This window comes from Labrys sp. (in: a-proteobacteria), assembly GCF_047605565.1.
Classification (GTDB): Bacteria; Pseudomonadota; Alphaproteobacteria; order Rhizobiales; family Labraceae; genus Labrys; species Labrys neptuniae.
Genome location: NZ_JASGFM010000012.1, coordinates 1 through 56,114, shown reverse-complemented (window position 1 = coordinate 56,114; position 56,114 = coordinate 1). Strand labels below are relative to the sequence as shown.

General features: G+C 64.5%; 51 protein-coding genes and 1 pseudogene (1 of these 52 running past the window's edge). 18 read left to right on the top strand and 34 right to left on the bottom strand.

Annotated features, from left to right (window positions below):
- The 3 genes from QM672_RS13170 to QM672_RS13160 form a co-directional block, all read left to right on the top strand.
- A protein-coding gene (locus tag QM672_RS13170; protein WP_415083069.1) for a DNA-binding response regulator crosses the window boundary here: on the top strand, positions 1 to 695 show its 3' portion. The gene continues 364 nt to the left of window position 1, outside the view; 695 of the gene's 1,059 nt are visible here — the last part of the coding sequence; its start codon lies beyond the left edge, outside the window; its stop codon occupies positions 693 to 695.
- Between the two features lie 113 nt (positions 696 to 808).
- Positions 809 to 1,072 carry a hypothetical protein gene (locus tag QM672_RS13165; RefSeq protein WP_311944838.1) on the top strand — a complete coding sequence of 88 codons (264 nt, stop codon included), beginning with the start codon at positions 809 to 811 and terminating at the stop codon, positions 1,070 to 1,072.
- 617 nt (positions 1,073 to 1,689) lie between these two features.
- Entirely contained in the window at positions 1,690 to 3,048 is a 1,359-nt protein-coding gene (locus QM672_RS13160) for a porin (protein WP_311944840.1), read from the top strand.
- Between the two features lie 174 nt (positions 3,049 to 3,222).
- Here QM672_RS13160 and QM672_RS13155 read toward each other — a convergent pair whose 3' ends face one another.
- Positions 3,223 to 3,846 carry a CGNR zinc finger domain-containing protein gene (locus QM672_RS13155; protein WP_415083067.1) on the bottom strand — a complete coding sequence of 208 codons (624 nt, stop codon included), beginning with the start codon at positions 3,844 to 3,846 and terminating at the stop codon, positions 3,223 to 3,225.
- An 82-nt stretch (positions 3,847 to 3,928) separates the two neighbouring features.
- Here QM672_RS13155 and QM672_RS13150 point away from each other — a divergent pair, with 82 nt between their 5' ends.
- From QM672_RS13150 to QM672_RS13130, 5 genes are all read left to right on the top strand, one after another.
- Positions 3,929 to 4,738: an alpha/beta fold hydrolase gene (locus tag QM672_RS13150; RefSeq protein WP_415083065.1), complete on the top strand. Its 810-nt coding sequence runs from the start codon at positions 3,929 to 3,931 to the stop codon at positions 4,736 to 4,738.
- A 980-nt stretch (positions 4,739 to 5,718) separates the two neighbouring features.
- Positions 5,719 to 6,930 carry a plasmid partitioning protein RepA gene (repA, locus tag QM672_RS13145; protein WP_311944844.1) on the top strand — a complete coding sequence of 404 codons (1,212 nt, stop codon included), beginning with the start codon at positions 5,719 to 5,721 and terminating at the stop codon, positions 6,928 to 6,930.
- Positions 6,931 to 7,009: 79 nt separating this feature from the next.
- Positions 7,010 to 8,002, top strand: a complete 993-nt coding sequence (gene repB, locus QM672_RS13140; protein ID WP_311944845.1) for a plasmid partitioning protein RepB — start codon at positions 7,010 to 7,012, stop codon at positions 8,000 to 8,002.
- 154 nt (positions 8,003 to 8,156) lie between these two features.
- Positions 8,157 to 9,383: a plasmid replication protein RepC gene (gene repC / locus QM672_RS13135; protein ID WP_415083062.1), complete on the top strand. Its 1,227-nt coding sequence runs from the start codon at positions 8,157 to 8,159 to the stop codon at positions 9,381 to 9,383.
- A gap of 353 nt (positions 9,384 to 9,736) precedes the next feature.
- On the top strand, positions 9,737 to 10,846 hold the full coding sequence (locus QM672_RS13130) for an RHE_PE00001 family protein (RefSeq protein WP_415083060.1): 1,110 nt from the start codon (positions 9,737 to 9,739) through the stop codon (positions 10,844 to 10,846).
- A 43-nt stretch (positions 10,847 to 10,889) separates the two neighbouring features.
- On the opposite strand, the gene QM672_RS13125 is transcribed toward QM672_RS13130, so the two are convergent.
- The 8 genes from QM672_RS13125 to QM672_RS13090 form a co-directional block, all read right to left on the bottom strand.
- Positions 10,890 to 11,327: a thioesterase family protein gene (locus QM672_RS13125; protein ID WP_311944849.1), complete on the bottom strand. Its 438-nt coding sequence runs from the start codon at positions 11,325 to 11,327 to the stop codon at positions 10,890 to 10,892.
- Positions 11,320 to 12,045: a glutathione S-transferase family protein gene (locus QM672_RS13120; protein WP_415083058.1), complete on the bottom strand. Its 726-nt coding sequence runs from the start codon at positions 12,043 to 12,045 to the stop codon at positions 11,320 to 11,322. Before QM672_RS13120 ends, QM672_RS13125 begins: the two co-directional genes overlap by 8 nt.
- A gap of 80 nt (positions 12,046 to 12,125) precedes the next feature.
- Positions 12,126 to 13,085 carry a LysR family transcriptional regulator gene (locus QM672_RS13115; protein WP_415083056.1) on the bottom strand — a complete coding sequence of 320 codons (960 nt, stop codon included), beginning with the start codon at positions 13,083 to 13,085 and terminating at the stop codon, positions 12,126 to 12,128.
- A 135-nt stretch (positions 13,086 to 13,220) separates the two neighbouring features.
- On the bottom strand, positions 13,221 to 14,390 hold the full coding sequence (gene argE, locus QM672_RS13110) for an acetylornithine deacetylase (RefSeq protein WP_415083054.1): 1,170 nt from the start codon (positions 14,388 to 14,390) through the stop codon (positions 13,221 to 13,223).
- Between the two features lie 163 nt (positions 14,391 to 14,553).
- Positions 14,554 to 15,231: a DUF1028 domain-containing protein gene (locus QM672_RS13105; RefSeq protein WP_311944854.1), complete on the bottom strand. Its 678-nt coding sequence runs from the start codon at positions 15,229 to 15,231 to the stop codon at positions 14,554 to 14,556.
- Positions 15,232 to 15,242: 11 nt separating this feature from the next.
- Complete coding sequence (locus QM672_RS13100) at positions 15,243 to 15,662, bottom strand: RidA family protein (RefSeq protein WP_311944855.1); 420 nt, start codon at positions 15,660 to 15,662, stop codon at positions 15,243 to 15,245.
- 369 nt (positions 15,663 to 16,031) lie between these two features.
- The gene (locus QM672_RS13095; protein WP_415083051.1) at positions 16,032 to 17,486 is read right to left on the bottom strand and encodes a 4-hydroxyphenylacetate 3-hydroxylase family protein; all 1,455 of its coding nucleotides are present in this window, start codon (positions 17,484 to 17,486) and stop codon (positions 16,032 to 16,034) included.
- 330 nt (positions 17,487 to 17,816) lie between these two features.
- Positions 17,817 to 18,950, bottom strand: a complete 1,134-nt coding sequence (locus QM672_RS13090) for a branched-chain amino acid ABC transporter substrate-binding protein (protein ID WP_068289175.1) — start codon at positions 18,948 to 18,950, stop codon at positions 17,817 to 17,819.
- A gap of 253 nt (positions 18,951 to 19,203) precedes the next feature.
- On the opposite strand from QM672_RS13090, the gene QM672_RS13085 reads away from it, so the two are divergent.
- From QM672_RS13085 to QM672_RS13065, 5 genes are all read left to right on the top strand, one after another.
- Positions 19,204 to 20,121: a branched-chain amino acid ABC transporter permease gene (locus QM672_RS13085; protein ID WP_149250520.1), complete on the top strand. Its 918-nt coding sequence runs from the start codon at positions 19,204 to 19,206 to the stop codon at positions 20,119 to 20,121.
- 3 nt (positions 20,122 to 20,124) lie between these two features.
- On the top strand, positions 20,125 to 21,312 hold the full coding sequence (locus QM672_RS13080; protein WP_415083048.1) for a branched-chain amino acid ABC transporter permease: 1,188 nt from the start codon (positions 20,125 to 20,127) through the stop codon (positions 21,310 to 21,312).
- Between the two features lie 11 nt (positions 21,313 to 21,323).
- A complete protein-coding gene (locus QM672_RS13075) occupies positions 21,324 to 22,112 on the top strand; it encodes an ABC transporter ATP-binding protein (RefSeq protein ID WP_415083047.1) in 789 nt (262 codons plus the stop codon).
- Positions 22,105 to 22,803, top strand: a complete 699-nt coding sequence (locus tag QM672_RS13070; protein WP_311944864.1) for an ABC transporter ATP-binding protein — start codon at positions 22,105 to 22,107, stop codon at positions 22,801 to 22,803. The genes QM672_RS13075 and QM672_RS13070 overlap by 8 nt, the downstream gene beginning before the upstream one ends.
- Before the next feature lie 146 nt (positions 22,804 to 22,949).
- Entirely contained in the window at positions 22,950 to 24,110 is a 1,161-nt protein-coding gene (locus QM672_RS13065; protein WP_311944866.1) for a LysR substrate-binding domain-containing protein, read from the top strand.
- A 263-nt stretch (positions 24,111 to 24,373) separates the two neighbouring features.
- Here the strand turns inward: QM672_RS13065 and QM672_RS13060 are convergent, their stop codons facing one another.
- Positions 24,374 to 25,354, bottom strand: a complete 981-nt coding sequence (locus tag QM672_RS13060) for a quinone oxidoreductase family protein (protein WP_415083046.1) — start codon at positions 25,352 to 25,354, stop codon at positions 24,374 to 24,376.
- A gap of 114 nt (positions 25,355 to 25,468) precedes the next feature.
- Here QM672_RS13060 and QM672_RS13055 point away from each other — a divergent pair, with 114 nt between their 5' ends.
- Positions 25,469 to 26,350 carry a LysR family transcriptional regulator gene (locus QM672_RS13055; protein WP_415083045.1) on the top strand — a complete coding sequence of 294 codons (882 nt, stop codon included), beginning with the start codon at positions 25,469 to 25,471 and terminating at the stop codon, positions 26,348 to 26,350.
- On the opposite strand, the gene aztD is transcribed toward QM672_RS13055, so the two are convergent.
- The 11 genes from aztD to QM672_RS13000 all read right to left on the bottom strand — a co-directional run bounded on the left by aztD (position 26,351) and on the right by QM672_RS13000 (position 38,547).
- A complete protein-coding gene (aztD, locus tag QM672_RS13050; RefSeq protein ID WP_311944873.1) occupies positions 26,351 to 27,592 on the bottom strand; it encodes a zinc metallochaperone AztD in 1,242 nt (413 codons plus the stop codon). It abuts the gene before it with no gap.
- Positions 27,593 to 27,665: 73 nt separating this feature from the next.
- Entirely contained in the window at positions 27,666 to 28,598 is a 933-nt protein-coding gene (gene aztC / locus QM672_RS13045; protein ID WP_415083044.1) for a zinc ABC transporter substrate-binding protein AztC, read from the bottom strand.
- A gap of 18 nt (positions 28,599 to 28,616) precedes the next feature.
- The gene (gene aztB, locus QM672_RS13040; RefSeq protein WP_415083043.1) at positions 28,617 to 29,492 is read right to left on the bottom strand and encodes a zinc ABC transporter permease AztB; all 876 of its coding nucleotides are present in this window, start codon (positions 29,490 to 29,492) and stop codon (positions 28,617 to 28,619) included.
- Positions 29,492 to 30,187: a zinc ABC transporter ATP-binding protein AztA gene (gene aztA / locus QM672_RS13035; protein ID WP_415083042.1), complete on the bottom strand. Its 696-nt coding sequence runs from the start codon at positions 30,185 to 30,187 to the stop codon at positions 29,492 to 29,494. Before aztA ends, aztB begins: the two co-directional genes overlap by 1 nt.
- Before the next feature lie 293 nt (positions 30,188 to 30,480).
- Positions 30,481 to 31,470, bottom strand: a complete 990-nt coding sequence (locus QM672_RS13030; RefSeq protein WP_415083041.1) for an ABC transporter ATP-binding protein — start codon at positions 31,468 to 31,470, stop codon at positions 30,481 to 30,483.
- An 8-nt stretch (positions 31,471 to 31,478) separates the two neighbouring features.
- Positions 31,479 to 32,438, bottom strand: coding sequence for an ABC transporter ATP-binding protein (locus QM672_RS13025; RefSeq protein ID WP_367624986.1), 960 nt, complete (start codon positions 32,436 to 32,438; stop codon positions 31,479 to 31,481).
- Positions 32,435 to 33,406, bottom strand: coding sequence for an ABC transporter permease (locus tag QM672_RS13020; RefSeq protein WP_311942048.1), 972 nt, complete (start codon positions 33,404 to 33,406; stop codon positions 32,435 to 32,437). Before QM672_RS13020 ends, QM672_RS13025 begins: the two co-directional genes overlap by 4 nt.
- Positions 33,406 to 34,422 (bottom strand): ABC transporter permease, encoded by a 1,017-nt coding sequence (locus QM672_RS13015; RefSeq protein ID WP_311942052.1) that lies wholly within the window; start codon positions 34,420 to 34,422, stop codon positions 33,406 to 33,408. The genes QM672_RS13020 and QM672_RS13015 overlap by 1 nt, the downstream gene beginning before the upstream one ends.
- 20 nt (positions 34,423 to 34,442) lie before the next feature.
- Positions 34,443 to 36,104, bottom strand: coding sequence for an ABC transporter substrate-binding protein (locus QM672_RS13010; protein WP_311942055.1), 1,662 nt, complete (start codon positions 36,102 to 36,104; stop codon positions 34,443 to 34,445).
- 24 nt (positions 36,105 to 36,128) lie between these two features.
- Entirely contained in the window at positions 36,129 to 37,034 is a 906-nt protein-coding gene (locus QM672_RS13005) for a proline iminopeptidase-family hydrolase (RefSeq protein ID WP_311942058.1), read from the bottom strand.
- Positions 37,024 to 38,547 carry a leucyl aminopeptidase gene (locus QM672_RS13000; protein ID WP_415083040.1) on the bottom strand — a complete coding sequence of 508 codons (1,524 nt, stop codon included), beginning with the start codon at positions 38,545 to 38,547 and terminating at the stop codon, positions 37,024 to 37,026. The genes QM672_RS13005 and QM672_RS13000 overlap by 11 nt, the downstream gene beginning before the upstream one ends.
- Positions 38,548 to 38,822: 275 nt before the next feature.
- On the opposite strand from QM672_RS13000, the gene QM672_RS12995 reads away from it, so the two are divergent.
- Complete coding sequence (locus QM672_RS12995) at positions 38,823 to 39,725, top strand: LysR substrate-binding domain-containing protein (RefSeq protein WP_367624983.1); 903 nt, start codon at positions 38,823 to 38,825, stop codon at positions 39,723 to 39,725.
- Positions 39,726 to 39,778: 53 nt separating this feature from the next.
- On the opposite strand, the gene QM672_RS12990 is transcribed toward QM672_RS12995, so the two are convergent.
- Both QM672_RS12990 and QM672_RS12985 read right to left on the bottom strand, forming a co-directional pair.
- Positions 39,779 to 40,384: a HutD family protein gene (locus QM672_RS12990; RefSeq protein WP_415083039.1), complete on the bottom strand. Its 606-nt coding sequence runs from the start codon at positions 40,382 to 40,384 to the stop codon at positions 39,779 to 39,781.
- 46 nt (positions 40,385 to 40,430) lie between these two features.
- On the bottom strand, positions 40,431 to 41,243 hold the full coding sequence (locus tag QM672_RS12985) for a hypothetical protein (RefSeq protein WP_415083037.1): 813 nt from the start codon (positions 41,241 to 41,243) through the stop codon (positions 40,431 to 40,433).
- Positions 41,244 to 41,458: 215 nt separating this feature from the next.
- Here QM672_RS12985 and QM672_RS12980 point away from each other — a divergent pair, with 215 nt between their 5' ends.
- The gene (locus QM672_RS12980) at positions 41,459 to 42,145 is read left to right on the top strand and encodes a hypothetical protein (RefSeq protein ID WP_311942074.1); all 687 of its coding nucleotides are present in this window, start codon (positions 41,459 to 41,461) and stop codon (positions 42,143 to 42,145) included.
- Positions 42,138 to 42,824, top strand: a complete 687-nt coding sequence (locus tag QM672_RS12975; RefSeq protein WP_311942077.1) for an RES family NAD+ phosphorylase — start codon at positions 42,138 to 42,140, stop codon at positions 42,822 to 42,824. Before QM672_RS12980 ends, QM672_RS12975 begins: the two co-directional genes overlap by 8 nt.
- Positions 42,825 to 43,012: 188 nt before the next feature.
- Here QM672_RS12975 and QM672_RS12970 read toward each other — a convergent pair whose 3' ends face one another.
- From QM672_RS12970 to QM672_RS12955, 4 genes are all read right to left on the bottom strand, one after another.
- Positions 43,013 to 43,786, bottom strand: coding sequence for an SDR family NAD(P)-dependent oxidoreductase (locus tag QM672_RS12970; protein WP_311942080.1), 774 nt, complete (start codon positions 43,784 to 43,786; stop codon positions 43,013 to 43,015).
- Between the two features lie 34 nt (positions 43,787 to 43,820).
- The gene (locus QM672_RS12965; protein ID WP_311942083.1) at positions 43,821 to 44,642 is read right to left on the bottom strand and encodes a carbohydrate ABC transporter permease; all 822 of its coding nucleotides are present in this window, start codon (positions 44,640 to 44,642) and stop codon (positions 43,821 to 43,823) included.
- 3 nt (positions 44,643 to 44,645) lie between these two features.
- Entirely contained in the window at positions 44,646 to 45,536 is an 891-nt protein-coding gene (locus QM672_RS12960; RefSeq protein WP_311942086.1) for a carbohydrate ABC transporter permease, read from the bottom strand.
- 495 nt (positions 45,537 to 46,031) lie between these two features.
- Positions 46,032 to 47,351: an ABC transporter substrate-binding protein gene (locus QM672_RS12955; RefSeq protein WP_068289116.1), complete on the bottom strand. Its 1,320-nt coding sequence runs from the start codon at positions 47,349 to 47,351 to the stop codon at positions 46,032 to 46,034.
- Between the two features lie 459 nt (positions 47,352 to 47,810).
- Between QM672_RS12955 and QM672_RS12950 the strand changes: the two genes are divergently transcribed.
- On the top strand, positions 47,811 to 49,148 hold the full coding sequence (locus QM672_RS12950) for a hemolysin family protein (RefSeq protein WP_311940625.1): 1,338 nt from the start codon (positions 47,811 to 47,813) through the stop codon (positions 49,146 to 49,148).
- A gap of 292 nt (positions 49,149 to 49,440) precedes the next feature.
- Here the strand turns inward: QM672_RS12950 and QM672_RS12945 are convergent, their stop codons facing one another.
- The 7 genes and pseudogenes from QM672_RS12945 to QM672_RS12915 form a co-directional block, all read right to left on the bottom strand.
- Positions 49,441 to 50,595: an alpha-hydroxy acid oxidase gene (locus tag QM672_RS12945; protein WP_415083033.1), complete on the bottom strand. Its 1,155-nt coding sequence runs from the start codon at positions 50,593 to 50,595 to the stop codon at positions 49,441 to 49,443.
- 110 nt (positions 50,596 to 50,705) lie between these two features.
- A complete protein-coding gene (hutC, locus tag QM672_RS12940; protein WP_311940425.1) occupies positions 50,706 to 51,437 on the bottom strand; it encodes a histidine utilization repressor in 732 nt (243 codons plus the stop codon).
- Between the two features lie 72 nt (positions 51,438 to 51,509).
- Positions 51,510 to 52,526, bottom strand: coding sequence for a zinc-dependent alcohol dehydrogenase (locus QM672_RS12935; RefSeq protein ID WP_415083158.1), 1,017 nt, complete (start codon positions 52,524 to 52,526; stop codon positions 51,510 to 51,512).
- Between the two features lie 3 nt (positions 52,527 to 52,529).
- The gene (gene hisD, locus QM672_RS12930) at positions 52,530 to 53,858 is read right to left on the bottom strand and encodes a histidinol dehydrogenase (RefSeq protein WP_415083031.1); all 1,329 of its coding nucleotides are present in this window, start codon (positions 53,856 to 53,858) and stop codon (positions 52,530 to 52,532) included.
- A 40-nt stretch (positions 53,859 to 53,898) separates the two neighbouring features.
- Complete coding sequence (locus QM672_RS12925) at positions 53,899 to 54,699, bottom strand: ABC transporter permease (RefSeq protein ID WP_415083029.1); 801 nt, start codon at positions 54,697 to 54,699, stop codon at positions 53,899 to 53,901.
- A gap of 13 nt (positions 54,700 to 54,712) precedes the next feature.
- Positions 54,713 to 55,657 (bottom strand): ABC transporter permease, encoded by a 945-nt coding sequence (locus QM672_RS12920; protein WP_311940430.1) that lies wholly within the window; start codon positions 55,655 to 55,657, stop codon positions 54,713 to 54,715.
- 183 nt (positions 55,658 to 55,840) lie between these two features.
- Positions 55,841 to 56,114: pseudogene (locus tag QM672_RS12915) on the bottom strand (ABC transporter substrate-binding protein); the annotation flags it as partial.

Genomic DNA, 56,114 nt, shown 5'->3' with positions numbered 1-56,114 from the left:
CTCCGATATCCATCGATCTGATCGGCGGCTGCGGCCTCCACCGCACGGCCTTGATGCGCTGCCTCACGGCGTCGGAGACCGCTCTTGCAGTGGAGGGCTTCAAGGATGTCGAGGTTTGGGCGAGTGCTTCCCTTCGTGCCAACGACGTTCTTCTCATCGCTTCGGAGCATTCTCCCAGCATCGCGGCGATCGGCAGGGACATTGGGGCGATCCTCGAGACCGCACCTGCAGCCCGCATTCTCGTGCTCGCCGACGTTACCACCCAGGCCATGCTGATCGCTCTTCTCAAGCAGGGCGCAAGAGGTGTCGTCCCCTCGGAATCGACGATCGACAATGTCATCTTTGCCGCCCGCCTCGTGCGTCGGGGCGGATTGTTCACGCCGCTCCTGGAAGCGGACCGAAGGAAATCCGCTACGCCCGATCCGAAGGAACAGGAGCAGCCCCTGCAGGCACTGCTGACACCCAGGCAGCTGGAAATCGTCCTCGAATTGCGCAAGGGTTCGGCCAACAAGGACATTGCCCGCGAACTCGGGATGAGCGAGTTCACCGTGAGAGTGCACGTCCGCAACATCCTACGCAGGCTGAAGGCTCGCAGCCGCACCGAGGTCGTAGCGAGAACGAATGCCCTGCAGCTCCAGCCCGCCCGGTCCTGCGGGATGCAGGAAGCCCCCATCGGCGTCCATCAAGCTCGCTAGCCCGTTTATTTGCCTCCTTCGCCGGCGCCGTCCATTCGTCCTCGCCTCGAATGGATCGCCGGACGCAGCGAGCCCTCACGATCAGCCGCCTGCCGCGCGGACCGGAAGCGCCCATGCCTCACAAGCTCTATGCATTGCTGCGAACACTGGAACGGCATCGCCTCTGGTTCATGATGGATCGTTTGGGTTCCGACTCCGTCACCCTGACGATCACGGTCGAGGAAAACCGGCTCGAGATCGACGTCTTCGAGGACGAGCGGGTCGAATATACCTGCTACAAGTCCAATCAGAAAATCGCCGCCGGGGGCAAGAACCTGGACGCCCTGATCTCGGGACTGGCCGCCATCGGGCGACAATGGCCACCCATGCCACGGTAGCGCGAGGGAGAGGACAGCTCCTCCCCCCAAGACATATTGGCGGATGACATGCCGAAGATCCGGCTGGCAGCTTCCGTTCCCATTACTCCCCCATGGGGGCAGTGAGACCTGCCTCGTATCTGCCAAGGCCCGCGCAGAGCATCGCCCGTTTCAAGCGGTCCCCGAAGTCCCGGTGCGCAGGCCTCCAGCCGCGCCGCCTTCCGCACGATTCCCCGCGGCTCTCCACCCAAAGCGAAACCCGACCAGGGAGGTCAATTCCTGGCCGGGCTCCAATAGCTCAGGGTCTCGCGAACCCAAGAAGAAGATAGGGAATCGCCTGCCTTTGCACCACAAGCGCGAGGTTGCATTGTGCCTCAATCAGATAGTTATTGCGTGTAATCATTCCAGATTACGATACAACTAAGGGGCGATTTTAGTAATGTAAATTCGAATAATCGGTTGTATTTTTAAAGAAATATCTTCATACTCACCCATGAACACTGATTAGATTGTGGCCTTTTTGTTACACAGATGCCTAAAAAGGCCACACCAACTGACACATTGATCGGATTCTTTTTGCGATGACTCAGGAAGTGTCGCAATCTCACCCCCGGTAACAACCTCAAAGGGGGAGTCGCATGGCGACCAAATCTCTGCTTCTAGGAACCATAGCCGGCATCGCCGTCGTCGGTATCGCCCAGGCCGCCGATCTGCCCATGACCAAGGGCGAAGCCGTTGAATATGTGAAGGTCTGCACGGCGTTCGGCCCGGGCTTCTTCTATATTCCCGGCACCGACACCTGCCTGAAGATCGGCGGCGAAATCCGTGCCGATTACCGCGGCTTCGGCGGCAGCGGCAGCGGCCGCGTCGAGACGACCGTCAACGGCGGAACACCGACGGTCACGCGCTCGAACTTCAAGTGGAGCCGCAACAACGATCGCACGGCGTTCAACACCCAGGCCCGCATCTGGTTCGATGCCCGCACCCAGACCGACTGGGGCCTGCTGCGCTCCTATTTTCAGATCAATGCCGACTCGCATCCGATCAGCCACCAGGGCCGCGGCGGCGTCTATAACGGCAACACCTTCACCATCGACAAGGCCTTCATCCAGTTCGGCGGCCTGACCGCTGGCTACGCCCATTCGTTCTTCGGCTTCTACGACAACGAATATGGCGATACGATCTGGGCGCCCTATTATGCCGAGAGCAACACCGTCAACCTGCTGGCCTACACCGCCCAGTTCGGCGGTGGCTTCAGTGCCACGCTGTCGGTCGAAGACGGCCGCGATCACCGCTCCAACGTCGCGGTGAAACAGGGCGGCCAGCAGGTTCCGGACGTGGTCGGCCAGTTGCGCTGGGATCAAAGCTGGGGCTCGGTCGCCATCCAGGCTGCAGGCCACCAGTTCCGTTCGGCCGAGGCCGTCGATGCCAATGGCGTTCCGCTTCTGGCCACCGACCCCGACTATATCCCCCACAAGCAGAAATATGGCTGGGCCGTGGGCGGCACGGGCCTGTTGAAACTGCCCTTCATCGATGGCGGGCACTTCATCGTTGAAGGCCAGTATGCCGATGGCGCCCTCGACTATCTCGGCGCCGGCAACAGCATCTTCAACAACTACAGCGACTATTATTTCGGCTCGAACAGCACCTTCCGCGCCGGCAAGGGCTGGTCGGTCGTCGGCGAACTGGGCGGCAATATCACGCCCGTCCTGAACGCCAACCTCGTGGCGAGCTATATCGACGTTCGCTACGACGACCTGCTCGGCTTCGCCGGCAAGAAGTCCTTCGACAAGGAATTCACGGTCGCCGCCAACCTCACCTACACGATCGTCAAGGGCCTTACCATCGGCGCCGAAGTCGCCTACACCCGGGCCGACTTCAATCTGGGTTCGAGCAGCACCACTACGACCGACGGCGAAACCACCACCACGGTCACCAATACCAAGGCTACGCCCAATATCTGGCAGGCCGGCATCCGCATACGGCGCGTGTTCTAAGTCTCTGTCTTCAGCGACAAACCATGAGGGTTCGGCTTGCGCCGAGCCCTTTTCATTGGATCATCCGCTGCAATGATCACCGGATTACAACGCCGCTAAATCCGGCCAGCGAGCACCGAGCTGCGTTCTCCTTAGCCTATGAAATCGATGCAGATAGCCGGCTACCAATAGCGCTCACCGGCAGCGAAAAGCCTCGGCCTTGGCGCGATTGCCGCAGGTGCGCATGTCGCACCAGCGTCGACCTGCTCCCCGCCCGCGATCGACGAAGAGCCAGGTGCAGCGTGCGCATTGCCGCAGGCGCGCGACGTCCTCGCTGCGCAGGAAATCCTCGAGGCCCAAGGCGACGGCGTCCAGCCAACGCTCGGAACTGCCGGCGTCCGGCCGCCAGCGGAATCGCCCCCCCTCCTCCCGGAAAGCGCCTCGTCCCAAGGCCTCGCGGATCGCCTCTTCCACATGCTCCATGCCCTGATACGCCATGCCCTGGCGAGCCGTATCCGCAAGGCCAGCAAGGCCGAGCATCCCCTCATAGGCCTGCTCCCGCAGGTCATGCAGTCTGGCCAACGCGCCATCATCGTCGAGCTCGGGGTCCTGCAGGAACGCCGCGAGTTCCTGCTTCGAGAGCAGCCCTGCCCCGCCAACCCAATCGCGCAGCGCCTCCCAGCTGCCGATCTTGTCGCCCAGGCGGGTCTTGCCGGTGTCGGCAACGGTGTTGATGAAATCAAGCGCGGGATGGCCGCCGACATAATCGGCTTCGCTCCACCCTTGGGAAAATCGGCTCTGAGACTCGGGAATAACCATTATTTTGAATTTAGCGGTTGCGCACTGAAAAATCCAGTCTAACCTATAATTCGAATAAAGAGGTTATTCCGGAGGAGCCGCCATGCTGGAACTCACCAACCGTTTCACCTTCGAAGGCAGCCAGATCGCCTGGGGTATGCTGGGCGATGGTCCCCCCATGGTGCTGGTGCATGGCACCCCCTTCTCGTCGCAGGTCTGGCGCCGCATCGCTCCCTGGCTCGCCCGCAGGCGGCGGGTCTTCTTCTACGACCTGCTCGGCTACGGCCAATCCGACATGCCGGACAGGGATGTTTCACTCGGCATGCAGAACCGGCTTCTCGGTGCCATGCTGCGCGAATGGGGCCTCGAGAGGCCGCAGGTACTCGCCCATGATTTCGGCGGTGCCACCGCTCTGCGTATGCATTTCCTCGACGATGTCGCCTTTTCCGGCCTGACGTTGATCGATCCCGTCGCGATCGCACCGCAGGGGTCTGCCTTCGTCCGGCATGTCGGTCACCATGAAGCCGCCTTTGCTGGACTGCCGGCCTATGCCCACCATGCCCTCGTCTCGGCCTATATCGGCAATGCCGTCGCGCAGCCTCTGAGCGAAGAGGCGCTGTCGATCTATCGAGGTCCTTGGCTAGGCGACATCGGCCAGCGCGCCTTCTATCGCCAGATCGCGCAGATGAACCAACGCTATATCGAGGAGGTCGAGGCTCGCTATCGACGTCCCGACTTTCCGACCCGCATCGTCTGGGGAGCGGACGACGCCTGGATTCCCATCGCCCAGGGGCGCAAGCTCGCCGACCGCCTCACCGATGGTGCCCTCATCTCCGTGCCTCGCGCCGGCCATCTCGTCCAGGAGGATGCACCGGAGGCCATCGTCGCTGCCGTCCTCGACGATCCCGCCTGAGAAAAGTTGGTACTCCCCTGCGTCACGCAGAGACTCGACAAGAGCGGAGTCTGTCGCCCAGTCGCGGAGCGCCTGACGGCAGGCCCCTTGCGGAACACCCGCATCGCTCCCTCCCCTCCGGCACTTTTCCGAAACGCAGGCCCAGCACTGCAATTGCGATTTTCGTTTGAGCGGGCTTGGGAGTGTCAGCTTCCGGCTGACACCTTGGAAACGAAACACCGGACAACAGGATGTCAGCCTCGCCCCGCCATCTGACGAAGCTGAGAAGCTGACTCTTCATATATCGAGCGCATCTTCAGCAAACACAACGGCGGTGGTGGATCTCAGCGACGGCCCGGCGGCGCTGTCAGCGCTCGGCCGCATCCTGAGCCCCTTGGCGATCGATCGGTCAGCGAATTCTCAGGGAGGCTGATCTGCGTTCCAGGCGAGGCCTCGGGCACTCCCATGCCATCCTGCGGTCCGAGATTGGCATCGCAGTCAGAAGTCTACCCCAAGGTGGACCTTTCCCGGCATTCCGCACAGGACACCCATGCCCTCCCCTTTCCAGGAAGGATTCCGAGCGCGCTTGATCGCCCGCAATCGATCGGCATTTGCGCGAATGGCAAATCGCCACTCCTGAAATCGGCAGCCCTTCGCGGTCACAAGCACAGCGCGCTGCCCTCGTCTTGAGATATTTGCTTCGGAGAGGATAGAATCTTCGGGAATCAGACTTCGATTCCCGTCAATAGGCAGCGCTGCAAATCTTTTATTTTTCTTGCCGGCCTCAGGCGGCGTTTTGACAGCCGTGCAAACCGCAAAAAACCAGCGATAATACAAAAAGATAGAATCGAAACAGGCTGTGCCGGAAGTGATTCGAGACACTATTTCGGCGTTAACCTTTCATTAACCTAAAATTCATTGCCGCTTCGCGAGAATCGGGCATAATTCCCGCTTGAAATGTTGTTTCATGCGAAAAAGCGTTATTCCGAGAATCGTAGTCGATGAACATGTCGATCTCAAACCAGGATCTGGAGGCATTCAGCTTTCACGAGACCATCCTCCAGCAGGGGGAGTTGATCTCGGACAAGCTAAATATGCTCCGGGTGGAGCACTATCCGCCGAATGCGATGAAGAGCCTGCGCTCGTTCTCGCTGGCGGAGGTTGCCTATTTCCTTGGCGTCACCCAATCCAACGTCAAGAAACTGCATCTGGAAGGCAAGGGTCCGATTCCGACCACTTCCAGCTCGGGGCGACGCAGCTACACGGCTGAGCAGATGCTGGAGCTGCGGCAATATCTCGACCGGCATGGCCGGGCGGACTTCAAGAAATATGTCCCGCATCGCCGCGCCGGCGAAAAGCTACAGATCCTTTCCGTGGTGAACTTCAAGGGCGGCAGCGGCAAGACCACCACAGCCGCCCATCTCGCCCAGCACCTTGCCCTCACCGGGCACCGGGTACTGGCCATCGATCTCGACCCGCAGGCCTCGCTTTCGGCATTGCACGGCATCCAGCCCGAACTCGACAAGAATCTCTCGCTCTATGAGGCCCTGCGCTACGACGACCAGAGGAAGCCGATCACCCAGGTGATCCGGCCGACCAATTTCCCGGGCCTCGACATCGTGCCGGCCAATCTGGAGCTGCAGGAATACGAGTACGACACGCCGCTCGCCGCCTCCAACCGCGCCTCGCCGGATGGACGGCTGTTCTTCACGCGCATCACCAACGCGTTGAAGGAAGTCGAGGATCGTTATGACGTCGTGGTGATCGATTGCCCGCCCCAGCTCGGCTATCTCACCCTGACGGCGCTGACGGCATCGACCTCGGTGCTGATCACGATCCACCCTCAGATGCTCGACGTCATGTCGATGAGCCAGTTCCTGCTGATGCTGGGCGGCGTCCTGCGCTCGATCAGCAAGGCGGGAGCGGAAGTGCGCCTGCAGTGGTTCCGATATCTGGTCACCCGTTTCGAACCCATAGACGGTCCTCAGACCCAGATGGTCGGCTTCATGCAGGCGTTGTTCCCCCATCAGATGCTGAAAAGCCCGATGCTGAAATCCACCGCGATTTCGGATGCCGGCATCACCAACCAGACCCTCTACGAAGTCGACCGCTCCCAATTCATCCGATCGACCTATGACCGCGCGATCGAGGCTCTCAATGCCGTGAATGAGGAGATCACCGCTCTGGTCCACAAGGCATGGGGGCGGCGATGAAAGCGTTTTTTGACAGCCGTGCAGACCGGCAAAAAAATACATTCTTTCAATATGTTGGACGAGAGCAGGGGAGGGCGCTTTGGCACGCAAGAATCTTCTAGCGAGCATCACCGGCCCGGCTGCGGATCGGACGATGCATGAAACGCGCTCCGACTATGCTTCGCGCGGGGCATCGCGCTCCATGATGCTGTCGATCGAAGAACTGGCCGAGAGTGCCAAACGTCTCACCGATGGCGAGACCATTGTCGCGCTTGATCCGGACCTTCTCGACGCTTCCTTCGTCTCCGATCGTATCGAGGACGACGAGGAGGAATTTGCCCTATTCCGCCAGGGGATCGAGAAGGATGGCCAGCTTCAGCCCATTCTTGTTCGCCCTCATCCGGACAGTGACGGGCGCTATATGATCGTCTTTGGCCATCGACGGGCGCGCGCAGCACGGGAGCTCGGCATACGGGTGCGTGCCGTGGTCAAGAATGTCGAGGAAATCGCCCATATCATCGCGCAGGGCCAGGAAAACACCCGCAGGGCCGACCTGTCCTTCATCGAGAAATCGCTGTTTGCCGCCAAACTGCTCGCGATGGGCCAAAGCAAGGATACGATCAAATCGGCCCTCACCGTCGACGATACGCTGTTGTCGCGCATGCTGTCGGTGGCTGAGATCGTACCCGCCTCGATCATCGAGACGATCGGTGCCGCCAAGATGATCGGCCGTGACCGCTGGGAAGAACTCAAGAAGCTCCTGCTACGGCCCGGCGCAGCCAGCCAGGCGGAGGAACTTCTCGCCGAGGAAGACTTCCGCCATCTCGATACGCCTGCCCGCTTCAACCAGTTGCTCACCCATCTCCAGCGCGCACGCAGACCGGTCCGCGCAGCACCCGCACCACAATCGGCCGGCAACTGGGCTGCGCAGGACAAGCGCGTGGCGGCCAGTTACCGAAACACCGGCAAGTCCTTCAGCCTCTCGCTCAAATCGAAGGATGCGGGCGAGTTCGGCAATTACCTCTCGTCCAACCTGGAGGCACTTTACGAGGCCTTCAGGGAGGCAAAACAACGCAACCAAACAGGAGATTAACCCCGCAAAAGAAAAAAGCCCCCGAGCGTCGCCGCGCGGAAGCCTTTTCTGTCGTAAGCAAACAGAGAATCTCATTTCCGCGAATCACTGTCAAGCGTTTCAGGCGTCGTACTTCGACGAGCGGATTTCTTTTGCCTGGATAAGGTGAAAGAGAGTGCAGATTCATCATGCAACGTCGCCCTTTGGGCGGCGAACGCTGACACTTGCCCAAATTGCAAGTCAAGCGATCGCCAAGACGCGTCCAACCACGCGCGCACGACCAAAGTGGGAGATCTACCAGGCCCTATGCACGGCACGAGCTCGTCTCGACATTTCCGAGCGCTCTCTTGCCGTCCTCAATGCCCTGCTGACTTTCCACCCCGAGACCACTCTTTCGGGTGAAGCCATCATCGTGTTTCCATCCAACGAGCAGCTCAGCCGCCGCGCCCACGGCATGCCCGCCTCGACACTGCGACGCCATCTTGCCGTCCTCGTCGAAGCCGGCCTGATCATCCGGCGCGACAGCCCCAACGGCAAGCGCTATGCCCGTCGCAATCGCGGCGGCAGCATCGAGCTCGCCTATGGCTTCGACCTCGCCCCCCTGCTTGCCCGTGCCGACGAGTTCATGCAGCTCGCCACCGAGGTCGAGGACGCCGCCCGATCGCTCAAGCTCGCCCGTGAGCGCATCACCATCTGCCGGCGCGACATCTCCAAAATGATCGCCGCCGCACAACAGGAACTGATGCACGAGTCCCCTGAGAAAGCAGAGGGCCAAATCTGGCTCGACCTGCACACCCTCTATCGCGACCTTGTCGAAAGCCTGCCACGACGCGCCACCCTCGAACAGCTCGAGACCTTGGCGAACCAGCTTTCAGCACTGGCCGACGACATTCTCAACCGCTTGGAACTACAGATCAAAACTGCAAAAGTGAGCACCATTGAGTCCAGCAATGGGCGCCACATACAGAAATCAGATCCAGAATCCCTTATTGATTCTGAACCAGCGACATCCGCCGCTCAGGCGCCGAAACCGGCACCGGCAAGCCATGCCGCTACGCTCGACGGCAGCTACACGCTCGGCATGGTCTTGCGCGCCTGCCCCGACATTGTCGATTACACCCGCAACGGTATCGGCAATTGGCGTGATTTCCTCGGAGCCACCAACCTGGCCCGCTCCATCCTGCGGATCAGCCCAAGCGCCTGGGAGGAGGCGCAAACCGTGATGGGCGAAGCACAGGCTGCCGTCGTCATCGCCTGCATCGTGCAGCGAGCTGCCAATATCAATTCGGCTGGCGGTTACCTGCGCAGCCTCACCCGCAAGGCCGAGGCAGGGCAATTGTCGCTTGGCCCCATTCTGATGGCACAAATCCATGCCCGCGAACCACAGCCCTCACGAACCTGACGATCATCATGGCCAGGATGAAACGAATGATGACCTTTGCAAAAAAAACGGCCGGAAAACCGGCCGCTGCTTGGATAGGCATCCAAGAAGTTTCTCTTGGGAGGAAACCCCGGGAACCCATCAACCCACCGGGGAAGAATGGGGACGTGCTCCCGACAACGGGGATATGGAGAGAGGCAGGCTCCGCTTCAAGGTCGGACAGCGTTAAATATCGGCAAGGTCGGAATTGGAAGCCCATCTTCCGACGACGAAGGTCAAAAGAAGACCTTCTCGATGTGGCGGAAGCTAAATATGTGTTAGGTTCCGTTATTTGATTTTTCATTAGGGTTATCAGGCCTTTGAAAATAGCTGGTTTGGAGCTTGGAAAGCTACCCTGGGGCGAAATTGCGGTCCCTCTCGCCATCGCGGAGGATGGACTTGCGCGGCTCGACGAGAGGCTACGCACCAGCCCGATCCGGCAGGGCTGGATCGCGCGCACCCACTTCTACGATGCCGCCGGCAGCTTGTGGCTCGACGGCGAATTGGTACATCTCGAAGACCTTGTGCTGCACGACGCGGCCATGGACGCACGCACACCGACCCATGAGCTTACCCGGGCCCATACCGTCCTGCGGGCCCGGCGACGCATTGCGTCTGCTCCAGCCGACTGGGCTCTCTCGCAGGAAGGACTGGCGAGCCTGCTCGGCAGGGAAGCCCCCCCGCAAGGTGGATCACCTCCCGCGTCCCGGGAAGCAGATGATCCCGAGCGCCAAGGAAAGGACAGGGCGATCGCCCAACCCGGTGAAACGGAGGAGGACCAGGCCTGGGCCGCCGAACTCGCAGCCATCGATGCCATAGTCTCGCGCTCATCAGCCGTGCTCGCCGGCGAAACCGCCTCGGCGCCCAATCGCAAGCCGGACATCTATGATGCCGACTGGGACGAAGAGGCGCGCCTTGAGGAATGGCGCGAAGACATCAGGCACCTGGACGGTCTGCCACCGGTGCTGGCCGCAGCAACTGCGGTCCTCGCTTGGGAAACCATCGAGCCCCTGCAATATGCCGCCTGGCTCGGGCGCGCGCTGGGAGCCGCTGTCCTGCGGGCGCGCGACAAGGCGCGCTTTCATCTGCCTTGCCTGTGCGTGGGCTTGCGTGCCTTGCCTCGTGAAACGCGATTTGCCCATGGTCCCGGGCCGCGGCTCCTGGCCTTCATCCAGGCCATCGCGGTGGCGGCAGAACAGGGATTGAAGGATCACGACCGCTGGATGTTGGCTCGACATCAGCTCGAACGACACCTCGCCGGCCGTCGCTCCACCTCGAAACTACCGGCCTTGATCGAGCTGCTGCTGACGACGCCTCTCGCCTCGGCACAGCTCATCGCCAAGCGGCTCGATATCACGCCGCGGGCGGCGCAGGACCTCATTGCGGAACTGGGCGTGAGGGAGATCACCGGGCGAGGCCGCTATCGGGCCTGGGCGATCATATAAGCGGACATGGCAAGGCTGTCTGCGGTTCCCTATAGCGTTTGCTCTAGGCCGGCTGAGGCCGGTGAGCGCCCAGTTCGTGCAGACGCTTGGCAGCTCCTTCGGAAAGGGCACGAGAGCGGCGCGTGCTGTTGTCGACGAGTACCACGACGCTCTGTCCCTGCGCGACACACGCCCCGTTCTGGAATACGGCCTGATCGAGCGTAATCGAACTGCGGCCGAAGGCGCTGACCCTTGTGCCGATCTCCACCGTCCCGGGCCAAAGCACCTCGGCACGAAAATCGATGACCACGCGTGCAAGCACGAAAGAGCTGCCGGCATCCGCGATGGGGGCGGCGAGATCATGGAGGAGTTCAACCCGGCCCGTCTCCAGGAAGGTTGCAAAGACCGCATTGTTCACATGGCCCTGCCGGTCCGTATCGCCATAGCGCAGCTTGTCGGTGGTCAGGAACTCGTAGTCTGCCGGCACGGGCAACTCAGGCATCGGGCAACTCCGAAACGACCTTGTGGTGGGGAGCCTGACGCGCAAGACCATCGAAGAGATCGAGCAGGCGCTCGCGCCAGGCATGGATGGTGTCGTCAGCCGCCAGGAGGGTGACATCACTGGTGCAGCGGGCCCACATGAACATGCCGAAGACGCAGTAATCGGCATAACTGGGCTGCAAGCCTCCGAGGAAGGCCTGTCCACCAAGCAAGTGGCGCAGGGGTGTGAGCGTGTGGCGCAGCCTGTCGAGATGGAGCTGCTGGTCCTCGACGACCTGTTCCAATGTCTTGCCGTAGCGCTGTTCGCGGCTCGCGCGAAAATAGTCCCGGTCCTTCTCGTCGAGGATAGTGTAGATATCCAGCAGGATCAGGCGGGCGATGGCCGGCAGCAGGGCCGTATCGGCCCAGCTGTTGACGAAACGCGTCACGGCTGCCGCTTGCGGCGCGCCGAAGAGGGGAGGGCGGTCGGCAAAGCGCTCGTCGAGGTGAAGCGCGATGCGCCAGGAATCGGAGACGACATTGGCGCCATCGATGAGAACCGGCACCAGCCCCTGGCCCGAGAAGGCGATGGCTTCCTTGTCGGTGAAACGCCACGGCCTGCGATCGGCCTGAAGCCCCTTATGGGCCAGGGCCATCCGGATCTTCCAGCAATGCGGGCTGAAGCGAAGCTGCGGGTCGGACCCGGCGAGTTCGTAGAGGATGAGTCTTGGCTCGTTCATGCCGCCTCCCATGCACAAGATGGCGTCCGGCCGCATGGTGTCGGGCCGGACAGGCATCCGGGTGCGAGAATCAGGATCGATTACACCTCATCGGCTATAACACGAGAGGGACCTGACTCGGTTCCGCGCATGCCTGGAATATGATCGGCCGAGATGACCTCCCGGCAATGAGCCTCGAAGGCGTCGACGATGCGCGGGCGCCGCATGTCCTTCAGGCAGGCCAGCCCCATCACCATCGGGGCGGTATTGCCCTCGAGCTCGACATAGGCGAGAGGGCGGCCGTTTTCCGCCATCATGTTCACCGGCCTCACCGTCAGCATGGAAAAGCCGAGGCCCGCACCGACATAGGACCGCAGGGTCGAGGGGCTGGCCGTTTCGGCGACGATCCTCGGGGTGATGCTGCGCTGCTCGAACATGGAGAGGAAATATTGGCGGCTGAGCGGCAGGTCGAGCAGGATGAAGGGCTCGTCGGCCAGTTCCTCCAGGCGTACGCTTGATCTGGTGGCGAAACGGTGGTCGGCCGCCAGCAGCACATAGGAGGGCATCTCCACCAGGGACTGGAAGCTCATGTCCGGCGTCAGGTTGAGCTGGTAGGTGAGGGCGATGTCGATCCGGGCAGAGCGTAGGCCTTCCAGCAACTCGGCCTCGCTGCCCTCGGTCACCACCATCTGGGCATCGGGATATTTGGCGATGAAACCGCGCCAGAGCTCCGGCATGATCAGGGAGGAGAAAGTGCGGAAGGAGCCGACATTGATCGGGCCCGACACGATGGAGCCGGCGGCATTGGCGACGTCGTAGAGTTCATAGGCGGCGCGCAGCGATTCCTTGGCGGCCCTGAGCAGGCGCTTGCCCGGTGTGGTCAAGGACAGGCCCTGGGCGTGCTGGCGTACGAAGATCTGCACGCCGAGCTCGGTCTCCAGATGCGAGATCGCCGCCGAGACCGAGGGCTGGGAGATGTTGACCAGCTCGGCCGCCCGGGTGACGCTGCCGGTCTCGCCGGCGGCGACGAAATAGCTCAATTGTCGCAAGGTAAAACGCATGGGTTGCTCCTCACGCGGCCTGCGGCGGCATCGGCGCCTCGCGTTGCAGGCCCTGAATCATTCGATCAACTGCCAGACAAAATCCTCGCTTCGGCACGGTCCGTCAAAGCGGCAACTGGCCGCTCGGGCACGCGATCACAGGCCGACGGCAAGGCGATCGACCAGTGCGGCAAGCATGGCATCGCAACGGCCGAGCTGATCGGCGCCGACATATTCGTCGGGCTTGTGGCCCTGCGCCATGAAACCGGGGCCGCAGACCGCCGTCGCCAGGCCGAGCCTATCCTGGAACAAGCCTCCCTCCGTACCGAAGGCGACCTTGAAGGTCGGCTCCCGGCTTTCATTGATCAGGCGCAGCAGCGTCACCACCGGGGAATCGACGGGTGTCTCCAGGCCCGGATAGGCATTGACCTCGTCGATGGCGATGGCGGCTTCCGGAAAGGCCGGACGCAGCGGCGCGACGATCGCCTCGGCATCGTCCTTCAGATCGGCAATGATGGTCTGGGGATCATCGCCGACGACGTTGCGGATCTCGAACTCGATCTCGCAGCATTCCGGCACGATGTTGAGGGCCTGGCCGCCGCTCATGCGCCCGGCGTGAAGGGTGGTGTACGGGATCTCATAGTGCTCGTCGCGCCTGCCGGTCTCGGCGAGGAGACGCTGGCGCTCGCGCAGCCTGCCGAGGAAGTCTGCCCCCAGATGCAGGGCGTTGAGCGCGAGCGGCGCCAGGGCCGAATGGCCGGCGCGGCCGGTGCAGCAGGCCCGCAGCGCTACCTTGCCCTTGTGCCCGGTGGCAATGCGCATGCCGGTCGGTTCTCCCACGATACACAGAGCAGGGCGGATCGGATGGCTCGACAGCCGGTCGATCAGGCTACGCACGCCGACGCAGCCGATTTCCTCGTCGTAGGAAAAGGCAAGATGAAGAGGCGTCTTCAGTTCGCACCTAGCTACCCGCAAAGCCGTGGCAAGGGCCGATGCCACGAAACCCTTCATGTCAGTGGTGCCGCGGCCATAATAACGGCCGTCCCGTTCGCAAAGGGCGAACGGATCCGTGCTCCAGACCTGGCCCTCGACCGGAACGACATCGGTATGGCCGGAGAGCACGACCCCGCCATTGGTGGCGGGACCGATGGTCGCGAACAGATTGGCCCTGGTGCCGTCCGGGCTCTCGACGAGATCCCAGCCGATGCCGGCGCCATCGAGCAGGCTGGTGACATAGCCGATCAGCTCGCGGTTCGATTGCCGGCTGATGGTCGCAAAACCGATCAGGCGCTCGAGAATGTCCAGGGTCGTCGGTTCGGTTGCCATGCTGTCATCGCCACATGAAGGGGCCCGGTCCTGCGGACCGAGCCCGCTGAAGCAAAGCGCGTTTTGGCTCGAACGCCCATTTGCTCCAGCTTCGTGTTTCAACGCGTCTTTGCGATTCATGGTGAGACCGTAAAATCGCAAAACGCTTTGTTGTCATAGCCGGTCAGAGATCGCCCGGTACGCCATAGCTCGGCGCCTGGCTCGGGTCGAGGGCCCGCGAGACATAGGCTTCCATCTCACCCTTCCAGCGCTGCCAGAGCTGGTCGAGGTCATCGATCGGATCGCCCTCGCTCCAGTCGACCCTGAGATCGGCGACGGGCCAGGCGACATCCCGCACCAGCAGCATGCCGATGGAATGGACGGGGCCTTCCTCGCCCCCCGCCTTCACCGCGGCCCGCATCGCGCCGACCAGGCGATCGCCGAGCGATTGTGCCGCCGCTGCCTCGAAGGCCGCGACCATGGCGACAGGCACTTCCGGCGACGACAGGAGATTGCCGGCCGCGACCACGCCGGCGCCCTCGACCACCCGATGGGTGCCGAGCGTCCGGCTGCCCGAGAAGCTGGCGGTGCGGCCCTCGCTGTCGACCAGAGCGAGCTGACGGAAATCGAGATGCGGCGCCTCGGCCTTGAGGCGTTCGAGGGCTTCCGATGCCGACAGTCCCCCGGCCATCAGATCGAGGCCCTTCGGCCCGAGCCGGGGATCGGTGATGTTCTGCGTGGCGACGACGCCGACACCGGCGCGCGCATGGGCGCAGCGGGCGGCGACGCAGGGCGAGGACGAGGATACGGCGATGCCGAACATGCCGGTCCGGGCGCAGCGCGCCGAGATCGAGAAGGTCATCGGGCTCTCCCTCAGGCCGCGTCGGGGATGACGGCCGTCACCTCGATCTCGACCACCCATTCGGGCCGGGCCAAGGCAGGCACCACCAGGCCGGTGGAGCAGGGATGGACGCCCTTGAACCACTCGCCCATCTCCAGATAGACCGCCTCGCGATAGCGGATATCGGTCAGATAGACCACAATGCGGCAGATATGGGCCATTTCACTGCCGGCTTCCTCCAGCAGCATCTTGATGTTCTCCAGGGATTTGCGGGCCTGGGCCCGGGGATCGCCGACATGCAGGCTCTCTCGGGTATCGAGGTCCTGGGAGACCTGGCCGCGCAGGAACACCATGGTGCCGCGGGCGACCACGCCCTGGCTGAGATCGGTGTTGAGCTTCTGCTCGGGATAGGTGTCCTTGGTGTTGAAGGGGCGAAGACGCTTGTGGATCATGATCGGGTACTCCGGGTGGTGGCTTGAAGCGTTTCCAGGAAAGGTTGGTCGGTCGTTGCTCAGTCCTCCACCGCCGAGGTCACGCTGCCCCTCACCCTTACCCTCTCCCCGTAAGAACGGGGCGAGGGGGCACCGGCGTCGCGAATGATCCTCGGACCTGTCGCCTCGCCCGACGGTTGGGCGAGACGAAGCGTTTTCGGCCTGAAACGCTGCGGTCGTGGTCCCCTCGCCCCATTCTTACGGGGAGAGGTCCGCACTTGCTTTGCAAGTGCGAGGGGTGAGGGGCAGCGCCCCCCGGAGCAGATCGAGCCGTCGACTTTCCGACTGAGAAATCGCGTTAGAACAAAGAGCTAGAAAGATTGCCTTCGCCTAGCGCTGGGCGGTGAGGATGCGGTCCGACAGGCCGGCGGATTTCTTGGTGAAGCGCAGGGCGTCGTTCCAGTCGAAATTGCGGTAGACGGCACCGAGATGGGCGAAGGGTGGTGACTGGGCAAAGAGCTGGAAGGTGAGCCGGTGGCCGGCATAGTCGGAGTTGAGTAGATCGCGGGCGAAGGCGAGCAGCTTGCGCCGGTCGTTGCTGTCCCAGTTCTCGTTGAGCGTGTAGTACTTCTTCAGCCAGACTCCGGCTTCCTCGTCGGCGAAACTGGCAGCGTCGGGGGTGACGCAGATCTGGCCGCCGCAGAGCTCGCGGGCAATGTGCATCATGTGGTGGAGCTGCGAGCAGGCATGCACGCGCCCGGTCATCAAGAGGGACTGGTTCGGCATCAGCAGGCCGCCCGGGCTCTTTTCGGCATTGGTGATCGCGGCGGTCAGATGCGCGTTGATGCCCTCGCGGTAGCAGGCGAGCGTCGCCAGCTTTTCCTGGACTGCCTGCTGGTTTTCCAGGCCGGTCTGGCGCACGTTCCACAGGGCCGCGCCGATCAGCATGTCGGCGAGCTTGAGGTTGCGCTGCACGAAGGCGAAGGCCGAATAGCGGTGCAGCGTGGCGCGGATGAAAGCGGCGGCCTTGGTGTGCTGGTAGAACAGCACGTTCTCCCAGGGGATCAGCACATCGTCGTAGATGACGAGGCAGTCGACCTCGTCGAAGCGGTTGGCGAGCGGATAGTCCTCGGCCGGGGCGCGGCCGGCAAAGCCGGTGCGGGCGATGAAGCGCAGATTCGGCGAGGAGAAGTCGCACACGAAGCCGACGGCATAGTCGGACAGTTCCGAATTGCCCCAATTGGCGATGGTCGGCTTGGTGAAGGCCTGGTTGGCATAGGCTGCGGCGGTCTCGTATTTGGCCCCGCGCACCACGATGCCGGCATCGGTCTCCTTGACGACATGCAGGAGCATGTCCGGATCCTGGTCCTGCGGCCGCTTGGAACGGTCGCCCTTGGGATCGGTGTTGGCCGAGACGTGGAAGGGGTCCCGGTCGACGACACGCTGGATGTGGTTGCGGATGTTGACCGAGAAGCGCGGGTCGACCTCGTTCAGGATGTCCTGGCCGTCATAGAGCGACCACATCTCGCCGGCCGTCTCGTCGCCGACGCGGGTGACGACGCCGCCGACATCCTCCAGGATGGTGTCGGTGGCCAGGCGCTTGGCGTGCCAGTCGTCCTGGCTGTGGGGCAGCTTGAGGCCGACGGAATAGCGCTCGCCATTTTCCTCATAGCTGAGGATGTCGCGGGTGGCGTCCTCATGCGCGAGGTCGTAGATGCGCGCGCGGATGTCGACCAGCGGCTTGAATTGGGGGTGGACGGTGACGTCCTTGACGCGCTCGCCATTGATCCAGATGCGCCGGCCGTCCCGGATCGAATCCCTGTATTGCTGCCCTGTTCTGAGCATCGTCTTTCCTTCGAAGTTTTCAGCGACATGAAGGCATGTCGCGAGGTGTGCGGCGGGTGAGGCCCGCTTTGCTTGTGTGCCCGGTTGAAGGCGCCAAGCGTTTGATGATGTCAGGGGCGCGTAGCCCCTCACCTCCATCCTCTCCCCGTAAACGGGGCGAGGGGGCGCAATCGTCGCGCCATGTCCTGTAGTCCGGTGTCTCGCTCAACCGGTTGGGCGAGACGGTCCGATTTCGGGTTCGAGCACTACGCCGATGTCCCCTCGCCCCGTTTACGGGGAGAGGGTAAGGGTGAGGGGCAGCGCACCCATCAAACAAAGGTTGTGGAACCTTCAGTTCGTCTTGGTGGTCCAGGCGCCGTCCTTGACGACCTTGATCTCGATCTCGACCGGGATCTGGGTCTGGCCGTGATCGTCGAACGAGGTGGTGCCGAGCACGCCGTCATGCTTGATCGAGCGGATGGCCTGGGCGAGCTTGGCCTTGTCCTCGATGCCGTTGTCGGCGATCACCTTCAGGAGGATCTGCGTCGCCTCATAGGCATATTTGGTATAGGGGCTGGGCGCCTCGGCATAGTTCTGGGCCTTGTAGTCGGCCTCCATCTTGGTCAAAGCCGGGTTGGACTGGGAAGCCGGATAGCTGACCATGGTGCCTTCGGCGGCCTTGCCCGCGACCGAGATGAATTCCGGATCGTAGAAACCGGAAATGCCGATCATCGGCATGGTCAGGCCGAGCTCGGCCATCTGCTTGCGCAGGATGCCGGCCTCGGTGATGACGCCGCCGAAATAGATCGCGTCGGGCGCCTCGCCCTTGATGCGGGTCAGGATGGTGCGAAAATCGGTGGTGCCGACCGGGAGCAGGTCGGTCGAGGAGGTCTGGCCGCCGGCCTCGCCGAAGAACTTCTTGAAGAAGTCAGCGTTGGAGACGCCATAGTCGGAGGTGTCGGCGACGATGGCGACCTTCTTGGCACCCAGCGTTTTGAAGGCCCAGCCGGCCAGAGGCTGGTTTTCGGCCACCAGAGTCGGAGTAACGCGGGTGATCTCGGGCAGGTTCTGCTCGGTGATCTTCGGGCCGATGGCGCCCCAGACGATCATCGGCATCTCGAAGCGATGGAAGACCGGAATGGTGGCGAGCGCCACCGGGCTGTTCCAATGGCCCGTCGCCGCCACCACGGCTGAATCATTGGCCAGCTTCATGGCCGCCGAGACGCCGGTCTGCGGGTCGGACGCGTCATCGAGCGCCACGCCTTCGATCGTATAGGGATAATTGCCCTCATTGGCCTGCTTGATGGCGAGCAGGAAGCCGTTGCGGGCACCCAGGCCCTGGGGGGCGTTGCCGCCGCTGAGCGGGCCGAGGAAGCCGAGCTTGATGGTGTCCTTGGCCAAGGCCAGAGTCGGCAGCGAGGCCATGGCGGTCGCCAGCAGCACACTGCCGAGGAGGCGGCGCCGGCGTGCGTTGAAGATGGTCATGTCTATTCCCTTGCTCGATGGTGCGCCGGACCACGGCAGGATGGCTGGACTTGTCTTCTTGTTTGGGAGCCTGTGGCCGGTCGGCTTGTCCGAAGACGAGAGCAAGGGTGCGAAGTTTTTGCGAAAGCGAGAAGTCGCAATTTTTGAAGCACTGCCTCAGAAATGCCTAAGCAGCGCCGGCTTTCATCACTGCCCCGCCTATGCCTAGAAAAGAAGACCGGACACTCGGCAAACGAGGCGGGAGGGGAATTCTATGGATGCGCTGCTCGCGCAATATCTGCTCAACTGGCTTGTCCTGGCCAGCATCTATGCCTTGGTGGCCTTGGGGTTCAGCCTGCTGTTCGGCGTGCTCAACGTCATCCATTTCTCGCATGGCGACGTCTCGATCACGGCGCCCTTCGTCGCCCTGGCGATGATCCAGATCCTGACCGGCGGCATGCTCGGCTTCGATACCGTGCCGGCCGCCCTGATCGCCTGCCTGATCGCGATCGCTTTTGTCGGCCTGCTCGGCGTGCTGCTCGACTGGCTGGTGATCCGTCGCTTCCGCAATGCCCCGGCCATGATGGCCCTGGTCGCCACGGTGGCGCTCGGCACCGTGGTGCGCGAGCTGATCCGCAGCTTCTATCCGCAGGGCAGCAATCCCAAGCCCTTCCCAGCCCTGGTGACGGGCGAGGTCTCCCTGTTCGGCCTGACCATCCCGGCCTTCAGCCTCACGGTCATCGTGCTCTGCATCGCCATGGTGGCGGCCCTGTTTGCCCTGATGCGGCACACGCCGCTCGGCATGCGCATCCGGGCCGTCGCCGAAGACCGCAATACGGCGCGCCTGATGGCGATCAATCCGAGCCGGATGTTCGCCGCGACCTTCCTGCTGGCCTCGGCGGTGGGGGCGATCGGCGGCCTGTTCTATGCCAGCCATGCCGGCGTGGTGCGCTTCGATTTCGGCATCCAGCTCGGCCTGATCGGCTTTTCGGCCGCCGTGATCGGCGGCCTCGGCTCGATGCAGGGCGCCATACTCGGCAGCTTGCTGATCGCCGGCATCGAGATGCTGGCGCAGGCTTTGCTGGCGGATGGCGCCTCCTATCGCCTGGTCTGCATCTTCGTGCTGGTGATCTGCGTGCTGGTCTTCAAACCCTCGGGCCTGCTCGGCAAGCCTGTCTTCGAGAAGGTGTGAGCGATGGCCGCCACCACGCATAATCTGTCGCAGGCCCGTGCCGGCGCGTCGCTCGGTGCCCTGGCCATCGTCCTCGGCGTCGAGCTCGTCGGAGCCGTCCTGCTCGGAGCCCTGCTCCTGGCCGAACAGACCTTGATCATCGTCGCTTTGCTGGCCCTGCTCGGGGCCGGTTTCGCTGCCCTGCAGCTCAGGCCGCAGATCGAAGAACAGATCGTCGCCGCCTTCCGGCGGCACCGCGGCGTCGCCACCCTCCTCGGCATCGCCATCGTCCTGGCGTTTCCCTTCTTCATGCAGGGCAGCAGCTATGCGCTGCATCTGCTCATCGTGGCCCAGCTCTATTCGGTGCTGGCGCTCGCCCTCAATTTCCAGCTCGGCAGCGCGAACATTCCGAACTTCGCGACGGGCGCCTCCTATGGCATCGGCGCCTACACCTCGGCGCTGCTGGCGATCAATTTCGGCATTTCCTTCTGGCTGACCCTGCCGATCTCTGCGGTGGTGGCGACCCTGTTCGGCTTTGCGCTCGGCTTTCCCTCCATGCGCACCAAGGAGAGCTACCTTGCCCTGGTGACCATCGCCTTCGGCATCGTCATCCAGCAATTGCTCAACAACCTGTCCTGGACGGGCGGACCCAACGGCCTGGTCGGCATTCCCGCGCCGACCTTCTTCGGGCATTCCTTCATCAAGCCGCTCTACATCTTCGGCTACAAGCTGCCGAGCCAGGCCAATTTCTATTATCTCTCGGCGGCGCTGGTGGGGCTTGCCATCCTCTCGGCCGGGCGCCTGCATCACAGCCGGGTGGGCCTGGCCTGGAATGCCTTGAGGGCCGATCCGCTCGCGGCGCGCTGCCAGGGCATCAACGTGGTCTGGTACAAGATCCTGGCCTTCGGCGTCGATGCCTTCCTCGCCGCCTTCGCCGGCACCATCTACGCCTTCTATGTCAGCTACATCTCGCCGGACAATTTCACCTTCGTGGTGTCGGTCACCATCATGACCATGGTGATCGTGGGCGGCATGGACAACACGCTCGGCGTGATCATCGGTGCCTTCCTGCTGACACTGCTGCCGGAAAAGCTGAGGGTGTTCTCCGACTACCGCCTGCTCTTCGTCAGCGTCATCGTGATCGCCTTCCTGATCCTGCGGCCCCAGGGGCTCTTCCCGCAGCGCGCGCGCAATTATGGGGGCCAGCCATGAGGGAGCCGGTCATGAGCCAGGCGCTTCTGGAGACCCGCGGCCTGACCATCCGCTTCGGCGGGCTGACGGCGGTCGATGGTGTGGACCTCAGCCTCGGGCGCTCCGAGATCCTGTGCATCATCGGGCCGAACGGGGCGGGCAAGTCCACGCTGTTCAACGTCATCACCGGCATCTACCGGCCCTCCAAGGGCACGGTGGCGCTGGAGGGGCGGGACATTACCGGCAATCCTGCCCATCGCATCGCGGCCGCCGGCATCACCCGTACCTTCCAGTCGAGCCGGCTGTTCAACGACCTTACCTTGGTCGACAATGTGGTGATCGGCATGCATTGCCGGACCCACACCGGCGTGCTCACGGCGCTGCTGCGTCCGGGCAAGGCCCGCGCCGAGCTCGATGAGGCGGCGGAGCGCGCGGGCGAATTGATCCGCTCCATCTCGCCCGACCTCTATGAGCGGCGCCATACCCTGGCAGGCACGCTGCCCCAGGCCGACCGCCGGCGCCTGGAGATTGCCCGGGCGCTTGCCTCCGACCCGAAGGTGATCCTGCTCGACGAGCCGTCCTCAGGCATGGACGACCGCGACACCGATGCCCTGATGGCCAGCATCCGCTCCGTCATGGCCCGGTGTGCCGGGCTGTCCTTCCTGATCATCGAACACGACATGCGCCTGGTCAGGGCGCTGCCCGACAGGGTTGCCGTCATCGATTACGGCCGGAAGATCGCCGACGGCGATTTCCAGGAGGTGCGGCAGCTGCCGCGCGTCCAGCAGGCTTATCTCGGACACAAGGCCGGCCATGCTTGAACTCAAATCCGTCTCGACCAGCTATGGGCCGGTGCCTATGCTCCGCAACGTCTCGCTCGAAGTGAACAGGGGCGAACTCGTCTGCCTGCTCGGGCCGAACGGGGCCGGCAAGAGCACGACCTTCAATGCCATTTGCGGCCTGATCAGGCTCGATGCCGGTTCGATCGGCATTGCCGGCAAAGACGTGGCTGCGGTGGGAACCGAGCGCCTGTCGGCGCTCGGCGTCGGCTTCGTGCCCGAAGGGCGCCGGCTCTTTCCGACCCTGAACGTGCGCGAGAATCTCAAGCTTGCCTTCGATGCCTCCAGATGCCGGGTGCCGTTCGAGGACCGGCTGGAGGCGATGGCTGGCCTGTTTCCGCGCATTCGCGAGAGGCTGACGCAGGGGGCGGGGACGATGTCGGGCGGCGAGCAGGCCATGGTGGCGCTGGCCCGCGCCCTGATCGGCAACCCGCAGCTGGTGGTGATGGACGAGCCCTCGCTCGGCCTCTCCCCCAAGTTGATCGACGAATATTTCGACATCGTCGGGCGCATCCGCGACGAGGGCAAGACCGTGCTGCTGATCGAGCAGAATGCCGAGACGGCGCTGTCGATCGCCGATCGCGGCTATCTCCTGGTGCGCGGCCAGATCGCGGCGAGCGGCACCAGCAAGGACCTGCTCGCCAACGACACGGTGCACCACCTCTATCTTTAGGCGACCCTGCGGATGTCGGGCGTGCTGCGGCTTTTCCGAACCCGTGCCGCGGAAATCCATATTTTCCAGCGCCGACGAATTCCGGAAGGATCGTCGGCCTGAACGGCCGGGGTGACACCGGCTTCAAGACGAGTGGGAGAGAACGGATGGGCGTGGGGATCGATCCGAAGGTGCGCGAGAAATTTCTCGGCGGCATGAGCCAGGCCGCCTGCACCGTGAATGTGGTCTCCACCGACGGCCCGGCCGGCCGGGCAGGGGTGACCGTCTCGGCCATGGCCTCGGTCTCGGCGGATACGGAGCTGCCGACCATGCTGGTCTGCGTCCATCATCTCAGCCCGGCGGCGGCCAAGATCGTCGAGAACGGTGTCTTGTGCGTCAACGTTCTGCGGGACGACCAGTCCTACATCTCCGATGTCTTCGCCGGGCGTTTCCGCGACGAGATCGGCGACAAGTTCGAATGCACCGAATGGGTGACGGCCTCGACCGGCGCACCGCGCATCGCCGATCCCCTGGTGGCGTTCGACTGCAAGCTGCTGTCGAGCGAGAAGGTGGGCACGCATCACATCTTCCTGTGCGAGGTGCGCGACATCCATCTCTCCCGCCACGGTTCGCCGCTGATCTATGCCAATCGGTCGTATGGCTCGTCGAACCGGATCGAGGGGGCGAGTTCGCTGCGCGCGGCGCTGGCGGGCGAGACCGCCAGGCTGGTGATCGGCTGCTTCCACACCTTCGGGCCCTATCTCATGCCCTCGCTTATCCGCGAGATGGGCGGCATCGGCGTCAAGCTGATCGAGGGCGATCATCGCCGCCTGCGCGAGAGCCTGCTGGCGGGCGAGAGCGAACTGGCGCTGCTCTATGATTTCGACCTCGGCGAGGAATTCGAGAAACTGTCCCTGGGCGAGTTGACGCCCTATGTGCTGCTCGCCGCCGACCATCCGCTCTGCCACCAGAGCGAGGTGGCGCCCGAGGACCTCGCCGCCGAGCCGATGATCCTGCTCGACGCCCCGCCCAGCCGCGACTATTTCACCGGCATTCTCGAAGACGCCGGCATCAAGCCCTTGATCGCCTATCGCTCGATCTCCTTCGAGATGGTGCGCGGCATGGTGGCCCATGGCCTGGGCTATTCGATCCTGGCGACCAAGCCGGCTTCGGACATGAGCTATGACGGGCTCAACCTGGTGACCCGCCCCCTGACCGGCAGGCACCGCGAAAACCGCATCGTGCTCGCCCATCGCGCCGAACGCGAACTCTCGCCCGCGGCCCGGCATTTCGCCGATCTATGTGCCAGGCGTTTTGCAAAGCAGTGAGCTCGTCTCGTAGTGGCTGAATTTTACTAGCGAAGTTGCATAGCCCCTCACCTTACCTCTCCCCGTAAGAACGGGGCGAGGGGACTTCGACCGAGCGCTTCGTGTCGAAGAGATACCGTCTCGCCCAACGGTTGGGCGAGACGAGAGATCTGGGGATGGGTTGCGGCGTCTGCGCCTCCTCGCCCCGTTCTTACGGGGAGAGGTAAGGTGAGGGGCAGCAGCATTCGTGCAAGAAATGGCCGAATGCCCCAAGCGCCCCCCTCTTACGGCGTGATCAGGATGGCGCCGACGGTCTGGCGGGCCTCGGCGGCCTCGTGCGCCTTGGCGATCTCGTCGAGCGAGAAGCGCTGCCCGATGTCGACGCTCACATGCCCCTTGGCGACCGCGTCGAAGAAATCGGCGGCGTTGGCGCGGAAGCTGACGCTATCGGCATTGTGGGCGAAGATCGATGGGCGGGTGATGAACAGGCCGCCCTTCTTGTTGAGAAGGTCGAGGTCGATAGCCGGCGCCGGGCCGGATGCCGCGCCATAGGACACGACCAGCCCGAAGGGCGCGGCGCAGTCGAGCGACTTGATCAGCGTATCCTTGCCGACGGCATCATAGACCACGCGGGCCTTGCGGCCGCCGGTCGCGGCCAGGAAGGCTTCGGGCCAGGCGGGATCGTTGAGATCGATCACGGCCTTGCATCCGGCGGCGAGGGCGGCCTCGCGCTTCTGCGGCGAGCCCGTGGTGCCGATGACGGTCGCCCCCAATGCCGTTGCCCAGCGGCTGAGGATCTGGCCGACACCCCCGGCGGCGGAATGGACCAGCAGCAGATCGCCCGGCTGGACCGCATGGGTCTTGCGCAGCAGATATTGCGCCGTCATGCCCTTGAAGAACAAGGTTGCGGCCGCCTCGTCGCTGACGGAGGCGGGCAGGACGGCAAGCTTGTCGGCGGGGACATTGCGCCTGTCGGCATAGGCGCCCAGGCCCGCATTGATGTAGGCTACCCTGTCGCCGACCTTCAGTTCATCGACGCCTGCACCGACCGCTTCGACCACGCCGGCGGCCTCGAAGCCGAGCCCGCTCGGCAATTGCAGCGGGTAGATGCCCTTGCGCTGGTAAATGTCGATGAAATTGAAGCCGATCGCCGTGTGCCTGACATGGACGTCGCCGGCGCCGGGCGCGGGCAGGTCCCGCGTCTCGAGCTTCATCACGGTGGGGGCGCCGTATTCACTGACGACGACTCTGCGTTGGACGGACATGAAGCGTTTCTCCCGGGTGAACCGTATTTCGGTGTCACCCTCGTTATGATCTCTCTACATTTCGTGATAAATGGGGAGGTCGTTGCAACACTTGAAACAATTCATTTCAAATTAATGGACAGATTCACCAGCATGGGCGTGTTCGCCAAGGCCGTGGAAGCGGGGTCCTTCTCGGCCGCCGGCAATGCGCTCTCGATGTCCTCGCAGATGGTGGGCAAGCATGTGCGCCTGCTAGAGGATCACCTCGGCGTCAAGCTGATCAACCGCACCACGCGGCGCCAGAGCGTCACAGAGATCGGGCGCAGCTATTACGAGCGGGTTCGCACCATCCTGGCCGAGGTCGAGGCGGCCGAAGTGCTGGCCGCCGAGACACGGGCGATCCCGCGCGGCCAGATCCGGGTCAATGCGCCGGTGACCTTCGGCGCGCATGAACTGGCCCCAATCCTGCCGGACTATCTGGCCGCGCATCGCCAGGTCGATGTTGAGCTCACTTTGTCCGATCGCGTCGTCGACCTCGTCGACGAGGGCTATGACGCCGTCTTCCGCGTCGGCCCCTTGGCCGATTCCAGCCTGATCGCCCGGCCGTTGCGGCCGATGACCTTCACCGTTTGCGCGTCGCCGGTCTATCTTGCGGCGCATGGCCATCCTGAAAAGCCGGCCGACCTCAAGAACCATGAAAGCCTCGGCTTCATGCACGGCAATACGCGCGACCAATGGCGCTTTGCCGGTCCCGACGGTCTGGAGACGGTCGAGTTCTCCTATCGCTTCCTGGCCAATAATGGCCAGGCCCTGCTTACGGCGGCCCTGGCCGGCCTCGGCATCATGCTCCAGCCGAGTTCGCTGGTGCAGAGCGAGATCGAGGCCGGACAGCTGGTCCGGCTGCTGCCGGGCTATGAAGTCCCGCCACGGGTCATGCACATCCTCTATGCGCCGGATCGCCGGATCACGCCGAAGCTGCGCTCCTTCGTCGACTTTGCCGTCGCCCGTTTCGGCTGATCATGGCTGGGACTGGTTTTCCGCTGCATGGTCATGGACCTTGCCGGAACCGCCGACGGCCACGACGTTGAAGGGCCTGCCGTCGACCTTGATCTCCCCGGCCGCGGTGAAATCGGCGGCATTGACGAGGTGGAGGGTCGAGGCGAGCGGATCGGTCACCACGATCCTGTCGCCGGCGACGGCCACGCGCGGGCGCGGATCGCTCCAATGCCCATCCATCGAATAGGGCTGCGTCAGTTTCAGCGATTTGACGATCTCGCCCTTCAGTACGTCGACCTGATGCAACTGGCCGTCCTCGGTGACGACATAGGCGAATTTCGCCCGGATGGGGTCGACGGCAAATTGGACGCGCCGTGTCGGAAGCTGGACGAGGCGGAAGCCACCGGCTTCGGAGGGGTCGACGATCAGGATGCGGTCGGCGCCGTAATTGCCGATGAAATATTGCAGGCCCCTGCCGCCGATCAGGGTCGAGGAACTGCCCTTGGGCAGGGAGGCGGCATAGGGAAGGTGCCTGATCACCGGAACGCCGGTGCCCTGCCCGATCAGCAGCAGCCCGGTGTCGCACGCCAAAGCATAGAGGCTTCCCGAGCCGGCCGAGCCATGCAGGCCGGGGCAGGGGATGTCGGGGCCGACAGGCTTGCCGTCGAAACCGACAATCCTGGCGCCGATCGGGCGCTTGGAGGCATCTTGCGGATCGGGGATGGTGATCACGGCGCCGTTGTCATAGGGCACGGCCACGCCGTGATGGGGCGCGACGACATCGACACTGCGCGGATTTGCCTTGTCGTCGAGGACATCCTGTTCGGTGAAGAGGCGCGTCCTGTCCTCGCCGTCGAACCATTGCGCCACCAGGCCCTGGTGCTCGACGAAATGGCCGGGCTTGCTGCCGGTCATGCCGAGACCGAGCAGTTTGGGATCATCGATGTCGATATCGCCATGGTCGCCGTGATCGTGAAAGGCAATGCCGGTCGAGATCGCCGACACCGTTCCGGCCGAGCCCTGCACCGCGAACACCGTGCGGCCGCTTTCGCTGCGGTAGAGCGATGCGGGACCCTTGATGCTGAAGCGGGCGAGCATGCCGCCGTTCAGAGCATCGATGACATGCACCACCGGGGCCGCGTGATCGGACACGAACAGCCGCCAGGCGGTGACGTCGTCTTCTTCGGCAAGAGCGACGTTGCCCGCGGGACCGAGGGCAAGGCCGAGGCCCAGGGCCCAGGCAAGATATGGCAATGGCTTCATGGTTTTCTCCATGGATCGAGATTTGAGGGGTTGGCGAATGAAAGGCAGGCCGGTCGCGGCCTGTCGGGAGCAGCTAGCGGCGAGTGATTGCGCCTGCGAGCGTCCGGGCGTTGTGACGCATCATCTCGACATAGGAGGCGGCGGGGCCGTCCGGTTCCGACAGCGCATCCGAATAGAGCGTGCCGCCCAGCGGCAGGCCGGCCTCGCGGGCGATCTGCTCGACCAGGCGGCTATCGGCGATGTTCTCGGCAAAGACGGCGCTGGCACGCTTGAGGCGGATCTGCCGGATGATGCCGGCGACATCGGTGGCCGACGCCTCCGCCTCGGTCGAGACGCCCTGCGGTGCCAGGAAGGCAAGGCCATAGGCCGATTCGAAATAGCGGAAGGCATTGTGCGCCACGACCACGACGCGTTTTCCGGGGGGGATGGCGGCGATCATGGCCCGGATCTCCCGGTCGAGACCGGAAAGCACCTGCAGATAGGTGTGGGCATTGGTCTTGTAGAGTTCGCAGCCCTCGGCGTCGGCGCTGCAGAAGGCCCGGGCGATGGCTTCGACATAGAGGCTGGCATTCGCCACGTCCTGCCAGGCATGCGGGTCGAACGGTGCCGGGTGAAAAACGGCCTTGCCGTCATGATGATGAAAATGCCCGCCGGCCGGATCCTCGAGGGCTTCGATGCCGCCCGAAAGCTCCACGACGGTGGCGGTGCTGCCGCTGGCTTCCAGGAGGCGCTTGAGGAAGCCCTCGAACTGCAGCCCGTTGACGAGGATGACATCCGCCTTGGCCATGGCGATCGCATCGGCCGGCTTGGGCTCATAGACATGGGCGTCGCCGTTCGAGCCGACCAGGACGCGCAGCCTCACCCGGTCGCCGCCGACCTGCCTGGCGAAATCACCGATGATCGAGAAGCTGGCGACGACATCGAGGGGTTTTGCCACCGCGGCCGTCGCGGAACCCAGCAAAGCGGCGAGAACGGCGAAGACGGGCAGGAACTTGATGGGAAGCATGCGGGCAGGTCCGTGTGGTCAGATGGCGCGGCGGCGCGGTGAGGCGTACAGCGAGAGCCGCAGCCCGCGTGGGCCGAGCAGCAGCGAGCCGAGATAGAGCGAGCCGGCCGACAGGATGATGGCGGGGCCGGAGGGCAAGGCGGCGTGATAGGAGAGCAGCAGGCCGGCGAGGGAGGCGGCCAGCCCGAAGGCGATCGCCGTGAGGCACAGGTTGGCGGCCCGATCGGCCCAGAACCGGGCGGCAGCCGCGGGCAGGATCATCAGGCCGACGCAGAGCAGCGTGCCCAGAGCCTGGAAGCCGGCGATCAGATTGAGCACCAGCAGCACCAGGAAGGCGAAATGGAGCGCCGGGCCGAGCTTGGACACCGAGCGCAGATAGAGCGGGTCGAGGCATTCGGCGACAAGGCCGCGCCAGAGCAGCAGGACCGTCGTGCTGGTCACCGCCGCGATCAGGCCGATCAGGGCGAGGGCCTGATCATCGAGGGCGAGGACGGTGCCGAACAGGATGTGGAGCAGATCGAGGCCCGAGCCGCGCGTAGAGACCATCACCACGCCGGCGGCGAGTGAAATCAGGTAGAAGGCCGCCATGGCGGCGTCCTCCCTGAGGATGGTGAACCGCGACACTGCCCCGGCGCCGAGCGCCACCACGCCGCCGGCGATGAGGCCGCCGAGTGTCATCGGCACCAGCTTCAGCCCGAACAAGGCAAAGCCTGCCGCCGCGCCCGGCAGGATGGCATGCGCCATGGCATCGCCGGCCAGGCTCATGCGGCGCAGCATCAGGAAGACACCGACCGGACAGGCGCTGACGCAGATGAGGAACGTGCCGAGCAGGGCTCGGCGCATGAAGGCGAACTCCGCGAAGGGAGCGAGGAGCACCTGTTGCACCATCTCCATCACGCCGGCCTCCCGGCCGCGAGGCGAAGTGCTTGCCTGCCCCGGTCCGCGGCCGCAGGTTCGACTTCGGCGATGCCGGCGAGGCGCAGGATTTCGGGAAAGTGGCTTTGGGCCAGGTCGAGATCGTGCAGCACCGTCATGATCGTGCGCCCCTCGGCATGCCAATGCCGGATCAGGCCGAGCAGGACGGCGACGGTCTGGCTGTCGATGGCATTGAAGGGCTCGTCGAGCAGGATCAGGTCGGCATCCTGCACCAGCACCCGCGCGAACAAGGCCCTCTGCATCTGGCCTCCCGAGAGGCGGTCGAGGGGGATGTTCGCAAAGCCTTCGAGGCCGACCGCGGCGAGCGCCGCTCGTACGGCGCGCCGGTCGCCGGCGCGATGGCGCCCGAGCAATCCGCGTCGGGGCCAGAGGCCGAGGCCGACGAGGTCGATGGTTCGGGCCGGGAAGGAGCGGTCGAGTTCGGATTGCTGCGGCAGATAAGCGAGCCGGAGATTCGGGCCGATGGCGCAGCACCCCGCAATCGGCCGCAGAATGCCGGCGATGGTGCGCATCAGCGTGGACTTGCCCGACCCGTTGGCGCCGACCACGGCGGTGAGCGAGCCCCGGCGCACGACGTGGTCGAGCCCCGTCAGCACGGCCTGGCGGCCGTAACCAAGGCTGAGATCGGCGAAAGTGACGGCTCTGTCGGGCATGACCGCTGCAGTTCTCTCAATATGATATGTTATAACATAACTATCGAGATCGAGGCGCTGATGCAAGCGCGCCGCCGCCGGTGCGACGAATGCTGCCGTGGATGACCTGTGGCGTTCGATGCTTTGGCGAAGTCACGTCACGATGCAGAGGCGTGACGTGACTTCGCCAAAGCATCGTGCCGAAAAGTGGACGCCGATTCTCGGCAATAACGATGCCGTAGGGCGAAGTGGGGTTCGGAGGAACCGTACATTGCCCCCGGGAGTAGGCAGGAGCCGGCGACCCGCTTGCCTTGTCAGGAGGCGACCGGGAAGTGGCAGGCGACCTTGCGGCCGGGGCCATAGTCCCGCATCTGCGGGCGCTCTGTACGGCAGCGATCCTGGGCGACCGGACAGCGCGGGTGGAAGCGGCAGCCCGATGGCGGCTTGAGCGGGCTTGGCACGTCACCCGTGAGGATGATGCGCTTGCGCCTGCCGCTCGGCGTGGTCTCCACGATGGGAACCGCCGAGATCAGGGCCTGGCTGTAGGGATGCGCCGGGGTGGAGAACACCTCTTCGGCCGGCCCTTCCTCGACGATGGAGCCGAGATACATCACCGCGATCCGGGTCGAGACCTGGCGCACGACCGACAGATCGTGGGCGATGAAGACATAGGTGAGGTTCAGCTTCTCCTGGAGATCGGCGAGCAGGTTGACGATCTGCGCCTGCACGGAGACGTCGAGCGCCGAGACCGGTTCATCCAGCACGACCAGGTCCGGATTGAGCGCGATGGCGCGGGCGATGCCGACGCGCTGGCGCTGGCCGCCGGAGAACTCGTGCGGATAGCGCATGACGTGATCCGGCAGCAGCCCGACGAGATCGAACAGCTCAGCCACGCGCCTGGCGATCTCGGCGGAGGAGAGCCTGGTGTGGATACGCAGCGGCTCCGCCACCAGGTCGCCGACGCGCCGGCGCGGGTTGAGCGAGGCCGACGGATCCTGGAACACCATCTGCAGCCGGCGCCTCAGCGGCCTGAGCTCGGCCAGCGACCTGCCGGTGATGTCGTCGCCCTCGAAGATGAGCTGGCCATCGGAGATGTCGTAGAGCCGGACCAGGCAACGGGCCAAGGTGGACTTGCCGCAGCCCGATTCACCGACGAGCCCGACGGTCTCGCCGCGCCGCACCGTGAGGGAGACGTTGTCGACCGCGTGAACGGTGCGCTTGCCTTCCGAAGAAAAGCGGCTGCCGATCGAGAAGCGCTTGCCGAGCGCGCGCGTTTCGAGGATCGGCTGGTTGCTGTCTGTCATTTCACCGCTCATGCTTGCGCCACCCGGAAGCAGGCGGCGGCATGCGTGCCGCGGCCGAGGTCCGGCTTGTCGGCCTGGCAGGGCTCGTAGCGTACCGGACAGCGCGGGCCGAAGGCGCAGCCCTGCGGCAATCGTAGCAGCGAGGGCGGCGAGCCGGGAATAGCCGGCAGGCGACGCGGTTTCTCGCCGGTCAGGGGAGGGATCGAACCCAGGAGCGCCTGCGTATAGGGGTGCCTGGGGTCGGAGAACAATTCCGCCCGGCTGCCGCGCTCGACCACACGGCCCGCATACATGACCATGACCCGGTCGGCGAGCTCGGAGACCACGCCCATGTCGTGGGTGATGAAGACCACGGCCGAATTGTGGGTCGCGCGCAGCTTGCGCACGAGGTCGAGGATGCCGGCCTGCACGGTGACGTCGAGCGCCGTGGTGGGTTCATCGGCCACCAGCAAAGCCGGGTCGCAGGACAGCGCCATGGCGATCACCGCCCGCTGGCGCATGCCGCCGGAAAGCTGGTGGGGATAGCGCGACATCGCCTCGCGCGGATTGGGGAAGTTCACCTCCGCCAGCAGTTCCTCCACCCGTTCCAGCGCCTTGGCTTTGCCGATCTTGCGATGGGCCTGGATCTGCTCGGCGATCTGCCAGCCGATGGTGTAGACCGGCGTCAGCGCCGTCATCGGATCCTGGAAGATCATGGCGATCTCGTTGCCGCGCAGGCGCCGGAGCTCCCGGGCGGGCAGGCCCACCAGTTCGCGGCCCTTGTAGCGGATCGAACCCTCGATCCTGGCATTGGGATCGGTGATCAGGCCCATCACGGCCAGCAGCGACACGGTCTTGCCGGAACCGGATTCGCCGACGACGCCGAGGATCTCGCCTTCGGCGAGATCGAAGGAAACGCCGTCGATGGCGCGCACCAGGCCGTCATCGGTGCGGAAGGAAACCCGAAGGTCGCGTACGGACAGCATCATGACGTCCTCACGCGCGGATCGAGGAGAATATAGACGAAGTCGACCACCGCATTGGCGAGGACCACGAACATGGAGGCATACATCACGGTTGCCATGATCATCGGCAGATCGAGGTTCTGCAGGGCGTCATAGGTGAGCTTGCCGATGCCGTGCAGGCCGAACACTACTTCGGTCAGCAAGGCGGACCCGCCGACCAGCGCCCCGAAATCGAGGCCGAACAAGGTGACGAAGGCGATCAGCGAGGTCCTGAGCGCATGGCGCAGCAGGATGCGCGTCTCCGACAGGCCCTTGGCTCGCGCCGTGCGGATGTAGTCCTCCTGCAGGGATTCGATGATCGCCGCCCGCAGCACGCGCCCGTAGATGCCGATATAGAGCACGGCGAGCGTGACCCAGGGGATGACCAGGGTGAGGAACCAGCCCTTGGGATCGTCGAGGAGGTTCTTGTAGCCGAGCGGCGGTACCCAGCCGAACAGCCAGGTGTCGTGATAGCGGCTTTGGGTGATGAGATTCATCACCTCGCCCAGCCAGTAGACCGGCATGGAAATGCCGATCAGCCCGGCCGCCATCAGGAGCCGGTCGATCCAGCTGTTGCGCGTGGCGGCGGCGACCATGCCGATGATCACGGAGACCACCACCCACAGCACCGCCGCCCCGAACACCAGCGAGAGCGTGACCGGGATGGCGTCGAGCACCGCCGGCACCACCTTCCAGCCGCGATTGACGAAGGAGGTGAGGTCACCGGTGATGAAGATCTTCTTCATCATCAGGCCGTACTGGACGTAGAGCGGCTGGTCGAAACCGAAATTGTGACGTACCGCCGCCAGCACCTCGGGCGAGGCGTTGCGGCCGGCGATGCGTGCCGCCGGATCGGCGCCCGGCGTGGCGAAGAAGATCAGGAAGACGATGACCGAGATGCCGAACATCACGAACAGCATCTGGCCGAAGCGGCGCAGGATGGCGTAGATCATCAGTCGCGCCCCAGTTGCACTTTGGAGCGCGGATCGAGCGCATCGCGCAGGCCGTCACCGAAGACGTTGAGCGCCATCACCGACAGGGCAATGATGATGCCCGGCGCCAATGCGACCGCGGGGCGCGTATAGAGCAACGCCTGCCCGTCCTGGATGATGGTACCCCAGCTCGCCGCCGGTGGCTGCACGCCGATCGACAGGAAGGAGAGCGCCGATTCCGTCAACATGTTCAGCGCCATCATCAGCGGCACGAAGACGATCAGGGTGGTGGTGATGTTGGGCAGGATATCGCGCCAGAGGATGCGTGGTCCCGGCACCCCCAGATTGATGGCGGCGAGCACGAATTCGCTCTTGCGCAGCGACAGCACCTGCCCGCGGATAGGCCGCGCCACATAGGGCACGTAGACGATGCCGATGATGATGATCGGCAGCCACAGGCTCCCGGATTCGATCACGATCGGCCCGATCGAAATGCCTTGGGCGATGGTGACGATCGAAAGCGATATCGCCAGCAGATAGATCGGGAACGCCCACAACACGTCGAGGAAGCGCGACAGCACGGTGTCGACGATGCCGCCGAAATAGCCGGCCACCAGCCCCGCGGCCGTGCCGAAGATCAGCGTGAAGATGGTGGCGGCCCCCGCGATCATCAGCGAGTTGAGGCCGCCATAGAGAAGCCTTGCCATGACGTCGCGGCCCTGGCTGTCGGCGCCGAGGAAGTAGTTGCCGAGCCGCCAGGTCGGGCCGATCGGCGTGTAGCCGAGCCCGAGCCCCTCCGTCGATTGCTCCATCACCGGGACCTCGGCGCCGTCGATCTGGATGACGGCGTCGAGTGTCGAGGCGAAGGGGTCCACGCCCGCCCAGCGCGCATAGAGCGGTGCGCTGAGGCAGGCGGCGACGATCAGGAGGAAGAGGATAAGGGAGGCCATTGCCGCCCGGTTGCGCCTGAGCTTCACGAAAGCGAGGGCCCAGGGCCCTCGCGTCTTGTACGGTATGGCAATGGCTTGGTTCGCCATGGGCGTGCCCTCGCAGTGCGTCACTGGACCCAGGCCTGGGTGACCATCCAGTTGAACTGCGGGTTGAACTTGAAGTTGCCGACGCGCTTGCTGACGAAATCGAGGCGCTTGGGCGTGAACAGCCCGACGGCGGGCGCCTTGTCGGTGATCTGCCTGTCGATCTCGGCCCACATCTTGTCGGCGGCCTTCTGGTCGGTGACGCCGAGGTCGAGTGCCTTCTGCATCTTGGCGTCGATCTCCTTGTCGCAGAAGCCGGAGATATTGATCGAGGCGTCCGAGCCCTCACGGAAGGAGGCGCAGCCGAACAGGATGTTCAGGAAGTCCGAAGCCGCCGGATAGTCCTTGTACCACTGGCTGACCGACATCTGCACCTTGTTGTTGGTGTTCTGGATGTAGGTGAACTGGATGTTGGTCGAGATCGGCTTGACGTCGGCGACATAGCCGATGCTGGTCAAGACGCTCTGCAGATAGACGCCGATGGAGCGCGAGACCGCGGTATCCTCGACGATGATGGTGACCTTCTGGCCCTTGGTGCCGGATTCCTCGACGAGCTGCTTGGCCTTGTCGAGATCGGGGGCCGACCATTTGGCGCCCGGATTCTTGGTGAAGGGGCAATAATCCTCATGGCCGGGGAAATCGGGCGGCAGCACCTGGCAGACCGGGGAGGCCAGCACCTTGCCGCCGAACAGCTTGACCAGCGTGTTGCGATCGATGGCGAAGGCCACGGCCTGGCGGGCCTTCTCGTTGTCGAAGGGGGCGAGGCGCGTGTTCAGCGGGGCATACCACCACGCCGACAGCGGCGAGATGTGGAGCTGGTCCTTGAACTTGGTGCCGAGTTCGGCGAGGCGGTCGCTCGGCAGCGGGTCGAACATCCAGTCGGCCTCGCCGTTCTGGATCGCGGTGACGGCGGCTTCCTCGGACAGGCCGAAATCATACTGGACCACGTCGGGATAGCCCTCGGGCTGGGCCTCTTCGCTCCACTGCTTGAAGTTGGGATTGCGCGAGAGCGTCATGCCCTTGTTGGGATCGAAGGCCGAGATCATGTAGGGCCCGGTGCTGGGAATGGGGCGCGAGCCCATATCCTCGGCCGGCGTGTCGGCGGGCAGGATCACCGCATGCGGCAGAGCCAGCTTGTAGAGCAGTTCGGCATCCGGCTTGGTCAGGTTGAGGGTGATGGTGCCGGCCGCCTCGTCGGCGACGACGCCGCCTTCCAGCGTGCAGCTCTTGGTGTCGGCCAGGCATTTGTCGGCGCCGACGAGGCCGGCATAGAAGGTGCCGGAGGTCGGGCCGGAAATCTTGAAGATGCGCTGGAAGGAGGCGACGACGTCCTTCACGCCGAGATCCTGTCCGTTCGAGAACTTGATGCCCTTGCGCAGCTTGAAGGTGAAGGTCTTGCCGTCATTGCTGACGGTGGGCAGCGCCTCGGCGAGGTCGGGCACCACGGAAAAGCCGTCCTTGCCTTCCGCCTTGCGGAAGATGACCAGCCCGTCATAGACCGGCTGGTACATCTGCCAGCCCTGGTCGGTGTAGTTGATGTGGGGATCGAGTGTTCCGGCCGCCGAGCGGGCCAGCAGGCGTATGGTGCCGCCGCGATGCTCCTTGAGGTATTCGGCCTGGGCGGGTGCCAGGCCGGTGCCGGCCAGCAGGGCCGTGGCTGCAGCAGCCAAAAGCAGTTTCTTCATCGTCGATCCCCTCTTCTGATTTGTTTACCGGTCGTGCTGATCCAGGAAGTCGCCGGCCACCCGCATGCATTTTTCCTGTTCTTCCACATGCGGCATGTGGCTGGAATGCTCGAAGATCTCCCAGCGCGATCCCTCAATGCCGTCCTTGTAGGGCTGCACGGTCGCAGGGGTGGCTTCGTCATGGCGTCCCGACAGGATCAGCGTGGGCACCTCGACGGCCGCCAGGCGGTCGATGATGCTCCAGCTCCTCAGCGTGCCGATGACGTGGAACTCGTTGGGGCCGTTCATCACATTGTAGACGGTGGGATTGCGCGCGACCTGGGCAAAGCTCGCCGCCACTTCCGGCGGGAAGGGCACGACGCGGCAGACATGGCGCTCATAGAACACCATGGTCGCCTCCTGATACTCGGCATCATCTGTGGTGCCGGCCTGTTCGTGACGGGTCAGCGTGTCCTGGACCTCGCGGGGCAGGTCGGCGCGCAGGCGATTGGCTTCCTCCACCCACAGCTTCATCGAGGCCGGGGAGTTGGCGATGGTCAGCGATTTCAGGCCATCAGGCCGGGTCACGGCATATTCGGCGCCCAGCATGCCGCCCCAGCTCTGGCCGAGCACATGGAAGCCGGCGCGGATGCCGAGATGGTCGACGAGGTTCTCGAGCTCTTCGATGAAGAGTTGCGGCGTCCAGAAATCGGCACCCTTCTCGGGCAGCAAGGTGGAGTTGCCGCAGCCGAGCTGGTCGTAGTGGATGACGGCCCGCCCGTCATGGGCGAGCAGCTTGTAGGCATCGACATAATTATGGGCGACGCCGGGGCCGCCATGCAGGATCACCACCGGCGCCTTGTCGCCACCGAGTTCGCCGCTGATGCGATACCAGGTCTCGTAGTTCCGGAAGGCAGCGCGGCCTTCCCGGCTGATGATCTCAAGCGACATTGTGCTTCCCATTGAGGTTATGGACCCATTCTTCCAGCATCTGCACACCGAAGGCCGTAGCGCCCTGCCGGCCCAGGGGCCGGTCGCTGTCGGCCAGTTCCTTGCCGGCGATATCGAGATGGACCCAGGGGCGACCTTGCGTGAAATGGCGCAGGAAGGCGGCGGCATAGGGCGCGTCGCCGTCTTCCATGTCCTTGGCGTGGTGCCTGAGATCGGCGAGGGGTGAATAGAGGCCTTCGTCATAGGCGCGGTCGAGCGGCAATTGCCAGAAGCGCTCGCCGACTGTTTCGCCGGCCGCGATCATCTGTGCGGCGACGGCATTGTCGGTGCTGAACAGGCCGGCGAAGACCGATCCGAGGCCCCGCATCACCGAATAGGTCAGGGTAGCCAGATCGACGATCGCCGAGGGCTCGAAGCGCGAGGCGGCGTAGTAGAGGCAGTCGGCCAGGAGCAGGCGTCCCTCGGCATCGGTGTCGAAGATCTCCACGGTCTGGCCCGAAGCCGTCGTGATGATCTCGCGCGGCTTGAGCGCGGTGCCCGAAGGCAGGTTCTCGGCGATGCCGAGCACGCCCACCGCGTGGACGGGGCTGCCCTGCCGGGCCAGGGCCAGCAGGAGGCCGACCACAGCGGCCGCACCGCCCATGTCGGCCTTCATGTCGAACATCTGGGCGCCACCCTTGATGCACAGGCCGCCTGAATCGAAGCAGACGCCCTTGCCGACGAAGGCGAGCGGCTGCTCGCCCGAGCCCTTGCCGCGATAGCGCAGCACGGCCACCCTCGGGGCGCGGGCCGAGCCGGAACCGACGGCGAGCAGAGCATTCATGCCGAGCTCTTTCAGGCGCGCCGCATCGAGGATCTCGACCTCGATGCCGGCTTCGCGCAGGGCGTCGAGGTGATCTGGGAAACTGTCGGGATGAAGATGGTTCGGCGGCAGATTGACCAGGGTGCGGGCATAGTCGACGCCGTCGGCGATGGCATTGGTGCGTGCCAGCGCCGCGGCGAGCTCGGCCTTGCCGGCACCGACCAGCGCCAGCCGCCAGGCTTGATCCGCCTCAGCCACCGGACGCTTGTTGCGCAGGTCGAAGCGGTAGCGGCGCAAGCGGATGCCGAGCGCGACGCGTGCCAGGATCTCCGCCCCGGACAGGCTGGCGCCGGCAATGGGATCAAGGACGAGCGTCGCCTCGCCGATGCCCTTGCTTTCCAGATGCGCGGCGAGCGCGCCGCCGGCACGTGCCAGCGACAAGGCATCGAGCGTCTCGGGCGCGCCCAGGGCCAGTACGATCACCCGCCGGACCGATGCCGCCGGCGGTGCGAAGATGTCGGTGCAGGTGCCGGAGGCTGCAAGGGTGACAGGGTCGGCGCAGACCCGGGACAGAAGGCCCCCCATTTCGGCGTCCAGGACGGCCGCCCGGGGGCCGAGTGCCGGCCCGGCCGGCTTCAGGACCACGATGGTGGTGGCTGTGGGGGAGACGTCGTCTGCCGGCTCGAACACGGGTACTGGAGATTGCGGCATCGGACGGCGGGCTCCTTCATTGCAGCGCGACGCGCGGGTAGCCAGCCGGCGCATAGGCTCGCTCCAGCGCCCGGCTTTGCCGTTCGATCCGAAGTTCCCGCGCATGCGCAGAGCCGCGACCGCTTCTGGCAGCGGTGCGGTGCCGATGTCCCCTGTGGTCGCTTTGTCGTGACGACTTGGTCCTTCTTCGGTATCCCCGAAGCCGGCAGGCGATCAAACGCCAATTTCGTCCACGTCGATTGACAAAAACTCATCCGACAATTCATCATCGGCGCATGGCACTCCCCTCACTCAATGGCATGCGCGCTTTCGAGGCCGCCGCGCGCCTGGGCAGCATCAAGGAAGCGGCGGAAGAGCTGCATCTGACGGCCTCCGCCGTCAGCCGCCATATCCGCACGCTCGAGACGACGCTGGGCCAGGATCTGTTCGAGCGCGGCTTTCGCCAGGTCACACTGACGACGCGGGGCTCCTATTATGCGCGTAGCCTGTCGGAGGCCTTCGAGGCGATCTGGCGTGCGACGGACGATGTCAGCTTTCACGACGGCCCACGGCAGGCCAAGGCGCACCGTGTCCGGGTGCTGTGCGTGCCCCCCGTGCTCAATCTATGGCTGGCCGACCGGCTGCCGGGCTTTCGCCGCCAGCATCCCTCCGTCGACCTGGAGGTGATGACCTCGGGCAAACGCGCCAATTTCGATTTGGCCATCGTCGACGAGTTCGACTACAAGGCCGGCCCGGCCCTGACGCTGCTGATCCCGCTGGTGCTGACACCGGTCTGCGCCCCTTCGCTGCTGGAAGGCCCCTTGCCGTTGCGTTCGCCGGCGGATCTCATTCATCATCACCTGATCCATGAATGCGAAACCACGCGATGGAAGCGCTGGCTCGAGCAGGAAGGCATTGTGGACAGCCCGTCGAAGTCGGGCACGATCATGGATGATTGCACGGCGATCATGCGGGAAACCATCAATGGCGTCGGCATCGCGCTGGCCGATACGATGATGGCGCAGGACCTGCTCGAGCAGGGGCGCTTGGTCGCCCCTTTCGGTGCCCGCCATACCTATCCCGCCGGTATCTATCTCTATCAGCGCCGCAGCATCGGCAACAAGCAGGGCGCCAGCCTGTTCCAGGACTGGCTGCTGGCCGAGGTCGCCGAGCACAAGCGGGCGATGGCGATCGGCTGAGATCATACCAACGGGTTTGATGCTCGACCGATCAAACATCGATGGCGTCGGTATTACAGGCCTTCCTCAAAGGCTATGGCCGAGCGCAGGCGCAGGACGAGGGCGCGTGCCTTTCTGCCGCCATCCGATGCGAGGAGCGCTGCCGCCTCTTGCCTCAGTACCACCGTGTCGCGCTCCGCCAGGCGAAGGGCACCCCGGGTGGTGGTGTCGAGGTTCCAGCTGCCGCTGATGGCGAAGATGACGACGAGATCGCCGGGCGGGACCGCATGGCTGTCGGAGCCGGCCAGCACCTGCTGCCCGACATGGTGCCAGTGCCGGCGGCTGGCCATGACGTTGAAGACCCGTACCGGCCCCTTGACCGGCCGGCCAACGGGGGCGAGGCCGGTATCGAAGCGGAACGGCGCGAAGGGCAGAAGGCGGTGCTTGGATTGCCCGAAATCGAGCTCCAGCTCCTCGCCCTCGATCAGGGTGATCACCCGCTCGGCGCCGGGAAAGCTGGAGAAGGCGCCGTCCTCGAGGATCGGCGCGCTGCTGATCCTCACCTCGAAATCCTCGCGCGAGCCGCCTTGCGGCGAAAGATAGATCTCGTCGGTTTCCCCGCGCCCGTTCTTCCAGGGCAATGTCGCGTAGGCGGTGCGGGCAAGATGTTCGATGGCCATGATGGTCCGGTTGTCGGTGCTGCGTGGGTCTCGGCGGCCGGGCCGATCAGGCCAGCCGGTCGAGAAAGCGAAGGAGGCCCGGAACAGGCGCTGTTCCCCGCTCCGGGGTGATCACGCCGTCGGCGCCCAGGTGGAGGTGTCGGGTGCCCTTGTCGATCCAGCACAGATAGAGACCGGCGGGCGGGCGGCAGAGCATCGGCGCAAGGGCGAGCTGGCCACGGGAAGCGACGGTTTCCGCCGTCCAGGCAGAACCGAGCATGGCGTTGGCGGCCTGGATGTCGCCGGCGCGCAGAAAGGCCCGGACCTGGCTGGAGGAGCAGCGCCGGGCGTTGGCACGGACTTCGGGGACGCGAGTCACGCCGAAGCCGAGGGAGCGGCCGAGCTGCGTGAGCAGATCAGCGTCGCCCGCCCGCGAACGGCCGAAGCGGAAATCGTCGCCGGTGACGACGTGGCCGACGCCGAGGCCTTGCTTGAGGATGTCATGGGCAAATTCCGTCGGCGTCAGCGAGGCGAAGGCGGCATCGAAGGTCGGTGAGAAGACATAATCGAGCCCCAGCGCGCCGAAGCGATGAGCCTTGGTGGCCGGCGTGGTCAGGCGGAAAGGCGAATCCGCCACACAGAAGAAGCTGCGCGGGTGAGGCTCGCAGGACATCACGGCCAAGGGCAGGTCCTCGCCCGCGATGATCCCGGCAGCATCGAGCAGGGCCTGGTGGCCGCGATGGAAGCCGTCGAAATTGCCCAGCAGCAGGACCGCGCCGCGATCGGGGTCGCCGGCCGGCAGGCCCTCGGCGACATGGCGCAGGCCGCCTTGGCCGGCAGGCTGCCATTGCTCATGCTGGATAGGCTGTGTCCATGCCATTGGGCAAATCCCCGGAAGCGGCTCTGCTGCGATGTTCGAAGCCTAGCGACACGCCGCATGGACGGGAATTCGCATTTTCCGAAACGCTGCTTTGGGAAAACCGTGGCGTGCCGGCAGCCCGGCATGATCCGCCGTTCTGGCCCGGCCTTCTTGATGATATGGGTTATCATGCTATATAGATAACCATGATCATTTCAAATTTTGGAGGGCGTGACATGACGGCGTCCCAGGCGCTCAAGACATTGTCGGGGGTCACCACCATCACCGGGACCCCGGAAGAGGTGCGCGATGGCCTCGGCCATCTCGGTGCCAAGGGCACGCAGGTCATCGCCGTGACGCTGGACCAGGTCAGCTCTCCGGCGGCGAAGGTGCTCGCCCACACGTTCGAGGCGATTGCTCCCCTGGTCGGGGCGATCGTGGCCCGGCGCGAGAAGGCTGCGCTGCAGTCGATCATCGAGGCCCTGGTGCCCCAGGTGCCCTTGCCCCAGCATATGCTCGCCGAAGCCCGGATGACGGCCGAGGCCCGCAAGGCCGTGCTGGAAGAGGGCGAGTGGCTCACCGCCGCCCAGGTCGCCGAGGTGGCTGGGTTCAGCGCGACCAATCCAAGCGCCCAGCCCAACAAGTGGAAGAAGGACGGGCAGATCTTCGCCATCCGCCACCAGGGTGTCGACTATTTCCCCGGCTACGGCCTGGATCCTTCGACCGGATATCGTCCGGCCAAGCCGCTGGGCGAGGTTCTGAAGATCTTCGGCCAGGCCAAGGATGGCTGGGGCGCGGCCTATTGGTTCGCCTCCGACAACAGCTATCTGGGCGGAGAGCGTCCCCTGGACCTGCTGCTGCGCGAACCCGATCGGGTCATCGCCGCGGCCCGCGACGAAATGGAGGGCGTGCTGCATGGTTAGGGGCGCGCTGAGGCTTGCCAAGGCACGCCCTGCGACACCCGCGCCACCATCCCAGCTCGCCGCCAAGACGGCCATGATGACCTGGCCCAAGGGCCAGGTCATCCACCGTATCCATCTCGACAGATATGGGGCCGCCCAGTTCAATCCGGGCCTTGCCGGCAATGCCCGCTTCAGCCCGATCAAGGATAGGGAGGGCGGGCCGATCCCCACCCTCTATGGCGGTACCTCCTTCGAATGCGCCGCCATGGAAACCGTCTTTCACGACGTGCCCTTCACCGCGCGCCTGAAGACTCTCGACAAGGCCAGGCTGGCCGGCCAGGTGCATTCCCGGCTCGAGCCCCGGCAGGATCTCCTGCTCGTCGATCTCAGCGCCACGGCCCTGCGCCGCCTCGGCCTGCGCCGGACCCAGCTCATCGATACGGAAAAGGACCGCTATCCCGGCACGCGCGCCTGGGCCGCAGCCTTCCATGCGGCGTTGCCGGACGTGCAGGGCCTGTGCTGGGTTTCCCGGCAGGACGATCGGGCGCTCGCCCTCGTCCTGTTCGGCGACCGCCTTCCCGGCGATGTCCTGGCTCCGGCGGGCGAGCCGCGTGCCGTTCTGGGCTCGGCTGATGCCCTCACCGAGCTGACCGTGCTCGCCGACCGCATCGGTGTGAAGCTGGTTGCGGGCAGGGCCTGATAGCCGTGCGATCGTGAGGGGTATGGAGAGTTCGGCCCGAAGCGTCTCGGTCATTCCCTTCCCACCCCCTCCGGCGGTGCCGGGAATGACGGCTTCCGAGCGACGTGTTTCACTCTTTGAAGGTTTCAAGGGGGCACCGCGTCCATCGGGGTCGGGGGAACGAAGCTCCCGATGGACGCGAGATCGGGCTACCAGATGGTGTAGCCGCAATCGACGACGACGACCGCGCCCGTCATGGCGCTCGCCGCATCGCTGGCCAGGAACAGGATGGCCGAGGCGATTTCGTCGGCGCGGGCCACGCGCTTCATCGGCGTCATCTCCATCCACACCGGAAACAGTTCCGGCTTGTCGAAGCCGCCGCGCGACATCGGCGTGTCGACATAGGTCGGCGCCACCGCATTGACGCGCACGCCGTGGGGCGCCCATTCGCCGGCCAGCGACTTGGTCATGTGGTGCACGCCGGCCTTGGCGGCGTTGTAGTGGACCTGGCGCTGGGGCTTGTTGGAAATGAGGCCGGACATCGAGCCCAGCGTGACGATCGAGCCCTTGCCACGCTGCAGCATGGCCCGGCCGAATTCGCGGCAGCTCCAGTAGCAGCCATTGAGGTCGACATCGATCACCTTGCGCCAGACCTCGTCGGTCATGTCCTCGCCGCCGGTGTCGGGCCAGGCGATGCCGGCATTGGCGATCAGGATGTCGACGCCGCCATGGCGTTCATTGGCCTCGCGCGCGGCCCGGCCGACGGCATCGGCATCGGTGACGTCGAGCGCGACGGCATCGACGGTCCAGCCCTTGGCGGCGAGGGCCTCCCGGCCGCCGGCGAGCACGGCCGGGTCGAGATCGGAGATCACCACCTCGGCGCCGGCCTCCAGCAGCGCCTCGGCGCTGGCGAGCCCGATGCCGCGGCCGCCGCCGGTGATGAAGGCCGTCTGGCCGGACAGGTCGAATTTCTTCAAATACATCGCTGCAATATCCTCCAGGTGGATTGTCGCGCCGTCACTTGACGGCGCCGAAGGTGAGACCTCGGACGAGCTGGCGCTGCGTCAGCCAGCCGAAGATCAGGATGGGGCCGATTGCCATCAGCGAGGCGGCGGAAAGCTTGGCCCAGAACAGGCCCTCGGGGCTGGAGAAACGGGCGATGAAGGCGGTGAGGGGTGTCGCCTGCGTCACCGTGAGGTTGATGCTCCAGAACGCCTCGTTCCAGGACAGGATGATGGCGAGCAGGGCGGTGGAGGCGATGCCGGGCATGGTCATCGGCAAGAGCATCCACACGAACTGCTTGAGGGGACCGGCGCCGTCCATGCGTGCGGCCTCCAGGATCTCCTTGGGCACGTCGCGGAAGAAGGTGAAGAGCATCCACACGATGATCGGCAGATTGATCAGCATGTAGAGGCAGGTCAGCCCCAGGAGCGAATCCAGCAGTCCCGCCCATTGGAACAGCAGATAGATCGGCACGAGCACGCCCACGGCCGGCATCATCTTGGTGGAGAGCATCCACATCATCAGGTCCTTGGCGCGCCGCCCGGGGAAGAAGGCGAGCGCATAGGCCGCCGGCAGGCCGACGACGATGCCGAGCACCGTCGAGCCGACCGAGACGATCACGCTGTTGGCGAAGAAGTGGAGGTAGTCGGCGCTCTCCAGGATCTCCTCGAAATTGTGCAGGCTGGGCTGGAAGAACAGGATCGGGGGCGTGGCAATCGCCTGCTGCTCGGTCTTGAAGGCCGTGATCATCATCCACAGGATGGGGAAGAACAGCACCAGCGTCATGAGCCAGCATAGCAGGCTGACGACGATGCGGCGGGTGAGCGAGACGGCCATCGGTCAGTCCTCCAGCGTGTGGGAAATCGTGCGCATGAGGAAGACGGCGACGAGATTGGCGAGAACCACGGCGAGCATGCCGCCGGCCGAGGCACCCCCGATGTCGGAATCGAGGAGGGCGGTCTTGTAGATGAGGTAGGGCAGGGTGGTGGAAGCATCGCCCGGGCCACCGGCCGTGGTGACCAGGATCTCGGCGAAGATCGAGAGCAGGAAGATCGTCTCGATCATCACCACGATGGTGATGGCCCTGTAGAGGTGCGGCAGCATGATGTGCGCGAAAAGCCGCAGGCCGTTGGCGCCGTCCATGCGGGCGGCCTCGATCTGCTCGCGGTCGAGCGATTGCAGCGAGGTCAGCAGGATCAGGAGCGCGAAGGGGATCCACTGCCAGGCCACGATGATGATCACCGATGCGAGCGGGTAGTCCGAGAACCAGTCGATGACGGGCAGCCCGAGGGAGCGCGAGATCCAGGCGAACAGCCCGTTCACCGGATGCATCAGCAGGTTCTTCCACACCAGGGCGCTGACCGTGGGCATGATGAAGAAGGGCGCAATGCACAAGAGCCGGGCGAGCCCGCGTCCGAATACCGGCTGGTCGAGCAGGATGGCACCGATGATGCCGACCACGACCGTGATCGCCAGCACGCTCACCACCAGGATGACCGTGTTGAGGATGGCGTTGGTCAGCCCGGGATCCTCGATGAGATAGCGGTAATTGTCGAAGCCGGCAAAGCCGGTCTGGTCGAGATAGTTCAGATTGTAGCGCTGGAACGACAAGTAGATCGTGAGGGCCAGCGGCACGATCATCCAGACGAACAGCAACAGAACGGACGGCGCCAGCAGGGGACGCGTGTCAACTCCGACGCCGCGATGGCGGGCGAACAAGGCGACGGCCATGGAGCTCCTTTCGGATCGATCCCAGGGCGTTCTGCGATCTGCCGGCATCGGCGGCAGCGCAAGGACGCGTCGAAACAGGGGAGAGCGGGCAAGCGTTTCGGCTCGAACAAGCCGCTTTCCGGGAGTAGGCGGCGCGATCTCGATCAGGCAGGATCGGGATCGCGCCGCCGAAGATGCGTTCCGGGAGAGAAAACGCATCTTGGCACGGAGCGGGGCGGGATCGCCCCGGCAAGCCTGTGTGTTGCGCCAATGCGGTTCACTTGGGGACCGTTCAAGAATAAGCGCACCGTCATTCCTGGCCGAGCTTCTCGCGAGCGAAGCGAGAGAGGGCGAGGTATCCTCACAAGCTTTGCTTGTGAGTGGAATCCAAGGGCCGAAGATCGTATTTACGGTCCCTGGATCCCCTTCCCGCCGCCTGCGGCGGCGCCGGGGATGACAAGCATCGTGCAACCTTGAAGATACTTAAGTGAACCGCATCAGCGTCTTGCTGTTGCCCTATTTCTTGGGGTAGCCGGCCTGGCGCATGGCGCGCTGGGTCAGCGACTGGGCGGCTGCAAGGCCCTGGTCGACCGTCTTCTTGCCGGCGATGACGGCGGCGAATTCCTGGCCGACGGCAGTGCCGATGCTCTGGAACTCGGGAATGCCGACGAAGGAGATGCCGCGATAGGGCACCTTCTCCTGGGTGGCGTCCGTCATGTTGGCGGTCTGGATCGTATCCAGCGTCAGCTTGGCGAAGGGCGCGGCCTTGATGTAGTCGGCATTGTCATAGGTCGACTGGCGGGTCCCCGGCGGCACGGTGACGATGCCCGAATAATCGGCGACCAGCTTGATGTAGTCGGGCGAGGTCGCCCAGTAGATGAACTTCTTGGCTGCGTCCGGTGCCTTGGAGGAAGCCGGCACCGCCAGGGCCCAGGACCACAGATAGTGGTTGCCCTTGTTGAACTTGCCATAGGGCGGATGGGCGTAGCCGAGCTTGCCGACGACGCTGCTCTGCTTGGGATCGTTGAGGAAGCCGGCCGAGACGGTGGCATCCACCCACATGCCGCATTTGCCGCTGGCGAACAGAGCGAGATTCTCGTTGTAGCCGTTGGAGGCGGCGCCGGGCGGGCCGTATTTCTTCAGGAGGTCGACATAGACGGTCAGGCCTTCCTTCCAGGCCGGCGTGTCGAATTGCGGCTTCCATTCCATGTCGAACCAGCGTGCGCCATAGGAATTGGCGACCGGGGTGATCTGGCCGATATTCTCGCCCCAGCCGGGCTTGCCGCGCAGGCAGATGCCATAGACCCCATGGTCGGGATCATGGATCTTGGCGGCAAAGCCGTCGATGTCCTTCCAGGTCGGCTGCTCGGGCATGGTCAGGCCGGCCTTGTCGAACAGGTCCTTGCGATAGAAGGTCATCTGGCTTTCGGCATAGAAGGGCAGGGCATAGAGTTTGCCATTATAGGAAAGTCCGTCCCGTACCGATTTGAGCACGTCGTCGAGCTTGTAGTCGGCCGGTACGTTGTCGAACGCCGTCAGCCAGTTACGCTCGCCCCACATCGGTGCCTCGAACAGGCCGATGGTCATGATGTCGTATTGGCCGCCCTTGGTGGCGATGTCGGTGGTCAGGCGCTGGCGCAGCGTATTTTCCTCCAGCACCACCCAGTTCAGCTTGATGTCGGGGTTCTTGGCCTCGAAATCCTTCGACAGCTTCTGCATCACCACCATGTCGTTGTTGTTGACGGTGGCGATGGTCAGCTTGGTTTCGGCCTGCGCCGGCAGGCCGGCGATAAACGCCGCCGCTGCGCCGAGGCACAGTGTTTTGAGAGCTCGCATGGTTTCCTCCTCCTTGTGGTGTCGTGTTCGACATCTCGATGGGCTGCAAATCGATGGCCTGGCCCGGCTGTCGCGAGGGCAAGCACCCCCCGCGCCGCAGCATTGGTGAAATGCGCAAGCTTCATCCAAATTCAGGCAAGGCGAGTGGGCTTTGGCAGCGATTGCTAGCAGATCAGGCTGTTTCCTCCGGCCGTTGGTATTTTTCTTTCATATGTTTTCATAACATTCCAAAAGCTATCATGGAGATTGTTTAAGTCAACAACGAAGCTGCCCGAGCAGGCGCGATCTGTCGGATCACGCCTGAAGTCGGGTTTCCGGGGGCATGACCCCAGCGGCCTTCCCCTTTCGGGAGGTTTCGCACAGCCTTGACGAAGAGCGGTTTGCCTCCCGGCTTCAGAGCGGCGATGCTAGAAGCGATCGTTTTGTGAAAGGACCGCGCCCGGCGCGGAAGGGGAGATGATGTCCGGTTCCGACGACGGTGCTCTCGTCATGGACTTGTTGAGGGTACTAGCCGTCTTTGCTCTCGTGGCCGCCAACGGCTTTTTCGTGGCCGCCGAGTTCTCGCTCGTTGCCGTCCGCCGCAGCAGGGTGGCCGAGCTTGCCGCGGCGGGGCGGATGAATGCCCGCCCGCTCTTGCGCGCCATCGACAATCTCGACGCCAATTTGGCGGCGACCCAGCTCGGCATCACCATCTCGTCCCTGGCGCTGGGCTGGATCGGCGAGCCGGCGCTCGCCCATCTCATCGAACCGCTGCTCGGCTGGCTGCCGGCGGGGATCGCTACCATCGGCTCGCATGCCATTGCCGTCGCCCTTGCCTTCGTGATCATCACGGCCCTTCACATCGTCCTCGGCGAGCTCGCGCCCAAGAGCCTGGCCCTGCAGCGCAGCGAGGGCACGGCGCTATGGATCGTCCGGCCGCTGGGCCTGTTCCTGTTCCTGCTGCGGCCGGCCATCCTGATGCTGAACGGTCTCGGCAATCTGGTGCTGCGGGCATTCGGCCTGCGGCCCGGCTCAGGGGAGGAATCGCTGCATTCGCCCGAGGAACTCAAATTGCTGGTCCGGGCCAGCCAGGATGCCGGCATCCTGCAGGATGCGCAGGAAGAGGTGATGGTGCGCGTGCTCAGCATCGGCGGGCGCCGCATCAGCGATATCATGACGCCGCGACGCGAGATCGACTGGGTCGATATCGATGACGATCCGAAGGAGACGCTGCGCATTATCCGCGAATGCCGGCACGACCACATCCTGGTCGGGCGCGGCAATATCGACGAGCCGCTCGGCATGATCGTCAAGCAGGATCTGCTCGACCGGGTACTGGACGGGGAGAGGCTCGATCCGCTCGCCGTCATGCGCCAGCCGCTGATCGTGCACGAGGCGATGCCGATCTTCCGGGTGCTCGACCAGTTCAAGCGGACCCCGATCCGGTTGGCCCTCATCATCGACGAATATGGCGGCCTCGAAGGCATCGTCACCCAGACGGACCTGCTCGAAGCCATGGCCGGCGACCTGCCCGAGGTCGAGGGCGAGGAGCCCGATATCGTCGAGCGCCAGGACGGTTCGCTGCTGATCGACGGCATGATGCCGGCCTATGCCGCCTTCGACCGGCTCCAGCTGCAGACAAGGCCGCAGGATCGGGATTTCCACACCATCGCCGGCTTCGCGCTCTCGCAGCTCGGCCACCTGCCCGAGGTCGGCGAGCAGTTCGACTATGGCGGCTGGGTGTTCGAGATCATCGACATGGACGATCGACGCATCGACAAGCTCCTGGCACGCAGGGTGGATGGCGCCGAGGCGTGAGGCTCTTTCCGGGATCGCAGACATCCTTGCCTATAGGCGTTAACTCAGGGTGAGAGGCGCGACGCCAGCCGCCCCTTCGCCCCGTTCTTACGGGGAGAAGGTAAGGATGAGGGGCGGCGCGGACCTCGAAAACCAAGTATTCCGTAGCCCCTCACCTCAATCCTCTTCCCGTAAGAACGGGGCGAGGGGGCTCATATGTGGAGCCATACCTTCAGCTCGATCATCTCGCCCGACCCTTAGGTTAGCACCTATGGGCATCCTTACCTGCAATCTCAGAAAACACTGGCAGATTTCAGCCTCGATCGACCGCGATCACGGCCTTGGTGCCGAGCGATTTCAGCTCGTCGATCGAGGCCACGCCCATCAGCGCCAGCGTGATCGAGACCTCGCGGGTGAGGATGTCGATCACGTCGGCGACCCCGGCCTCGCCCGCGGCGGCCAGGCCATAGGTATAGGCCCGGCCCAGCATGACGCCGTCGGCGCCGAGTCCGATGGCCTTGATGATATCGGCTCCGCGGCGAATGCCGCCGTCGAGCATCAGGCAGAAGTCGGGCCCGACTGCCTGACGGATGGCGGGCAGGGCCGCGATGGTGCTCGAGGCGCTGTCGAGCTGCCGCCCGCCATGGTTTGAGATCACCACGCCGTCCATGCCGATCGACTTCGCCTTCAGCGCATCCTCGGGGGCGAGGACGCCCTTGACCACCAGCCGGCCCTGCCAGCGCTCGCGCAGCCAGGCCATGTCCTTCCACGACACGGTCTTGTCGATATGGCGCGACAGATTGGCGGCCTGTTCGAGCGCGCCGCGCCCGAAATCGCGCCGGTGCTCGATCGCTCGCACGCTGGGCATGCCGCGCGCCGCCACGTCGAGGAGCCAGCCCGGCTTGCGGGCGAGGCCGAGGAAGAGGCCCGGCGTCACCCGCGTCAGCGAGCGGAAGCCATTGCGGACGTCCCGCTCGCGGATACCGGTGATCGCAGTGTCGACGGTCACGAACAGCGTATCCGCGCCAGCCAGCCGGGCGCCTTCCAGGAACTCGTCGCAAAGGGAGCGATCGTCGAGCACATAGAGCTGGAAATGCAGCGGCCCCTTGGTCGCCTGCCGCACATCCGCCAACGAGGCGATGGAGAAGTTGGAAAGGCAGAGCGCGATCCCCGCCTCATGCGCGGCCCTGGCGGCCTTTTGCTCGCCTTTGCCGGCATAGAGCCCGAGAAAGCCGACCGGCCCCAGCATGAAGGGCAGGGGATGGCGCGTGCCGAGATAGTGCGTGCCAAGGTCCTGCTCGCGCGGCTCCACCAGCACGTTCTGGCGCAGGGTCAGCCGGGCGTAGTCGCTTCGATTGGCCCGGAGGGTTTCCTCCTCGAAGGATCCGCCATCGATATAGTCGAAGAAGATCTTGGGCAGGCGACGGCGGGCCGCCTCGCGATAGTCGTGCACGTTCACAAATTGCATGGAAGTATGCCGGCTTTCGAAAATTTTAGCCTGTCATTCCCGCCGCCTTCGGCGGCGCCGGGAATGACAGGTCGATGTTGTTGGGTGCGGAGCAGGCGGGCGTTCGGTCATCAACGCGCCGTATGAAGATAGCGGCTGCCCAGTGAATAGCGGCTGCCGACATAGGTGAAGGTGTTCACCGTCGCGACAACAGGTCCGGTGAAGGTCTTGCGGTGCAGGACGAGGCAGCTGTCGCCGGGGCGGATGTGGAGCAGGCGTGCGGTTTCCACTCCCGCCGGCAAGGCGCTGATCAGCTGTTCGACCTCGGTCAGGGGCGTGGATTGCTGCAGATATTCATAGGTCGCCGCATTGGTGTAGTCCTGGTCGAGATAGCCGCTGACCAGGTCGGTGTTGACGTAGCGCTCCTCGAGCTGCACCGGCACGTCGTTTTCGAAATGGATGACGATGGAATGGTCGACCGGCTTGATCGCCTCGAATTCGAAGGCGATCATCAGTTCCGGCGTGGGCTGGGCTATGCGTTCGAGCATGACCACCTCGGCGCGATGGCGGCTGCCGCGGGCCTTGATCTCGGTGGCGATGTTGCTGATCTCGATGAGCGTCGATTGCGGCTTTGGTGGCGCCACGAAGGTGCCGACGCCCGGGATGCGGCGCAGATGCCCCTGTGCCGTCAGTTCGCGCAGGGCCCGATGCACGGTCATGCGCGAGACGCCGAGCGTGGCGACGAGATCGTGCTCGGAAGGAAGGCGCGCATGGCGCCCCCATTTGCCGCTGGCGATGTTGCCGAGGACGAAGTCCTTGACCTTCTCGTAGAGGGGAGAGGCGGAGTCGGAAAGAACGTCCATGGTCCTGTCTCCTGCGTGGGGGGTCGAGAAAGTCAGGCCCCGGAAAGCCTGGTTCAATCGGATGGAATACGGCTATTCCGTGAGCTGGACGATGGTTTTCAGCTTCTCACCCTGACCGGCCAGCAGGCGTTCATAGGCAGCGGGAATCTCGTCCAGGGCGGGCAGGATTTCGCAGAACTGTTCGAGGGCGCCTTGCAGTTCCACCAGCAGCGCGGTGGCCTGCACGAGTTCGTCATCGGTGAAGGCATGGCAGCCGATCAAGGCGATCTCGCGTTCGACCAGCTCAGTGGGGTCGAGGTCGAGCTTGCCATGGCCGATGCCGACCAGGCAGAGCGCACCCGCGCCGGCAAGGAGGCCGAGCGTCGCGGCGATGGCCCCGACATGGCCCGTCGCATCGATGGCATGGCGCAGGCGCCGCCCTGCAAGGGTAGCGGCAATGTCCTCGGCCACGAGGCCAACCCGACTGCCACCGCTCACCGCAGACACCAATCCGGCGCGCGCGGCATTGGGGTCGCTGAGCAGGATGGGGCCGTCGTGGAGATGGGCGAGCAGCAGGGCGCATAGGCCTCCGATCGTGCCGCAACCGACCACGAGCACCGGCTCTCCGCGCGGCGCGGCGAGTCGCCGTACTACGTGCAGCGCCACCGCCAGCGGCTCGGCCATGGCGGCGATGCGAGGCGGCAGCGAAGGCGCATGTGGCACCAGCAGCCGGGCCGGCAATTGCACGGCATCGGCGAAACCGCCGTCGCAAGCCTCGCCGACAAAGCCGAGATTCTCGCAGACATTGTGCCGTCCTCCGGCACAGGCGGGGCAATTGCCGCACCAGAATCTGGAATCGGCGACGACGACATCACCGACCGCAAACCCGCTCACTCCCTCGCCGATCGCCGTCACGCGGCCGCAGAACTCGTGGCCCGCCACCGAGGGACGGCGCGTGATCCACTGGCCGGTCCGGTAGTTGTGCAGGTCCGAGCCGCAGATGCCGGCGGCCCTGACCGCGAGGTTCACGTGACCAGGCGGCGGGGCTGAGGGGGCCTCGACCGCTTCCACGCGCAGATCCCTGACATCATGCAGCCGGACGGCCTTCATCACTCAGTTGCCCTTCTTCAGATAGGCCTCGCGGATCGGCGAGACGGCATTGGCGTGGGATGAGAAGCCCTCATAGAGCGCCAGCTTGTGGGAATGGCGGGCAAATTCGGCGTAGGCCGGGGCGGTGACATAGCCGATCGAGGAACGCTTGACGAAATCGGTGACCGAAAGCGGACCGTAGGTCCGGGCCCAGCGGCTGGTCGGCAGCACGGCATTCGGGCCCAGCGAGAAATTGGCGATGCTGACGGGCGTGTGGGGCCCCATCAGGATCTCCGAGGCCTCGGTGATGTGGCCGAGATGGATGAAAGGCTCCTCGGACAGGATCTCCAGATGCTCGGGCGCATAGGCGTTGACGAACGCGTAGCTCTCCTCGATCGAGGAGGTCAGCACCACGCCGCCGGTGCTGCCCGTCAGCACGGCCTTGGAGAAGGCGACGCGCTGCTCGGTCATGCGGGCCCAATGCTCGGGCAAAGCGGCGAGCGCCTCTTCGGCGACCCGGCGGCTATGGGTGACCAGATAGGCCGAGGAATCCGGCCCGTGCTCGGCCTCGATCAACAGGTCCAGCGCGGCGAGGCCGCCATGCACGCTGTCGTCGGCCAGGATCATCACCTCGGAGGGGCCTGCCGGCAGGCCGGTATCGATGACGCCGGAGAGCAGGCGCTTGGCGGCGACCACCCAGGGACTGCCGGGGCCGACGATCTTGAGGGCGGGCTTGACGGTCTGCGTGCCATAGGCGACGGCCGCGACCGCCTGCGCGCCGCCGACCTTGTAGACGGTCTCCACGCCCGCCAGCCTGGCGGCGACCAGCGTGGCTGCGTCGACGCCGCCGTCGGGCGCCGGCGGGGTGACGATGGCAAGATTGGGCACGCCGGCGACCACGGCCGGAACCGAGGTCATCATGGTCACGGACGGGAAGGAGCCCTTGCCGCGCGGCACGTAGAGGGCGACCGACTGGATCGGGGTGAAGCGGTCGCCGGCATAGGCGCCCGGCCGGATCTCCTTCAGCCACATCGCCTCGGGTTTCTGCTCCTCGTGGAAGCGGCGGATATTGTCGATGCCGAAGGTGATCGCCTCGATGACGTCGCCATCGACCTCGCGGAAGGCGGCGTCGAACTCGGCCGGCGTGACCTTGAGGTTGGCCTCGGTCACTTCGGCCTTGTCGAGCTCCCGGCCGAAGCGGGCCAGCGCGGTATCGCCCTCGGTCCTGACCGCCTCCAGGATCGGCGCGACCTTCTCGATGAATTTGGAAATGTCCGTTTCCGAACGGCGCAGCAGGGCGGCCTTCTCCTCCGCGCTGAGGCTGGCATAGTCGTAGAAGCGGGCTGAGGTCATGGTTCTGTCCTGGATGCGCGGCCTCGCGGGGCCGGGGAGGTCATTTGGATTTGAGGAAGATGTCGAGGCCGACGAGCCGGTCGAGCAGGGCGATGGCGAGGCCGGCGCAGGCGATGAAGACGACGGAAATGGCAGCGAGGTCCGGCGTGATGATGGAGCGGATGGAATTGTAGATCTGCACCGGCAGCGTGACGGAGCGGGCATCCACCAGCAGCAGGCTGACCAGGAACTCGTTGAGGGCGAGGATGAACATCAGGAGCGAGCCGGTGATCACCCCCGGCAGCACCGCGGGCAGGGTGATGTAGAGGAAGCGCTGCAGGGGCGGCGCGCCGCAATTGGCCGCGGCCAGCTCCAGGTCCGGGCTGAGATTGCTGGCACTCGCCGTGACGGCCCAGATCATGAAGGGCAGGTTGATCACGCAGCAGGCGATGCCCACCGGCCAGAGCCGGCCGAGCACGCCGAGATTGCCGAAGACCAGCATCATGCCGATGCCCGAGCCGATCAGCGGGATGGTGAAGGGCAGCAGCAGGTAGACCTGGATCGAGCGCTCGAAGCGCACCTTGTATTTGGCGAGCGCAATGCCAGCCAGCGTGCCGACCGGCACCGCGATGAGCGTGCAGATCGTCGCCACGATCAGCGAGCGCAGGAAGGCCTGGCGCAGGTCGCTGGCCTGGGCGATGGCGCCGTACCAGCGCAGGGAAAAGCCTTCGGGCGGGAAGGTGATGATGTTGCCTGCCGTGAAGGAGGCGCCGAGCACCACGATGGTCGGCGCCGACAGCATCACCAGTGCCGCGACCACGAAGCCCCAGATTACGATGGACTTGCTGGTGCTGCCGGTCATTTGCGTTCTCCGCTCAGTTCTTCTTGCCGTTCATGGCCAACGTGCCGGCGCCGAACAGCATGAACACCACGCCGACGAGAAGGGAGCCGACCGCCACCAGCATCAGGCAGAGCGTGGCACCGAGCCCCTGGTCGGAGGTGCGGAAGAACTGGTCGTAGATGGCGTTGGCGATGAAATCCTGCGTGCCGCCGCCCAGGATGGCGGGCACTGCGAAATCGGTCAGCGAGAGGGTGACGACGACGAGGCCGGCGCCCACCAGGCCCGGCCGGGCGAGAGGCAGCACGATGTGGCGAAAGGTCCGCACCCAACCAGCGCCGAGCGAGGCGGCGGCGGCTTCCAGTTCCGCCGGTATCGCCGTCAGGGCCGGCGCCAGCATCAGCACGGCGAAGGGCAGCATGTACTGGACGAGGCCGAACAGCACGGCGGGATAATTGTAGAGCAGGCGCATCGGCGCGACGCCAACCAGGCCGAGGGCCTCGTTGACCATGCCCTGGTTGCCCAGGATGATTAGCCAGCCATAGGCGCGCACCACCTGGCCGATGAAGAAGGGCAGGAACAGCGCGACCAGCAGGAATTTGCGCAGGCCTGAAGATGGCGTGCGCACCATCAGATAGGCATAGGGGAAGGCCAGGATCAGGGTGGCAAGCGTCACGATGACGGCGCCCATCAAGCTGCGCCCGGCCACGGCGGTGAAGAAGCTTTCGCTCACCACGCGCTGATAGTTGGCGAGGGTATAGGTCTCCGACGTCAGGAAGGTGGTGGTATCGAGGACGCGCAGGCTGGCATCACCCATCTGGATCAGGCCGAGCACGAGCAGGCCGACCAATACGAGCGCGGGCAGCAGCATCAGATAGGGCAGCCCGGCCCGGAAGCTCGAGGGCCACAGGAAAGCGGCCAGGCGCTCAAGCGCATCCATGAGGCGCCAGGTCAGGGGATAGGCGGCACGCGAAGAGCGCATCCTGTCGGTCCTTAGTGGGATTTGCCTTCTCCCCTTGCGGGAGAAGGTGTCCCGAAGGGGCGGATGAGGGGTGAAACACGACCTTGCAAGGTATTTGCCAACACCCCTCATCCCCCTGCCGGGACCTAAGGCACTTCCATGGGAAGTGCCTTAGGTCCCGCAAAGGGAGAAGCCTCCTTGGCCTCAGCCCTGCATGATTTCCTTGAACTTGGCGAACCACTTGCTCTCGTTCTCCACCTGTGTGCGTGACGAGATGCGGATGAGGTGCTTGAAGTCCTCCTCCTTGGTCGGATAGGCGGGATTGTTGACGAGATCGGCCGGCGGAGTGAGGCCGGGCACCACGCCCGGCAGGCCGAGGCCGTCGAGCCAGACCTGCTGGGCTTCCTTGGTCAGGGCATGGTCGATGTACTGCTTGGCCCAGTAGAGCTCGTTCTCCGGCAGGCCCTTGGGGATCCAC

What these genes read in the sequence shown, in the direction of transcription:
- QM672_RS12980 (WP_311942074.1), top strand. Translation starts at nt 41,459, where the DNA reads ATGACGGCGTCCCAGGCGCTCAAGACATTGTCGGGGGTCACCACCATC.
- QM672_RS13030 (WP_415083041.1), bottom strand. Translation starts at nt 31,470, where the DNA reads ATGACAGACAGCAACCAGCCGATCCTCGAAACGCGCGCGCTCGGCAAG.
- QM672_RS13105 (WP_311944854.1), bottom strand. Translation starts at nt 15,231, where the DNA reads ATGACCTTCTCGATCTCGGCGCGCTGCGCCCGGACCGGCATGTTCGGC.
- argE (WP_415083054.1), bottom strand. Translation starts at nt 14,390, where the DNA reads ATGGCAACCGAACCGACGACCCTGGACATTCTCGAGCGCCTGATCGGT.
- QM672_RS13015 (WP_311942052.1), bottom strand. Translation starts at nt 34,422, where the DNA reads ATGGCGAACCAAGCCATTGCCATACCGTACAAGACGCGAGGGCCCTGG.
- QM672_RS13150 (WP_415083065.1), top strand. Translation starts at nt 3,929, where the DNA reads ATGCTGGAACTCACCAACCGTTTCACCTTCGAAGGCAGCCAGATCGCC.
- QM672_RS13020 (WP_311942048.1), bottom strand. Translation starts at nt 33,406, where the DNA reads ATGATCTACGCCATCCTGCGCCGCTTCGGCCAGATGCTGTTCGTGATG.
- QM672_RS13155 (WP_415083067.1), bottom strand. Translation starts at nt 3,846, where the DNA reads ATGGTTATTCCCGAGTCTCAGAGCCGATTTTCCCAAGGGTGGAGCGAA.
- aztB (WP_415083043.1), bottom strand. Translation starts at nt 29,492, where the DNA reads ATGGAGATGGTGCAACAGGTGCTCCTCGCTCCCTTCGCGGAGTTCGCC.
- hutC (WP_311940425.1), bottom strand. Translation starts at nt 51,437, where the DNA reads ATGGACGTTCTTTCCGACTCCGCCTCTCCCCTCTACGAGAAGGTCAAG.
- QM672_RS12970 (WP_311942080.1), bottom strand. Translation starts at nt 43,786, where the DNA reads ATGTATTTGAAGAAATTCGACCTGTCCGGCCAGACGGCCTTCATCACC.
- QM672_RS13120 (WP_415083058.1), bottom strand. Translation starts at nt 12,045, where the DNA reads ATGAACGAGCCAAGACTCATCCTCTACGAACTCGCCGGGTCCGACCCG.
- aztD (WP_311944873.1), bottom strand. Translation starts at nt 27,592, where the DNA reads ATGAAGCCATTGCCATATCTTGCCTGGGCCCTGGGCCTCGGCCTTGCC.
- QM672_RS12975 (WP_311942077.1), top strand. Translation starts at nt 42,138, where the DNA reads ATGGTTAGGGGCGCGCTGAGGCTTGCCAAGGCACGCCCTGCGACACCC.
- aztA (WP_415083042.1), bottom strand. Translation starts at nt 30,187, where the DNA reads ATGCCCGACAGAGCCGTCACTTTCGCCGATCTCAGCCTTGGTTACGGC.
- QM672_RS13100 (WP_311944855.1), bottom strand. Translation starts at nt 15,662, where the DNA reads ATGATCCACAAGCGTCTTCGCCCCTTCAACACCAAGGACACCTATCCC.
- QM672_RS13095 (WP_415083051.1), bottom strand. Translation starts at nt 17,486, where the DNA reads ATGCTCAGAACAGGGCAGCAATACAGGGATTCGATCCGGGACGGCCGG.
- QM672_RS13075 (WP_415083047.1), top strand. Translation starts at nt 21,324, where the DNA reads ATGAGCCAGGCGCTTCTGGAGACCCGCGGCCTGACCATCCGCTTCGGC.
- QM672_RS13085 (WP_149250520.1), top strand. Translation starts at nt 19,204, where the DNA reads ATGGATGCGCTGCTCGCGCAATATCTGCTCAACTGGCTTGTCCTGGCC.
- QM672_RS13025 (WP_367624986.1), bottom strand. Translation starts at nt 32,438, where the DNA reads ATGATGCTGTCCGTACGCGACCTTCGGGTTTCCTTCCGCACCGATGAC.
- QM672_RS12995 (WP_367624983.1), top strand. Translation starts at nt 38,823, where the DNA reads ATGGCACTCCCCTCACTCAATGGCATGCGCGCTTTCGAGGCCGCCGCG.
- QM672_RS12950 (WP_311940625.1), top strand. Translation starts at nt 47,811, where the DNA reads ATGTCCGGTTCCGACGACGGTGCTCTCGTCATGGACTTGTTGAGGGTA.
- QM672_RS13080 (WP_415083048.1), top strand. Translation starts at nt 20,125, where the DNA reads ATGGCCGCCACCACGCATAATCTGTCGCAGGCCCGTGCCGGCGCGTCG.
- aztC (WP_415083044.1), bottom strand. Translation starts at nt 28,598, where the DNA reads ATGCTTCCCATCAAGTTCCTGCCCGTCTTCGCCGTTCTCGCCGCTTTG.
- QM672_RS13115 (WP_415083056.1), bottom strand. Translation starts at nt 13,085, where the DNA reads ATGCGTTTTACCTTGCGACAATTGAGCTATTTCGTCGCCGCCGGCGAG.
- QM672_RS13010 (WP_311942055.1), bottom strand. Translation starts at nt 36,104, where the DNA reads ATGAAGAAACTGCTTTTGGCTGCTGCAGCCACGGCCCTGCTGGCCGGC.
- hisD (WP_415083031.1), bottom strand. Translation starts at nt 53,858, where the DNA reads ATGACCTCAGCCCGCTTCTACGACTATGCCAGCCTCAGCGCGGAGGAG.
- QM672_RS12935 (WP_415083158.1), bottom strand. Translation starts at nt 52,526, where the DNA reads ATGAAGGCCGTCCGGCTGCATGATGTCAGGGATCTGCGCGTGGAAGCG.
- QM672_RS13065 (WP_311944866.1), top strand. Translation starts at nt 22,950, where the DNA reads ATGGGCGTGGGGATCGATCCGAAGGTGCGCGAGAAATTTCTCGGCGGC.
- QM672_RS12945 (WP_415083033.1), bottom strand. Translation starts at nt 50,595, where the DNA reads ATGCAATTTGTGAACGTGCACGACTATCGCGAGGCGGCCCGCCGTCGC.
- QM672_RS13000 (WP_415083040.1), bottom strand. Translation starts at nt 38,547, where the DNA reads ATGCCGCAATCTCCAGTACCCGTGTTCGAGCCGGCAGACGACGTCTCC.
- QM672_RS13070 (WP_311944864.1), top strand. Translation starts at nt 22,105, where the DNA reads ATGCTTGAACTCAAATCCGTCTCGACCAGCTATGGGCCGGTGCCTATG.
- QM672_RS13005 (WP_311942058.1), bottom strand. Translation starts at nt 37,034, where the DNA reads ATGTCGCTTGAGATCATCAGCCGGGAAGGCCGCGCTGCCTTCCGGAAC.
- QM672_RS12985 (WP_415083037.1), bottom strand. Translation starts at nt 41,243, where the DNA reads ATGGCATGGACACAGCCTATCCAGCATGAGCAATGGCAGCCTGCCGGC.
- QM672_RS13165 (WP_311944838.1), top strand. Translation starts at nt 809, where the DNA reads ATGCCTCACAAGCTCTATGCATTGCTGCGAACACTGGAACGGCATCGC.
- repA (WP_311944844.1), top strand. Translation starts at nt 5,719, where the DNA reads ATGAACATGTCGATCTCAAACCAGGATCTGGAGGCATTCAGCTTTCAC.
- QM672_RS13160 (WP_311944840.1), top strand. Translation starts at nt 1,690, where the DNA reads ATGGCGACCAAATCTCTGCTTCTAGGAACCATAGCCGGCATCGCCGTC.
- QM672_RS13055 (WP_415083045.1), top strand. Translation starts at nt 25,469, where the DNA reads ATGGACAGATTCACCAGCATGGGCGTGTTCGCCAAGGCCGTGGAAGCG.
- QM672_RS12925 (WP_415083029.1), bottom strand. Translation starts at nt 54,699, where the DNA reads ATGACCGGCAGCACCAGCAAGTCCATCGTAATCTGGGGCTTCGTGGTC.
- QM672_RS12955 (WP_068289116.1), bottom strand. Translation starts at nt 47,351, where the DNA reads ATGCGAGCTCTCAAAACACTGTGCCTCGGCGCAGCGGCGGCGTTTATC.
- QM672_RS13060 (WP_415083046.1), bottom strand. Translation starts at nt 25,354, where the DNA reads ATGTCCGTCCAACGCAGAGTCGTCGTCAGTGAATACGGCGCCCCCACC.
- QM672_RS12990 (WP_415083039.1), bottom strand. Translation starts at nt 40,384, where the DNA reads ATGGCCATCGAACATCTTGCCCGCACCGCCTACGCGACATTGCCCTGG.
- QM672_RS12965 (WP_311942083.1), bottom strand. Translation starts at nt 44,642, where the DNA reads ATGGCCGTCTCGCTCACCCGCCGCATCGTCGTCAGCCTGCTATGCTGG.
- QM672_RS12960 (WP_311942086.1), bottom strand. Translation starts at nt 45,536, where the DNA reads ATGGCCGTCGCCTTGTTCGCCCGCCATCGCGGCGTCGGAGTTGACACG.
- QM672_RS13090 (WP_068289175.1), bottom strand. Translation starts at nt 18,950, where the DNA reads ATGACCATCTTCAACGCACGCCGGCGCCGCCTCCTCGGCAGTGTGCTG.
- QM672_RS12920 (WP_311940430.1), bottom strand. Translation starts at nt 55,657, where the DNA reads ATGCGCTCTTCGCGTGCCGCCTATCCCCTGACCTGGCGCCTCATGGAT.
- QM672_RS13125 (WP_311944849.1), bottom strand. Translation starts at nt 11,327, where the DNA reads ATGCCTGAGTTGCCCGTGCCGGCAGACTACGAGTTCCTGACCACCGAC.